The sequence below is a fragment of the Clostridium sp. genome (genome assembly GCF_036646415.1).
Lineage (GTDB): Bacteria > Bacillota > Clostridia > Clostridiales > Clostridiaceae > Clostridium_J.
The window spans coordinates 1-57,671 of record NZ_JAVXMF010000005.1; the positions used below are offsets into that span (position 1 = coordinate 1).

56 protein-coding genes, 1 tRNA gene, 1 pseudogene and 1 other annotated feature are annotated in these 57,671 nt (G+C 30.9%); of the genes and pseudogenes, 3 read left to right on the forward strand and 55 right to left on the reverse strand.

Going from position 1 to position 57,671, the window contains the following annotated elements; translation table 11 throughout:
• From RSD37_RS04915 to gpr, 8 genes are all read right to left on the reverse strand, one after another.
• Positions 1-313 (reverse strand): Hsp70 family protein (locus RSD37_RS04915; RefSeq protein ID WP_346945593.1); only part of this gene is annotated, 313 nt, incomplete at its 3' end.
• Positions 314-403: 90 nt separating this feature from the next.
• Positions 404-1,033 carry a nucleotide exchange factor GrpE gene (grpE, locus tag RSD37_RS04920; protein WP_346945594.1) on the reverse strand — a complete coding sequence of 210 codons (630 nt, stop codon included), beginning with the start codon at positions 1,031-1,033 and terminating at the stop codon, positions 404-406.
• 73 nt (positions 1,034-1,106) lie between these two features.
• On the reverse strand, positions 1,107-2,138 hold the full coding sequence (gene hrcA, locus RSD37_RS04925) for a heat-inducible transcriptional repressor HrcA (protein WP_346945801.1): 1,032 nt from the start codon (positions 2,136-2,138) through the stop codon (positions 1,107-1,109).
• A 107-nt stretch (positions 2,139-2,245) separates the two neighbouring features.
• The gene (gene hemW / locus RSD37_RS04930; RefSeq protein WP_346945595.1) at positions 2,246-3,373 is read right to left on the reverse strand and encodes a radical SAM family heme chaperone HemW; all 1,128 of its coding nucleotides are present in this window, start codon (positions 3,371-3,373) and stop codon (positions 2,246-2,248) included.
• Positions 3,374-3,387: 14 nt separating this feature from the next.
• Positions 3,388-5,193 (reverse strand): translation elongation factor 4, encoded by a 1,806-nt coding sequence (gene lepA, locus RSD37_RS04935; RefSeq protein WP_346945596.1) that lies wholly within the window; start codon positions 5,191-5,193, stop codon positions 3,388-3,390.
• 227 nt (positions 5,194-5,420) lie between these two features.
• Positions 5,421-5,696 carry a hypothetical protein gene (locus tag RSD37_RS04940; RefSeq protein ID WP_346945597.1) on the reverse strand — a complete coding sequence of 92 codons (276 nt, stop codon included), beginning with the start codon at positions 5,694-5,696 and terminating at the stop codon, positions 5,421-5,423.
• 277 nt (positions 5,697-5,973) lie between these two features.
• Positions 5,974-7,002: a stage II sporulation protein P gene (locus tag RSD37_RS04945; RefSeq protein WP_346945598.1), complete on the reverse strand. Its 1,029-nt coding sequence runs from the start codon at positions 7,000-7,002 to the stop codon at positions 5,974-5,976.
• Positions 7,003-7,106: 104 nt separating this feature from the next.
• A complete protein-coding gene (gpr, locus tag RSD37_RS04950) occupies positions 7,107-8,081 on the reverse strand; it encodes a GPR endopeptidase (RefSeq protein ID WP_346945802.1) in 975 nt (324 codons plus the stop codon).
• A gap of 383 nt (positions 8,082-8,464) precedes the next feature.
• Between gpr and rpsT the strand changes: the two genes are divergently transcribed.
• Positions 8,465-8,731 carry a 30S ribosomal protein S20 gene (gene rpsT / locus RSD37_RS04955; protein ID WP_346945599.1) on the forward strand — a complete coding sequence of 89 codons (267 nt, stop codon included), beginning with the start codon at positions 8,465-8,467 and terminating at the stop codon, positions 8,729-8,731.
• 89 nt (positions 8,732-8,820) lie between these two features.
• Here the strand turns inward: rpsT and holA are convergent, their stop codons facing one another.
• On the reverse strand, positions 8,821-9,846 hold the full coding sequence (gene holA / locus RSD37_RS04960; protein ID WP_346945600.1) for a DNA polymerase III subunit delta: 1,026 nt from the start codon (positions 9,844-9,846) through the stop codon (positions 8,821-8,823).
• A 45-nt stretch (positions 9,847-9,891) separates the two neighbouring features.
• Positions 9,892-11,688, reverse strand: a complete 1,797-nt coding sequence (locus RSD37_RS04965; RefSeq protein WP_346945601.1) for a ComEC/Rec2 family competence protein — start codon at positions 11,686-11,688, stop codon at positions 9,892-9,894.
• 226 nt (positions 11,689-11,914) lie between these two features.
• On the opposite strand from RSD37_RS04965, the gene RSD37_RS04970 reads away from it, so the two are divergent.
• Positions 11,915-12,976 (forward strand): hypothetical protein, encoded by a 1,062-nt coding sequence (locus tag RSD37_RS04970; protein ID WP_346945602.1) that lies wholly within the window; start codon positions 11,915-11,917, stop codon positions 12,974-12,976.
• Positions 12,977-13,097: 121 nt separating this feature from the next.
• Here the strand turns inward: RSD37_RS04970 and RSD37_RS04975 are convergent.
• The 5 genes from RSD37_RS04975 to RSD37_RS04995 all read right to left on the reverse strand — a co-directional run bounded on the left by RSD37_RS04975 (position 13,098) and on the right by RSD37_RS04995 (position 18,471).
• A tRNA-Sec gene (locus RSD37_RS04975) sits at positions 13,098-13,194 on the reverse strand.
• Between the two features lie 76 nt (positions 13,195-13,270).
• Positions 13,271-15,178: a selenocysteine-specific translation elongation factor gene (selB, locus tag RSD37_RS04980; protein WP_346945603.1), complete on the reverse strand. Its 1,908-nt coding sequence runs from the start codon at positions 15,176-15,178 to the stop codon at positions 13,271-13,273.
• A gap of 140 nt (positions 15,179-15,318) precedes the next feature.
• The gene (gene selA / locus RSD37_RS04985) at positions 15,319-16,701 is read right to left on the reverse strand and encodes an L-seryl-tRNA(Sec) selenium transferase (RefSeq protein WP_346945604.1); all 1,383 of its coding nucleotides are present in this window, start codon (positions 16,699-16,701) and stop codon (positions 15,319-15,321) included.
• 37 nt (positions 16,702-16,738) lie between these two features.
• Positions 16,739-17,767 (reverse strand): selenide, water dikinase SelD, encoded by a 1,029-nt coding sequence (gene selD, locus RSD37_RS04990; RefSeq protein WP_346945605.1) that lies wholly within the window; start codon positions 17,765-17,767, stop codon positions 16,739-16,741.
• 53 nt (positions 17,768-17,820) lie between these two features.
• Entirely contained in the window at positions 17,821-18,471 is a 651-nt protein-coding gene (locus RSD37_RS04995; RefSeq protein ID WP_346945606.1) for a helix-hairpin-helix domain-containing protein, read from the reverse strand.
• A gap of 108 nt (positions 18,472-18,579) precedes the next feature.
• Between RSD37_RS04995 and RSD37_RS05000 the strand changes: the two genes are divergently transcribed.
• Positions 18,580-19,875: a D-alanyl-D-alanine carboxypeptidase family protein gene (locus RSD37_RS05000; protein WP_346945607.1), complete on the forward strand. Its 1,296-nt coding sequence runs from the start codon at positions 18,580-18,582 to the stop codon at positions 19,873-19,875.
• Positions 19,876-20,041: 166 nt separating this feature from the next.
• Here the strand turns inward: RSD37_RS05000 and RSD37_RS05005 are convergent, their stop codons facing one another.
• The 40 genes and pseudogenes from RSD37_RS05005 to RSD37_RS05200 form a co-directional block, all read right to left on the reverse strand.
• Positions 20,042-20,935, reverse strand: a complete 894-nt coding sequence (locus RSD37_RS05005) for an RluA family pseudouridine synthase (RefSeq protein ID WP_346945608.1) — start codon at positions 20,933-20,935, stop codon at positions 20,042-20,044.
• 167 nt (positions 20,936-21,102) lie between these two features.
• On the reverse strand, positions 21,103-21,483 hold the full coding sequence (locus tag RSD37_RS05010) for a RidA family protein (RefSeq protein WP_346945609.1): 381 nt from the start codon (positions 21,481-21,483) through the stop codon (positions 21,103-21,105).
• Between the two features lie 75 nt (positions 21,484-21,558).
• Positions 21,559-22,131, reverse strand: coding sequence for a bis(5'-nucleosyl)-tetraphosphatase (symmetrical) YqeK (yqeK, locus tag RSD37_RS05015; protein WP_346945610.1), 573 nt, complete (start codon positions 22,129-22,131; stop codon positions 21,559-21,561).
• Between the two features lie 3 nt (positions 22,132-22,134).
• Positions 22,135-22,743 carry a nicotinate-nucleotide adenylyltransferase gene (gene nadD, locus RSD37_RS05020; RefSeq protein WP_346945611.1) on the reverse strand — a complete coding sequence of 203 codons (609 nt, stop codon included), beginning with the start codon at positions 22,741-22,743 and terminating at the stop codon, positions 22,135-22,137.
• 255 nt (positions 22,744-22,998) lie between these two features.
• Positions 22,999-23,283 (reverse strand): annotated as a pseudogene (gene yhbY, locus RSD37_RS05025) (ribosome assembly RNA-binding protein YhbY); the annotation flags it as partial.
• Positions 23,284-23,296: 13 nt separating this feature from the next.
• Positions 23,297-24,574, reverse strand: a complete 1,278-nt coding sequence (gene obgE, locus RSD37_RS05030) for a GTPase ObgE (RefSeq protein WP_346945612.1) — start codon at positions 24,572-24,574, stop codon at positions 23,297-23,299.
• 299 nt (positions 24,575-24,873) lie between these two features.
• On the reverse strand, positions 24,874-25,176 hold the full coding sequence (gene rpmA / locus RSD37_RS05035) for a 50S ribosomal protein L27 (RefSeq protein ID WP_346945613.1): 303 nt from the start codon (positions 25,174-25,176) through the stop codon (positions 24,874-24,876).
• 1 nt (position 25,177) lies between these two features.
• On the reverse strand, positions 25,178-25,525 hold the full coding sequence (locus RSD37_RS05040; RefSeq protein WP_346945614.1) for a ribosomal-processing cysteine protease Prp: 348 nt from the start codon (positions 25,523-25,525) through the stop codon (positions 25,178-25,180).
• Between the two features lie 2 nt (positions 25,526-25,527).
• On the reverse strand, positions 25,528-25,839 hold the full coding sequence (gene rplU / locus RSD37_RS05045) for a 50S ribosomal protein L21 (protein ID WP_346945615.1): 312 nt from the start codon (positions 25,837-25,839) through the stop codon (positions 25,528-25,530).
• 10 nt (positions 25,840-25,849) lie between these two features.
• Positions 25,850-25,927: a sequence feature (ribosomal protein L21 leader region), on the reverse strand.
• A gap of 44 nt (positions 25,928-25,971) precedes the next feature.
• Positions 25,972-27,435, reverse strand: a complete 1,464-nt coding sequence (locus RSD37_RS05050) for a ribonuclease E/G (RefSeq protein ID WP_346945616.1) — start codon at positions 27,433-27,435, stop codon at positions 25,972-25,974.
• A 15-nt stretch (positions 27,436-27,450) separates the two neighbouring features.
• A complete protein-coding gene (locus tag RSD37_RS05055; RefSeq protein ID WP_346945617.1) occupies positions 27,451-28,155 on the reverse strand; it encodes a TIGR03936 family radical SAM-associated protein in 705 nt (234 codons plus the stop codon).
• Positions 28,124-29,983: a TIGR03960 family B12-binding radical SAM protein gene (locus RSD37_RS05060; RefSeq protein ID WP_346945618.1), complete on the reverse strand. Its 1,860-nt coding sequence runs from the start codon at positions 29,981-29,983 to the stop codon at positions 28,124-28,126. The genes RSD37_RS05055 and RSD37_RS05060 overlap by 32 nt, the downstream gene beginning before the upstream one ends.
• Positions 29,984-30,099: 116 nt before the next feature.
• Entirely contained in the window at positions 30,100-30,942 is an 843-nt protein-coding gene (locus RSD37_RS05065; protein ID WP_346945619.1) for a site-2 protease family protein, read from the reverse strand.
• Between the two features lie 22 nt (positions 30,943-30,964).
• Positions 30,965-31,756 (reverse strand): M23 family metallopeptidase, encoded by a 792-nt coding sequence (locus RSD37_RS05070; protein ID WP_346945620.1) that lies wholly within the window; start codon positions 31,754-31,756, stop codon positions 30,965-30,967.
• A 210-nt stretch (positions 31,757-31,966) separates the two neighbouring features.
• The gene (gene mgsA, locus RSD37_RS05075) at positions 31,967-32,335 is read right to left on the reverse strand and encodes a methylglyoxal synthase (protein ID WP_346945621.1); all 369 of its coding nucleotides are present in this window, start codon (positions 32,333-32,335) and stop codon (positions 31,967-31,969) included.
• An 11-nt stretch (positions 32,336-32,346) separates the two neighbouring features.
• The gene (gene rodA, locus RSD37_RS05080; protein ID WP_346945622.1) at positions 32,347-33,453 is read right to left on the reverse strand and encodes a rod shape-determining protein RodA; all 1,107 of its coding nucleotides are present in this window, start codon (positions 33,451-33,453) and stop codon (positions 32,347-32,349) included.
• Positions 33,454-33,527: 74 nt separating this feature from the next.
• The gene (minE, locus tag RSD37_RS05085) at positions 33,528-33,797 is read right to left on the reverse strand and encodes a cell division topological specificity factor MinE (protein ID WP_346945623.1); all 270 of its coding nucleotides are present in this window, start codon (positions 33,795-33,797) and stop codon (positions 33,528-33,530) included.
• A 2-nt stretch (positions 33,798-33,799) separates the two neighbouring features.
• Entirely contained in the window at positions 33,800-34,609 is an 810-nt protein-coding gene (minD, locus tag RSD37_RS05090) for a septum site-determining protein MinD (protein ID WP_346945624.1), read from the reverse strand.
• 16 nt (positions 34,610-34,625) lie between these two features.
• Positions 34,626-35,258 carry a septum site-determining protein MinC gene (gene minC / locus RSD37_RS05095; RefSeq protein WP_346945625.1) on the reverse strand — a complete coding sequence of 211 codons (633 nt, stop codon included), beginning with the start codon at positions 35,256-35,258 and terminating at the stop codon, positions 34,626-34,628.
• A gap of 240 nt (positions 35,259-35,498) precedes the next feature.
• Positions 35,499-38,318: a penicillin-binding transpeptidase domain-containing protein gene (locus RSD37_RS05100; RefSeq protein ID WP_346945626.1), complete on the reverse strand. Its 2,820-nt coding sequence runs from the start codon at positions 38,316-38,318 to the stop codon at positions 35,499-35,501.
• Positions 38,319-38,325: 7 nt separating this feature from the next.
• Positions 38,326-38,841: a rod shape-determining protein MreD gene (mreD, locus tag RSD37_RS05105; protein ID WP_346945627.1), complete on the reverse strand. Its 516-nt coding sequence runs from the start codon at positions 38,839-38,841 to the stop codon at positions 38,326-38,328.
• Positions 38,828-39,700 (reverse strand): rod shape-determining protein MreC, encoded by an 873-nt coding sequence (mreC, locus tag RSD37_RS05110; RefSeq protein WP_346945628.1) that lies wholly within the window; start codon positions 39,698-39,700, stop codon positions 38,828-38,830. Before mreC ends, mreD begins: the two co-directional genes overlap by 14 nt.
• Before the next feature lie 2 nt (positions 39,701-39,702).
• Entirely contained in the window at positions 39,703-40,710 is a 1,008-nt protein-coding gene (locus RSD37_RS05115; RefSeq protein WP_346945629.1) for a rod shape-determining protein, read from the reverse strand.
• Positions 40,711-40,729: 19 nt separating this feature from the next.
• Positions 40,730-41,416: a DNA repair protein RadC gene (radC, locus tag RSD37_RS05120; RefSeq protein ID WP_346945630.1), complete on the reverse strand. Its 687-nt coding sequence runs from the start codon at positions 41,414-41,416 to the stop codon at positions 40,730-40,732.
• An 11-nt stretch (positions 41,417-41,427) separates the two neighbouring features.
• Positions 41,428-42,006 (reverse strand): Maf-like protein, encoded by a 579-nt coding sequence (locus tag RSD37_RS05125; RefSeq protein WP_346945631.1) that lies wholly within the window; start codon positions 42,004-42,006, stop codon positions 41,428-41,430.
• A gap of 9 nt (positions 42,007-42,015) precedes the next feature.
• The gene (locus tag RSD37_RS05130) at positions 42,016-42,276 is read right to left on the reverse strand and encodes a DUF4321 domain-containing protein (protein WP_346945632.1); all 261 of its coding nucleotides are present in this window, start codon (positions 42,274-42,276) and stop codon (positions 42,016-42,018) included.
• A 224-nt stretch (positions 42,277-42,500) separates the two neighbouring features.
• Positions 42,501-43,268, reverse strand: a complete 768-nt coding sequence (locus RSD37_RS05135) for an SPOR domain-containing protein (protein WP_346945633.1) — start codon at positions 43,266-43,268, stop codon at positions 42,501-42,503.
• 236 nt (positions 43,269-43,504) lie between these two features.
• On the reverse strand, positions 43,505-43,963 hold the full coding sequence (locus RSD37_RS05140; RefSeq protein WP_346945634.1) for a hypothetical protein: 459 nt from the start codon (positions 43,961-43,963) through the stop codon (positions 43,505-43,507).
• 66 nt (positions 43,964-44,029) lie between these two features.
• Positions 44,030-45,004 carry a tyrosine-type recombinase/integrase gene (locus tag RSD37_RS05145; protein WP_346945635.1) on the reverse strand — a complete coding sequence of 325 codons (975 nt, stop codon included), beginning with the start codon at positions 45,002-45,004 and terminating at the stop codon, positions 44,030-44,032.
• 52 nt (positions 45,005-45,056) lie between these two features.
• A complete protein-coding gene (locus tag RSD37_RS05150) occupies positions 45,057-45,311 on the reverse strand; it encodes an HPr family phosphocarrier protein (RefSeq protein ID WP_346945636.1) in 255 nt (84 codons plus the stop codon).
• Positions 45,312-45,336: 25 nt separating this feature from the next.
• Positions 45,337-46,530, reverse strand: a complete 1,194-nt coding sequence (locus tag RSD37_RS05155; RefSeq protein WP_346945637.1) for a pyridoxal phosphate-dependent aminotransferase — start codon at positions 46,528-46,530, stop codon at positions 45,337-45,339.
• Positions 46,531-46,871: 341 nt separating this feature from the next.
• A complete protein-coding gene (locus RSD37_RS05160) occupies positions 46,872-47,132 on the reverse strand; it encodes a stage V sporulation protein S (protein WP_346945638.1) in 261 nt (86 codons plus the stop codon).
• Positions 47,133-47,308: 176 nt separating this feature from the next.
• Positions 47,309-48,862: a ribonuclease Y gene (rny, locus tag RSD37_RS05165; RefSeq protein ID WP_346945639.1), complete on the reverse strand. Its 1,554-nt coding sequence runs from the start codon at positions 48,860-48,862 to the stop codon at positions 47,309-47,311.
• Positions 48,863-49,253: 391 nt separating this feature from the next.
• Positions 49,254-50,294, reverse strand: coding sequence for a recombinase RecA (gene recA, locus RSD37_RS05170; RefSeq protein ID WP_346945640.1), 1,041 nt, complete (start codon positions 50,292-50,294; stop codon positions 49,254-49,256).
• 164 nt (positions 50,295-50,458) lie between these two features.
• Positions 50,459-51,001, reverse strand: a complete 543-nt coding sequence (gene pgsA, locus RSD37_RS05175) for a CDP-diacylglycerol--glycerol-3-phosphate 3-phosphatidyltransferase (RefSeq protein ID WP_346945641.1) — start codon at positions 50,999-51,001, stop codon at positions 50,459-50,461.
• 110 nt (positions 51,002-51,111) lie between these two features.
• Positions 51,112-52,431: a 30S ribosomal protein S12 methylthiotransferase RimO gene (rimO, locus tag RSD37_RS05180; RefSeq protein WP_346945642.1), complete on the reverse strand. Its 1,320-nt coding sequence runs from the start codon at positions 52,429-52,431 to the stop codon at positions 51,112-51,114.
• A gap of 89 nt (positions 52,432-52,520) precedes the next feature.
• Positions 52,521-54,833: a DNA translocase FtsK 4TM domain-containing protein gene (locus tag RSD37_RS05185; RefSeq protein WP_346945643.1), complete on the reverse strand. Its 2,313-nt coding sequence runs from the start codon at positions 54,831-54,833 to the stop codon at positions 52,521-52,523.
• Positions 54,834-55,099: 266 nt separating this feature from the next.
• On the reverse strand, positions 55,100-55,876 hold the full coding sequence (locus RSD37_RS05190; protein ID WP_346945644.1) for an ATP-dependent Clp protease proteolytic subunit: 777 nt from the start codon (positions 55,874-55,876) through the stop codon (positions 55,100-55,102).
• Between the two features lie 53 nt (positions 55,877-55,929).
• A complete protein-coding gene (gene dapG / locus RSD37_RS05195; RefSeq protein ID WP_346945645.1) occupies positions 55,930-57,117 on the reverse strand; it encodes an aspartate kinase in 1,188 nt (395 codons plus the stop codon).
• Between the two features lie 13 nt (positions 57,118-57,130).
• Positions 57,131-57,406 carry a YlmC/YmxH family sporulation protein gene (locus RSD37_RS05200; RefSeq protein WP_346945646.1) on the reverse strand — a complete coding sequence of 92 codons (276 nt, stop codon included), beginning with the start codon at positions 57,404-57,406 and terminating at the stop codon, positions 57,131-57,133.
• Positions 57,407-57,671 lie beyond the last annotated feature (265 nt).

The window sequence follows — 57,671 nt, forward strand, 5'->3', positions numbered from 1 at the left end:
CTTCTGCATCAGCTTTTAATTTTTGAAGTACCATTGCTGATATTTCTTGTGGAGTGTATTGTTTTTCATCTATATTTACTTTATGGTTTGTTCCCATTTCTCTTTTAATAGACATTATAGTTTTATCTGGGTTTGTGATTGCTTGTCTTTTTGCAACTTGACCAACAAGTCTTTCACCGTCTGCAAGGAAAGATACTACTGATGGAGTAGTTCTAGCACCTTCTGAGTTTGGTATTATAACTGGATCTCCACCCTCCATAACTGATACACATGAATTTGTTGTTCCTAAATCGATTCCTATTATTTTTGCCATTATATTTTCCTCCTAATAATCAAATATTTTTTTATCTGTATTTATATAACTTAATATATTAAGCCACACTATTTATATTATTAAATAATTTTAATTTGCTACTTTTACCATACTGTGTCTTAACACTTTATTTCCTTTTTTGTATCCACTTTGGAATACCTCTACTACTTGGTTTTTACCTATATTTTCATCTTCCACATGCATTACTGCGTTATGGAAATTAGGATCAAAGTCTCCTTCTGATGGGATTTCCTCAACCCCTAATTTTTCTAGAGATCCACAGAATTGGTTAACAGTCATCTCAATACCCTTTTTTAAATCCTCTGCATTACCATCAACAGAAATTGCTCTTTGCAAATTATCTAAAACAGGTAACATTTCCTTTAAAACATCTGTACATGCTTCTGTATATATATTTTCTTTTTCTTTAATAGTTCTTTTTCTGAAATTGTCATACTCTGCTACTGTTCTTAATAATTTATCTTTCAAAGAATCAATTTCTTCTTTCAGCTCTTTATTTTCAGCTTTGCGATTTTTAAACATCTTCATCTCATCTTCTTTTTCCTCTTCCTCGTCTACATTATTTGACGAATCTTCACAAGGTATTTCATCACACTCACACTGAGTGGTTTCAAAAGATTCATTTTCTAGTATTTCTTCCGCATTACTTTCAACTGACTTATTATTTGTTTCAATACTTTCTTCCATATTATTTTGCAATGCACTCTCCTCCAATCTATATGATTATATTATTAATTTTATGGCAGATAACTTCTACCCAAAAAGCTTTTGTTTAAGGATGATATATTTTAGAAATATTTTTATCTATTTCTTTAACCACAGTATCAAGAACAGCCACAACTTTGTCATAATGAATTCTCGTTGGCCCTATAACTCCTATAGTTCCCATAATGTGACCATTACAGCTATAGCTAGCAGTTATTATACTACATTCCTTAGCACATTCTACAAAGTTTTCTTGACCAATACTTATATATATAGGTTCCTTACTTCCTTTGCTTAAGATTTCATTTAAGTTTTCCTCATTATTAACAAGCCCTAAAAAAGCTTTAGCCTTGTCAATATTGTTATATTCAGGATAGTTAAATATATTGGTAGCACCTTTTGTATAAATCTCGCTAGAATCTCCTAAAACTAAAGTCTCATGAAGTACCGGAATTATACTATCAAATATTTCTTCATATCCCCTTAGTTCATTTTTTAAATTCACAAGAAACTCTAAAGTTATTTGTTCTATGCTAATTCCTACAAGTAGTCTATTTAAAGCATTATTTACATTTATCAATTTACTATCATCTACTGGATTTGTTACTCTAATTGTATTGTTTTTTATGTTACCATTATCCGTTATAATTGTAGATAATATTATATATTTTTCTATTGCTAGTAACTTTATAAACTTTATACTAGACTTTTTAACTGATGCCATTTTAACTACTGAGGTTAACATAGTCAGATTTGAAAGAATATCAATTGCTCCTTTAACTATACTGTCTACTTCACTAAGTGATATACCTTTTAAATCATGTATTATTGTCTTATTTTCTTCTTCTGTAAGTATTGTAGGTATCATAAGCCTATCTACATAAAGTCTATATCCCTTGTCTGAAGGACGTCTTCCAGAAGATGAATGTAGCTGTTCCAAGAAACCCATTTCTTCAAGATCTGCCATTTCATTTCTGATGGTGGCTGAACTTATTCCTAAGTCATACTTTTTAGATATGGTTCTTGAACCTATAGGCTCTCCGTAGGTTATATAATCGTCTATGATTACCTGCAAGATTTTTATCTTTCTTTCATCCATCTCCATATCATCACCTCTTTGTTAGCACTCACTACTTACGAGTGCTAATGACTATATTTTAAAAATATCACTTATCAGATTTCTTGTCAATACCCTTCACAAATTATTTACAAAATGAATTCTGCCATAACCTGATTGCTAAGTTCTATTCCTCTGGCTGTAAGAAATAATCTATTGCCATCAACCTTAAGCATCTTCAATGTTATATACTTTTCTATAACTTTATCATACTTATCAAATATAGAAATTTTAAAACGTTCCTTAAATATATCTAAATTTATTCCTTGAATTTTTCTAAGTCCTAAGAAAATAAACTCTTCAATTTCATCTTTTTCTAGATTTCTATATTCCTCAACTATTGCTGTTTTTTTATTTTTCATCTGCAAGATATAGGATTCTATGTTTTCTTCATTTTTATACCTAATTCCATCAATATAGCTATGGGATGATGAACCACATCCTATATAATTTTCTAAATTCCAATAAATTTTATTATGTTTACAGGCTAATCCATTTTTTGCAAAGTTTGATATTTCATATTGATCATATCCATGTTCTTTTAAAAATTTTATGGAGCCCCCATACATATCTCTTTCCATATCTTCACTTGGCAGAATCAACTTATCTTTTTCATATAAATCAAAGAATTTAGTTCCTTCCTCAATAATTAAGCTATAACAGGATATATGCTCTGGATTTAACTCTACAACCTCTTTCAAGGTTTCCATCCACTGTGATAATGTTTGGTTTGGAAGTCCAAACATTAAATCCACATTAATATTTTCAAATCCCCCTCGTCTTAACATATTGTAACTATTCTTAAAATCTTCTAAAGAATGAATTCTTCCTAAGGACTGAAGATGACACGTTTGAACAGCCTGAAGTCCCATGGATATTCTATTTACACCCATAGCTTTGAATATATTTAGTTGTTCTTCATTAAACGTCTTTGGATTTCCTTCTATAGTGAATTCAAATCCGTCCTTTACTATATTTAATTTACCAAGGGTTTCTGCTATAATTTTCCAACCTTTCAAACACAAATAGGTGGGAGTTCCCCCACCTACAAATATTGTGCTTATAAATTTTCCGTGGCATGAAATCTCTATTTCTTCACTTAAGGCTTTTGCATATTCAACCATCAAGTCCTCTTTACCACTAAAGGAAGGAAAATCACAGTAATGACACTTCATCTTACAAAATGGAATATGAATGTATAATCCTACTGTTTTCATTTAATTTCTCCCTATTAATCTACTTTTAATACTGCCATAAATGCTTCTTGTGGAACTTCAACACTTCCAACCTGTCTCATTCTCTTCTTACCTTCTTTTTGCTTCTCAAGAAGTTTTTTCTTTCTTGATATATCTCCACCATAACATTTAGCAAGTACATCTTTTCTCATAGCTTTTACAGTTTCTCTAGCTATTATCTTAGCTCCTATAGCAGCTTGAATTGGAATTTCAAACATCTGTCTTGGAATTATCTCTTTAAGTTTCTCTACCATAGATCTACCTCTATGGTATGCTCTATCTGCTGGTACTATCATAGATAGTGCATCAACTATATCTCCATTAAGTAGTATGTCTAGTTTAACAAGTTGAGTTCTCTTATATCCTTTAAGTTCATAGTCAAAGGATGCATATCCTCTAGTTCTTGATTTTAAAGCATCAAAGAAGTCATAAACTATCTCATTTAAAGGAATATCGTAATTAATTACAACTCTTGTTTCTTCGATATACTGCATATCTATGAAGCTTCCTCTTTTTTCTTGGCATAATTCCATAACTGTTCCAACATAATCTGATGGTGCAATTATTGATGCCTTTACTTCAGGCTCTTCCATATATGAAATTTCTGTTGGGTCTGGAAGATTTGTTGGGTTTGTAATCTCTAAAAGTTCTCCATCATTTTTCATTACCTTATATATAACTGATGGCGCTGTAGTTATAATGTCTAGGTTAAATTCTCTCTCTATTCTCTCTTGGATTATCTCCATATGAAGTAATCCTAGGAATCCACATCTAAATCCAAATCCTAAAGCTATAGATGTTTCTGGTTCAAATGATAGTGCAGCATCATTTAATTGTAGCTTTTCTAAAGCTTCTTTTAAGTTTTCATATTTAGCTCCATCAATTGGGTATATACCACTGAACACCATTGGTACAGCAGGTCTATAGCCCTCTAAAGCTACCTCTGCTGGTCTGTTTGCTTCTGTAATTGTATCTCCTGCTCTAGCATCTTTAACATTTCTAATTGCTGCGCTTAGATATCCAACGTCTCCTGCTCTAAGCTCTGCAACCTTTAAAGGACCTGGCGTGAATACTCCTACTTCTGTTACATCATAGATTTTCTTAGTGTTCATAAGCTTTATTTTAGTTCCTGGCTTTACAACACCATCAAATACTCTTATATAGGTTACTACACCTTTATATGTATCGTAATAAGAGTCAAATATCAAAGCTTTTAGTGGAGCTTCTTCGTCTCCCTCTGGTGCTGGAACCTTTTCTATAACTGACTTAATTACATCTTCTATGTTTAATCCAGTTTTTGCAGATATTAATGGTGCATCATGTGCTGGAATTCCAATAACATCCTCGATTTCTTTTTTAACTTCCTCTGGTCTTGCACTCTGAAGATCTATTTTATTTATAACTGGAGCAATTTCTAAATCATGATCTAAAGCTAAATAGCAGTTAGCAAGAGTTTGTGCTTGTATTCCTTGCGTTGCATCTACAACTAGTATTGCACCCTCACAAGCAGCTAAGCTTCTTGATACCTCATAATTAAAGTCTACATGCCCTGGAGTGTCTATAAGGTTTAGTATATATTCTTCTCCATCTTCAGTTTTATGTATTAATCTTGCAGCTTGAGCCTTAATTGTAATTCCTCTTTCTTTTTCAAGTTCCATATTGTCTAATACTTGTGCTTCCATCTCTCTAGCAGTTAAGGTACCAGTCTTTTCAAGTAGTCTATCTGCCAAGGTTGACTTACCATGGTCTATGTGTGCTACTATAGAAAAGTTTCTTATGTGTTTTTGTCTGTTAGTTTGCATCAAATTACCCCCGTAAATTTATATATTAATTATTCACTAATTTTTAAATTAACTCAATTCTTTTAGAAATTTTAACACCTAGTTTATTTTATATTCCTAAATTATTTAATCTCTATTTTTATTAATTGAAGTTATTTTTTATTATTATCCATTGTATAAATAAATCAAAATAAATTATACCACAATATTAAGGCTGATTGTCAATATTGTTATATTATTATATTCTACTAGGGTTTTACTAACTCTTTGATAGAATCACCTATTACCGATGTACCTCTTACAAATCCCTCAAATGCATCACCATTAAAAATTATATTAAATTCTCCTACATTCAAGGTGAGTTTTATTGGTTCCTCGCTATAGGTAACATGAAAACTTGAACTTTCTCTTGTAACCTTTGGTAATGTTAGGTTAACTTTTAATATACCATATATCATAAATATTAATGAAATAACAACTACAATTTCAGCTATACCTTTACTTATAGATCTTGAATCTATCATACGCTTCCCCTTTCTCATTGTTTAATTGAGTAACTTCCACTGACCCAAAGTAAAATAAACAAAGAAGTACCTCACATTAATGATGTACTTCTTTGTTTATTTTTATTCATAAGTGAGCCTCTAAATCTATGATTTAGCTAGGCGAACTTACTCATTTGAACGCATGTGAGAAGGAGTTTCCTTTTAACCCTTTTAAATCTATGATTTAGCTAGGCGAACTTACTCATTCGAAGGCATGTGAGAAGGAGTTTCCTTTTACCCCTTTTAAATCTATGATTTATTTACTGTTTAAATACTGAGCAAATACTTTACTCATATATTTCATAGAGTTTTTAGCCTCCTGTAATTCATTTACATCTGCTCCAACCTCCATGAGTATTGCATTGTCACTTAAATCCTGGTTATAAAATAAAATACCTCCATGGTCATAAGCTATAATGCCTCTCTCTCTATATAATCCAGGATAAAGATTATTTGCTATATCAACTATGGATTTAACATTATTTATATGCTGAGGATATTTAGGGTCCTGCATTGTTGTTACTAAAACAAGTCTAGCAACATCCTCTCCATTTATGTTTCCAGTAATATCTTCCTTTTTAGGACCACCATCTCTATGAAGGTCTATTATTAAATCAAACTCTCCATAACTACTTATATTTTTACTTATAGTTTCTCTAGAAGCATGATAAGCTCTATTATAATCAGCCTTATCATGTATTGTTTTATCATGGACAACTGTAAAGCCTAACGTTTCTAGTTCAGAAGTAAGAACATCTCCCACTGCTGCTACAGTAGTAGATAAACCATCATTTCCTTCTGCATATGCTTCATTAGTATGAGTATGATATATTAATATCTTCTTTTTAGAATTATCCTCAGGATTACCAACTACGTCTACCCCTTCTTCAAACTTATTTATATCCGTATCCTTTAATTGAAATGGATTTATAACAATATTTTTAGCTATGTCAGCATGCTCTTTGACTTTTGCTATATCATCTTCATCCTTAAGATTTTTTTCATCTAGAAAACTTAGTTCTTTTTTTACTATATCCAAAGGATTCAATGTAAAATTCCCTATAAAACTAGTATCATCACTATTCGTAGGAGCTTTTAGTGCACTAACATTATTACCTATAAGGTCCATAAAAAAACTTCTCCTTGTAGCATCTTTATAGATTTCATTATCTTCTGCCACCGTTGGTGTAGAAAATAATATTGATATTACCATGGTTATTGCCACAATGGTGAGTATACTTCTTGCATAGTGCTTACCAAAATTTGTCGTCCTTTTGTTTTTCAATTTATCCCCTCCTGTTAAAATTTCCATAAGTATAATTATTTAATTTAACTTATTTATATGAGGGGTATATTTAATTTATTACATCTTCTTCAATGTACAAAAGATTAATTTAGGTATGTATTTATATCATCTAATGTAAGAGCTGGTTGAAGTGATATATTTATACCGTTTGCAATAATCTTAGACACACTATCTATTACCTTATCAATATCTTTAGGGGTTACTACCAGACCTCCTAAGGATGGATCTAAAACTTCTCTAATTAAAGCTTGTTTTTCATCTTTATCTACGTCCTTTAGCATGCTATAAAATGCACTTCCCTTTGTAGATGACTTAATTAAATTTTCTAGTACTAGGTCAATAGTGTCATTAGCAATTGTTCCTGCATCTACTACTGTTGGTATCCCTATAGCTATTACAGGAACTCCTAAGGTTTTTTCACTGAGTTCCAATCTTCTATTTCCAATTCCAGCTCCTGGTGATATGCCAGTGTTACCTATTTGAATTGTTCTATTAACTCTTTGAGTTCTTCTAGAGGCAAGAGCATCTATACATATTACTAAACTTGGTTTTACCCTATCTACTATACCTTTTATAATCTCACTTGTTTCCATCCCAGTAAGCCCTAATACTCCTGGAGCTATTGCGCAAACTGGTCTAACACCTTCATCGATATCATCTGGCACATATTCCTTTAAATGTCTGCTAACCATTATCTTAGATACTACTTTAGGACCTACTGCATCTGGGGTTATGTTCCAGTTACCTAACCCTACAACTAAAGCTGTCATATCCTCCTGTAAGTCCACAAGTTTAGTTAGTTCCTTGGCCATGACTTCACTAACATCAATTATTCTTTGCCCATCGTAGTAAACAAGCTCTGGGAATTCAAGGGTTACATATTCCCCCTTAGGTTTTCCTATGATTTCTGCTCCACTTTCACTTAATATCCTCACCCAAGATACTCTTACGTTATTGTCTATATACTCCTCGGATTCGATTCCAGAAATTTCGCCCTCGTTACCCTCACTATAAATCTCCCTAGCTTCTAATGCTAAATCTGTTCTCACACTATACACTATTTCTTCTGTTTCTTTTTCCTTACATTTATGATGAAACTTTCTTTTTTTATCTACCATTATTACACCTCATTTATAGGATTTTATTATAATATTAATATATTGATAATTTTATATATTTATCTTTTCCCAAATTTTTTTTCATATACTTTCATTGTTTCATAATTGTAATGTATAACTAAGTTAATACTATAAACTCAATAACAATAAACATTCATTATTAAAACCTATTTCCTTAGCAACAATGTTAATGTTATAGGTAAATTCTACTTGAAGTACATATAATTTAATGTTATAATAGCTTTTGTTATATGAAACTCGTAAGCAGACTTCCCCAAAGCTGCTTTTGAGATATGATAAAATTACAAGGGGGTGAATTAATAATGGCAAACATTAAGTCAGCTAAAAAAAGAATTAAAGTTACTCAAGCTAAGACAATGAGAAACACTATGATAAAGTCTTCTCTAAAAACAACTATAAAGAAATTTGAAACTGCTATAGCTTCTAACGATGCTACTTTAGCACAAGAAAACTTCAAATCTGTAGTTAAAGCACTTGACATGGCTGCTTCTAAAGGGATAATACATAAAAACAAAGCAGCTAAGAAGAAATCTAGATTAGCAGTTAAGTTAAACGGATTATCTGCTTAATAAATAAACCGGTGAAATTCACCGGTTATTTGTTTTTTTGCACTTACTCCACCTAACATACGTGAGGCGGAGTTTTTTTTAAATCCCTTCTACCTATTCATCATAGTTCTTACCATGAGCATTTCAATGGCATTCTTATTATCTACAGATTTACTCTTTATCTCAACCTCTGTATCAAGGCATAGCTGTAGATTTTTTCTTAAAGCATTTTCCGAAAACTTTTTGCTTTGAATTATCATTTTATCTGCAATATAAGGATTTAGGTTATATTCCTTAACTATAGCTTCTTTTTTTATACCATTTCCTACTTTCACTCTTATTGAAAATAGAAGTTTGAATTGACGCTCTATCATGGCTAATATCTTAGGTGGCTTTTCTCCCCTATAAATTAGCTGATTTAAGGTGTCTATAGCATTTTTTATATTTCTCTCTGACAGATAAGACACTAAATTAAATATATCACTTTCCTTTTCATAAGGTGCCATCTTCATTATATCCTCTTTAGTTATTTCCTTATCCCCTGTATATAAAATCAACTTTTCTATTTCATTATTAACTATACTCATATTATTTTCAATTATTGAACAAAAGTATCCAAGCTCACTTTTTCCTATATTCTTTCCCTTTTCTTCAAATAAAGATTTAACCTTACCTTGAAATCCCATACCTTTTAACTTGTCTATTTTTACTATCTCACAGACATTTTGTAGTTTTTTCACTTTACTACTAAGTTTCTCCCTATCATCTTCAAAGACATAGTACATTACTAATATGGTATAAGGTGGTATAGTCTTTACATAGTCTCTTAACTCTTCTATCCCCTTGCCTTTATCTTCTTTTTTACTATCCCTTAAAAAGTTTGCTCTATATATTTCAACCATTCTATTTTCACTCATAAATGGTATAGTTTCACAATTATTTATTAAAGAATCTATATTGAGTTTATCTCCCTCAATCCTGTTATAATTAAAATCTAAAAAATTCTCATCTATTTTTAAATCTTTTATTCTTTTAATGGTAGTTTTTATAAGTCCTTCATCTGAACCACAAAATATATAAAAATTCTTTAACTTATCTTGTTTAAGATCTTTTTCGAATTGTTCTAAAGTTATCACCCTGTTTTCCTCCACTCTTAGATACCCATTACTTATTCTCATATATTAATGAATATAGTTATGATACACTTTCCCATTAATAATCTTATAGGTTTCATAATAATGACCTAATTTAATGGTATCTTTTTTTCTAATTTTTATTATATCATAATTTTTATACCTTGAAGAATATTCATTAACACTGCAACATATAGAGCTATCTTTATTATAATCCTCACTACTGCTGTTTTTATCCCTAAAAATCTTTGTACTTTTGTCTTTATAGTTAAGATTAACAACCATTGAACCATTATTAACTTCTACATCTACAGATTGATTTTTATTTAGCTTTATATTAATTTTCTCCTCAAATTCATCATATATTCTATCCACATCTCCATAATCTTCATATACATATTTTAACTTTACCTTCTCAGAACTTACCATTATGTTCCTATCTTTATAATTAATATGTACAATGTCAACATTCTTACCAGCTATAAAATTTATCTCTGGAAAAATTATATACTGCTCCTTTATTACCAATATCATTAAAGCTATAGGAAGATACTTAAGTGAATTCACACCCTTTCTTATAAGTAAGTAGCTTAAATATAAAACTAGTATCATAACCCCTTCTATATATGTGAATGAAAAAGGCATGGGTATTATGCTCATTAGCATTTCCTCTATAGTTCTTATTATTAGTAATATTGGATTTAACATAGTTGCTATAAAATTAAACATTACTGGAATATTCATAAATACAAGCAATACATTTCCTAGGACTACTAAAAATGTATAGAAAGGTATTAGTAATATATTAGAAACAATACCACCAAGACTTACTGACTTAAATCTTAAGATTATATAAGGCATTGTAAATAGCAATGAACTAACAGTTAAACTCACTGACCCAGCTATAATATCGGGTAACTTATAAATCCATCTTCTAACCTTTTTATTCACTGTAAATATGCCCAGAACCGATAAAAAGCTAAGAGAATATCCTATATCTAATATATAATATGGATTTACAATAAGTAAAACAAAGGCTGCAAATGCCAAGGCTGAAATCCCTTCATACTTCTTTCTCACCTTTGTACTTAGCACAAGTAAAGCTATCATTATAAAAGCTCTAATTGTAGATGGTTTTCCACCTGTAAAAATTACATAGAAAAATAAAACTATAAGAGATATCTTATATCCTATTACTCCCTGAAGCACTTGATAAATTATTGAAACATGAAGTCCTGATACACTTATTATGTGAGATATTCCTAGGATATTAAATTCTTCTCTTTTATCATAGTCAATATAACTAGAATCTCCAGCACTAACTGCTAGTATTATTGCAGCTCCTTCCTCATCTGTAGCTTCTAGGAGCTTCTCATATAAATTATCTTTTAGCTCATATCCCTTATAAATTAAATCCCTCTTTAATGGCTTATACTCTGAAACAGTGTAATCACCTATAATCCCCTTCTCGTAATTAATATTACTATTAAATTCACCCTTTAAAATATATTTTCTTCCTAATTCGACTTCCCCATCTTCTATAAAAATATTTATTCTTTTATTATTATAGCTTCCAATATAATATCCTTTTCTCGCCTCTACAACTCTACACTCCAAATAATTTGAAGGCTGTGACCCATTAAAGTATAGATAACAATTTAAAAATGACAACAACAAAAAACCTATTGTCACTAAGGTCAAATAGGGTTTAAAATCTTTTTTCAATAGAATTATATATATTAAAATCAATCCTAGAGCTGGCACAATTCCCATATAACTATAAATAAAATACAGCATTGCCCCAAAGAGTACTCCTAGGTATAACTGAACCATTGGTCTATCCATAACATCACCTGGTAATATTATAGCCATGGTATAATATTGTAATTCATTTTAATTGTAATTACTTTAAATATATAATATTTATTTATCATTCTTGTAATTTTAGAACAATTATGCCCATCCAATAATAGCCTTTTTATTTGTCTACTACTTATAAAGATAAAGTAAAATATGAAGGAATTTTACAGTACACATAGAATTAGTATACTGCAAGGGGGAATGAGTTATCTTGAAAAGATTAGTTATGTCAAAAAAAATAGTTATTTTAATTCTACTCATTGTTATTGTAATTGCAGTACCTTTGACTGTATACGGATACACTAACTACAACTTTAACAAATTGTATAATAGTGGAGTCCATCAATTAAACAATGAAAATTTTGAAGAAGCAATAAATGCTTTCAATGGTTCTCTTAAATATAAGCCTAAGAAGAAAGAACTGATTGAAAATAAGGTGAATTTAGCAAAAGAACTTAAAGATTCAAAAGCAGTATTTGATTCAGCTATAGCATTAGCAAATGAAAAAAATTATTTGGAAGCAATAGATGCTTTTAAAACAGTTAAAAATACAGATGTGAAGAGGTATAGTGACTCTCAAAATAAAATAAAAGAGTGTAGTGACAACTATATTAAAGAAAACTTAGATAATGCAAAAGATGAAGCCACTAACAAAAACTATGATAAAGCTATTGCTTATTTGGACACGATTCTAAAGTTTGATAATAGCAATAAAGATGCGCAAGATCTTAAAGATGAATACAATAATATAATCCAACAGATAGCTGAAGATGCTAAAAAGGCGGAAGAAGATAAAATTGCTACCGAGAAAGCAAACCTTGTCGCACAAAACACTGTAGAAACTACGGGTAGTACAAATGTCGAATTTACGGATAGTACAACTGTAGAAACTACGGGTAGTACAAATGATTCAAGTGAGGGTGATATAGTTAAATCTAATAATGACTTGTCTATCACTCTCAATGGAGGTGCTGATCCAAATCTTGGGCGAATAATGAGTCTAAGATTTGCTGGCGTTAACCCACAACCTTTTGGAATCGCCTTTGATGTAGTTCAAATGGGGTTCGGCTACGACATAAACTATGACATCACATTTTATCTAGTAGGAAGAACTGTTAAATACAGCGGTAAGACTTCATCAGAGTTTGTGCAACTGACTGCTAATGGAAGTGAGGTGCCAAAAGGAGAAAATATAAAGATTGTTATTGATTTTAATGTAAATGGGAAAACATATACTACTACTGGTTATAGGGTATTAAATAATCTTTATTAAATTATTATTTATATAAATATTTTTAGCAACTTATAGGAACCATTGGTTCCTTTTTCCTTATACAAAAAAAGTTTGACCATACTAGCAACTAGTATAGTCAAACCCCTTGATATAATTTATTTGGCGGGAATATGTGAGAATCGAACTCACCCGTCGTGGTCTTAGCACGGCAACTCGGTTTTGAAGACCGGCAGGCACACCAGCACCTATCTACTCCCATATCTATATGTATTATAATACCTAATAAGTTAAAAATCAAGTATTATATATTATAATACTTGATTTTCGCTGTTATTAATATAAAATTCTGTCGTTTTCTACACGTTTTGTGAATTTTATGCTATCTAAATGTTCTAATATTGCTATGGCATACTTTCTGTTAGTTTCAAGTAGTTCTCTAGCAGTAGCTGCTGATATAGAGTTATTAGTATTAATATAACTCCTGATAATTTCCTTAGCTTCTTCATAATGTCCCTTTAAAAGTGTACATTCCTCATTTAACTTTAATAAAGTCTCATCATCTAGTAAAAGGTCATATACCATTTTAAAGCCAGCCTTATCCTTCTCATCTTGATTTAAGTCTGTGTATTTAGGTGGCGAGAACTTTAGTTCCTTAAATTCATTTACGATTTTTTCTTTTATTCTAGTTTGATCTTTAGTAAGAGTTACATTAAAATCATATAAAGATATAAACTTTTCACTAACTTTTATAGTTTTTCTATCTAGGAGAAGATTTAAGATATCATCATAATTTCTTTGTTTTAACTTTTTAGTGAAAATTTTATTTTTAACTTCTTCCTTAGACATACCAAATTTCAATGGATTCTTTTTATGAAATTCTTCTAAGAGTTTCTTTAACTCTTTACTTCTTTGATTTAAAAATTCTCCATGGATAAATATATCACTATCAGCACCATTCAATTTTATTACTATATTTTCTGATACTAATTTGTCTAACTCTTCTTCTATATTCTCCACATTCTTTCCTAAGCCCTTTAATATAGCTAGAGCATCTGGATAGGTATCACTAAGGTTTTTTACCGTATTCTCAAGAATATTAGTTGTTTTTCCACTTTCCTTGAGTTCTAATTCTTTTATATATTCTTCTGTAACTTTTTTAGATTTCTTAGCATTAGGTTCTATAATTGTTCCTCCAGCAATTGTTGTCATGGGAGAATAACTTCTAATTATATATCTATCATTTCTTTGAGCCGTTATTGGTTTTTCCAATCTAAGTTGTACATATGCCCACTGTCCAGGTTTAATTTCTTCCCTATCTAATGGAACAATTCTACAAAGAATCTCTTCTGTACCATGATATAATCTTACTCTTTGTCTGTTTACTATTGGTTTTTCTGCAGTCTTTATGTGGTAGAGTTTACAATCTATTATTAAGGATGGCTCCATAATGCCTTCTTTAGCAACCACATCGCCTCTTTGAACATCAGCAACCTTAGTGCTTGCAAGATTAATTGCGCACCTTTGCCCAGCTTCTCCAAGTTCAGAAGGAATATCATGGACTCTTATACCTCTAACTTTAGCTTTAACTCTAGATGGGTATATTTCCACAGTATCCCCAATAGCTACCCTTCCACTTATAATAGTTCCAGTAACTACAGTACCAAATCCACTTATACTAAAGGACCTGTCTACAGGTAACCTAAAATGACCTTCTGTATCCTTGGCCTCAACCTCTTCAGTGATTTCATCAATATCTTTTATTAAGTCCTCAAAACCCATTTTAGTTTTAGATGAAACTGAATGAATTGGAGAGTTTTCTAAAAAGGTTCCCTTGAATTCATCTTTTATATCCTCTTTTATCATTTCAAGCCAATCGACCTCTACTAAATCTGATTTTGTTAATACAACTATCCCTTTTTTAATGCTAAGTAGCTTTAAAATTTCGAAGTGTTCTCTTGTCTGTGGCATTATCCCTTCATCAGCAGCAATTACAAGTAAAACTACATCTATACTACTTATTCCCGCTAACATATTTTTTATAAATTTTTCATGGCCCGGAACATCAATTATTCCAGCTCTTCTACCGGATGGTAAGTCAAAATATGTAAATCCTAAATTTATGGATATCCCTCTATTTTGCTCTTCCTTTAAGGTGTCAGTTTCTCTTCCTGTAAGTGCTTTTATCAATGTAGTCTTACCATGATCTATATGTCCTGCTGTACCTATAATTATATGCTTCATATATCAATTTTCATCCTTTCAAACCAGTAGGTGTTTAAATTGTTGACGCTATTTAATTCAAGTGTTACTTAAGGCTTCATATTATCTTCGCACTGATAATATTGAAGCCTACTTAAACACTATTATTAAAGGAGTTGAAATTATTTTAAATCAATGAAACACTTAACTATTTCATCAAAGTCTTCTTTAAATAAGGTTCTTCCATCTAAAACCAACTCATTATTGTATACTCTTGCAATTAATGGAGTTGCTCCAAGTCTTAGCTTCTCTTCCATTTCCTGCGGAGAAAACTTATGACTACTTACCTTTATTACATAGGTTGGGATTTTTTCCGTAGGCATAGATCCTCCACCTACCATGGATTCTCCCATATCTATGGAAAACTCAAAGCCTACTGCTTTATTTTGAAGTTTTCTTTTAAGAAGTATACACTTTTTCTTTACTTCTTCCTTTGCCATTAAAATCATATTTAATGATGGAATATTTGCTATAGCATCCTTTTCATCTATATAGTATTTCAAAGTGCCCTCTAAAGCTGCTAGCGTCATTTTATCTACTCTTAGCGCCCTAGTTATTTGATTTTTCTTCATTATATCTATATATTTCTTTTTACCTGCAATAATTCCAGCTTGTGGTCCTCCAAGCATTTTATCTCCACTAAATGTTATTACATCAATTCCCTTTTTTATGCTTTCTTGTACTGTTGGCTCATGAGTAAATCCATACTTAGTAAAGTCTATAAGAACTCCACTTCCTATATCTTCAACCACTGGAACATCTTTTTCATTTCCAAGGGCAACTAATTCTTCAATAGATACAGCTTCTGTAAACCCAAGGACTTTAAAATTAGAGGTATGCACCTTAAGAAGAACTCCTGTATCTTCTGTTATATTGTTTTCGTAGTCATAAAGATGAGTTCTATTAGTAGTACCTATTTCTACTAACTTTGCTCCACTAAATTTCATAACCTCAGGTATTCTAAAGGAACCTCCAATTTCAACTAGCTCTCCTCTAGAAACAATCGCTTCCTTACCTTTAGCTAATGTGTCTAATACTAGCATAATTGCAGCTGCATTATTATTTACTACCATGGCAGCCTCTGCCCCTGTAATTCTCTTGATAATGTCTTCAATGTGAGAATATCTAGATCCTCTTTTACCACTTTCAATATCATATTCAAGATTGTTGTAGTTTCCTGCAACGGTTAATACACTCTCCATAACTTTCTTTCCTAGTAAGGAACGTCCTAAATTTGTATGTATTACTGTACCTGTACCATTTATAACTCTTTCAAGATGCATCTTATTCTTGCTATTTAATGTGTGAACTGCAAAATCTAAAACTTGCTCTGTAGTTAAACTTTCTACACTTCCTTTTAGTATTCCATTTCTGTAAAAATCTATAGCTTCCCTAAGGCTTTCTAATACTATAGTTCTAGAATTCTCAATTATTAGATTATTAACTATATCTTCTTTTAAAAGTTCATCTATTTTAGGTAATTTTCTCAATAATTCTTTATTCATTTAACTTCTCCCACTTACTATAATAATATTTAAGATTCTACTCTACTATAATTGGCACTTGACCTTTTTCAATTACTTCTCCAATTATAGCTGATTTTATTTCTAATTCCATGAGCCTATTCATCATATTTTCAACTTGATCTTTAGGTGTAGATATTAATAATCCTCCTGAAGTCTGTGGATCAAATAAAATATCTTCAAGCCACTGCGGTACATCTCTTAGCTCGTACTTACCATTTAAATAACTTCTATTATTATAAGTCCCAGCTGGTACTAACCCCATTTCTGCATACTCTTTAGCACCTTTAATCACTGGAATACTATCCTTAAATAACTTAATTGTTATATCTGAAGCTATTGCCATTTCATACCCATGGCCCATTATTCCAAATCCAGTAACATCTGTACAAGCATTAACCTTATAATCTACAATAATTTCACCAGAATACTTGTTTAATGTTGTCATAACCTTTACAGCTTCATCATAAACTTCCTTGGAAGCAAATTCTGCTTTAATAGCTGTGTTTACCACACCTGTGCCTATAGGCTTCGTTAATATGAGAACATCTCCTACCTTACATCCATGATTCTTTAAAATCTTACTTGGATGAACTAGCCCCATAACTGACAAACCAAACTTTGGTTCATCATCTTCTACTGTATGTCCACCTATCACTACTGCTCCTGCCTCTATTACCTTATCAGCTCCACCTTTTAAGATTTCCCCTAGTATATCAATATTAAGGCAGTTAGGAAAACATACTATATTCATAGCAACTGTGGGCTTTCCGCCCATAGCATATACATCACTTAATGAATTGGCCGCCGCTATAGCACCAAAGGTATATGGATCATCTACCACCGGTGTAAAAAAGTCTAGTGTTTGAATTGTTGCTATATCCTTCGTTAATTTATACACTGCTGCATCATCTGAAGTTTCTATCCCAACCAATAGATTTTCATCTGACATTTTAGGTAATTTATCTAATATTTTCGAAAGGGTCTCCGGCCCTATTTTTGCTGCTCAACCAGAGGTCTTTGAAAGTTCAGTAAGTCTTTTTTGCATTTGTTTTACCTCCTTGAAATTATACTAATTCTCTAATAATTCTATACCAATACTTATTTTATGTCTACCTTATCTCTTAATTTCTCTACTGTTTTCGCCCCTATTCCTGTTATATTTGCAAGTTCGTCTATAGTATTAAATTTCCCATTAGCCTCTCTATACTCAAGTATACTTTGAGCCTTAACTTCCCCTATACCTGAAAGAGTTTGTAGTTCTTCCAATGTAGCTTTATTAATATTTATCTTTCCATTAGAATTTATAGCCCCACTACTACCCTCAGTATCATTAGTAATCATATCTCCTAATTCCTCTTCGTCTTCACCAATTCTATAAATTTTAATACACTGTTCATCCTTTAATACCTTTGAAAAATATATTCTATCTTTATCAGCATCTTCTGTTAGTCCCCCAGATACATCTATTAAATCTCTAATTCTTGCACCATCTTTCAGTTCATACTCTTTAGGATTTTTCACAGCACCCTTTATATCCACTACAATGGTTGACTTAACTCCTTGTTCTTCGCCCTCTTTAATTGTCACTGCCTCTGTGATTGCCTGTGACGCTTTACCAGTGTCATTGTTGGTAAATACTTCTTCATAAGATTCATTATCCGCCTTATTTGAAAAATATCCAAAACTAAGAAAAACTACACTGAGTACTAGTATAGTTACAGATCCTATTATTTTTTCTTTTATTTTCATAATATACCACCTCTATATTCTCATCTTTACCACTTTTTTATAATTTATTATCGAATCTGAGAAAGTTTTTTGGTATAATTAATTATTATATGCATTAAGGAGAATTTTATGAGAAAACTTATGTTTATTCTATTGTCAATTTTCACTATAAGTTTATTTAATTATAGTGATGTATATGCCTTAAGTAAGCCCCCTTCTGTAACTGGAAAAAGTGTAGTAGTTATGGATGCTAATACCGGGGCTGTTGTATACGGTACTGAGGAAAATACTCAATACCCACCAGCTTCTACAACAAAACTTATGACAATACTTTTAACTTTAGAAAATTGTGACCTGGATGAAGTTGTAACTGTGGGAGAATTTCCTCCAACCATTGAAGGCTCAAAAATTTATGTTGATGTGAATGAAAAGATGACCGTTGAAGAAATGTTATATTCTGTAATAATGGTTTCTGCTAATGATTGTGCTGCTGCTCTTGCAGAACATATTTCAGGTTCAATTGAAGACTTTTCAACTCTTATGAATAAAAGAGCTAAGGAACTTGGGTGTAAAAATACTAATTTCGTCAATCCTCATGGACTTTATGATGAAAAACATAGAACTACAGCCTATGACCTAGCTTTAATTGAAAAAGAACTATTAAAATACCCAAAATATATTAAGATATCTCAAACAACGTCAACATTCTTAGAACCTACAAATATCTTTAAGGAACAACGACCACTTTGGAATGATAATAAGTTACTTCATGATTACTATGATTATTATTATCCTGGTGTAATAGCCGGTAAAACTGGTTATACTGATGAATCTTTACACTCTTTTGTAGCTTCTGCAAAAAAAGATGATAATGCCTTTATAGTTGCTATACTCTTTGATGAGAAAAAAGCTTATTTTCAAGAAACTCCACAGCTTTTTGACTGGGCCTTTGAAAACTTCAGTACTGAAAAGCTATTTTCTAAAGGAGATGAGATAGGTACATATCAGACTTCTAATGGGTCTGTAATACCACTTCTTGCAGCTGAAGATATATTTTATACTAAAGATACTACCTCTTCCGATAGTCCAATTGTAACTATTGATAAAGCTGCTCTTGAAAATAAATTTTTTAATAAAGGTGATGTAGTTACTACTGTATCAATTGTGTATAATAATCAAAATTATACTGGAAATGTAACAAGTAATAGCGATTACTCACAAGAGGTACTTCCTGTAATGGGGGACTTGTTCACTACAACCGACAATACTATAAATTATAATAAATTATTTTTTATTATAGGTTCATGTATAGTTTCACTAATAATGCTATTCTTTATTTCACGTACTATTATTAAACGAAGAAATTTAGCTAAGAAAAGAAAAAATTTGTTTTCTTCTGAAAACTCCTATAAACGCAAATATTAATTGTTATATAAACTTAGTATTATAATAAAAATTTATTATAGAAAAAAACTAAGAAATTCACTGTAATTTACAGTGAATTTCTTAGTTTTTTTATTCATATATTCTTTGAGCAGTTGTTAATCAGGATTTGAAATCCAATAATCTTATAAAACATAGCTCAATTAATTTATTTTATTATTTCTATTAGCTTTTCCATATCCTTAGGTATTTCACTAGAAAACTTTAAAACTTCTTTCGTACGCGGGTGTGGTAAACTTAATGCATATGCATGAAGGGCTTGACGTTCTATTTTGTTGGTATCTTCGAATTCACAATATAGACTATCACCATATATAGGATATCCTAAATGACTTAAATGCACTCTTATTTGATGAGTTCTTCCCGTTTCTAAAGTCAATTCTACAAAAGTTGAATCCTTATATCTTTCTAACACCTTATAATGGGTAATACTTCTTTGTCCATCCTCTAGAACTGCTCTTCTTATTGTATCATCTTCTGGTCTACCTATTGGCAAATCGATAGTTCCGCTGTCCTTGGGTAGATTTCCATGAACAACTGCTAAATATGACTTTTCAATCATATTAAGTTCCATTGACTTAGCTAGATTCATGTGTGAAAATTGATTTTTAGCTATCATTATTAGGCCTGATGTATCTCTATCTAATCTACTCACTAATCTTACAATTGAATTGTCATTATTAGATCTAAAGTGATGTATAATTCCATTTGCTAAAGTTCCCATAGGATGATTCTTAGTTGGGTGCACTACCATAAAGGGTGGTTTATTAACTATTAATAAATCATCATCCTCATAAATAACCTGTATATTTAAATCTTCACCTTGAATATTTTGAGTCTCATCTTTATTTACAGCAACTTCAATAATATCCCCTTCACTAAGTTTATAACTAAGTTTAACTTCCTTATTATTTACCTTAAGTCTTTTATCCATAGCTGAATTTCTTATAAATCTTCCTGAAAGGTTTAGTGAGTTTTTCATATAATCTCTTATATTTACTTCATGACCTTCCGTTCCAATTTTATATGTAATAACACTCATGTGTATTCACCTCTATTTATAAATATTTAAGCTCAATTTTTAACAATTATTAAAATAAAGCTAATATTTAAGCCCCCATAAATGGAGGCTCAATAATTAATTTTTTATGCTATATATTAGCTTCAGTTGAATATCAAACTCCCTCTGAAGCTAAGTTTAACTTGATATTATTCTACTATTGCAATTACTTCAATTTCAACTAAAGCATCTTTTGGCAATTTTGCTGGTTGTACACAAGATCTAGCAGGTGGATTAGTTGTAAAATATTTTGCATATACTTCATTCATAGCTGCAAAATCATTCATATCCTTTATAAATACTAAAGTCTTAACAACTTTATCTAAAGAAGTTCCTGCCTCTTCAAGTATTGCTTTAACATTGTCTAAACATACAGCCGTAGCCTTTTGTATATCGTCAGTTATAAGCTCTCCAGCTTCATTTATTGGTAATTGACCAGACGTGTATAGTAAATTACCAACCTTTACTGCTTGTGAGTATGGTCCTAATGCTGCTGGTGCCTTTTCAGTGTTTATTATCATCTTCTCCATTTTCTTGCCTCCCAGAATTAATTTATTATATATTTCTAGACATTATCTAAAATTAAATAATATATCTAGTTAATATCAATTTTTTCTGTCAATTAACAAATAATTTCTAGCTTTAATGGTATCTACATGTATTATTGAGCCCCTCGCTAATATATACATTATAGTATCTTCAAAAGATTTTAAAAGAGCTTTATCTAAATCCTTATAGGCCAGCTCTCTTAACTGATTTACACCTTTATAACTTCTTGAAGGCTCTATACAATCAGCAAGATAAACTATCTTTTCAAGGGTAGTCATAGCTTCTCGTCCTGTTGTGTGATATTCTATTGCATTTAATACGTCTTCATCATCTACATGAAATAGTTCTTTTGTTATATAAGCACCTACTACTCCGTGTAAAAGCTGAGGAGACTTATAGTATACATTAGAAATAATCTTTCCACTTCCTCTAGCCTTGCTAATTAAATCATTGGCAGAAAAATACTTAGCACAATCATGGCAAAGCCCTGCCATTCTTGCCTTGTTTGGGTCTATTCCATAATATATTGCAAGGTCTTCGCTTGTTTTCATTACTCCTAGACTATGATTATATCTATCCTTTGTGAGATGAATTCTTATATATTCTTTTATCTTACTCTCCTGCCACATATGCTACCCCTTATTCCTATATAAATTATATTTATCAATTAATCCTTCAACACCTTTTGGAAGGAGATACTCCACTACTTGATGTTGTGAAATTTTTTTCTTTATATCTGTAGAAGACACATCTAAAAGAGGCATTTCTAAAAATATTATATCTTTATTATACTCAAGCTCTAATTCTTTTTTCATTTCACATACATCATTCATAGTGTATCCATTTCTAGAAAACACAACCAAATTGCAGTTTTCTAATATAACATCTATATTTTTCCATCGTCTCAATGTCATTAAACTATCTACTCCAACAAGAAAATACCAACTAGTATTAGGTTCTATGGAGTTGAAATGCATTAAAGTATTATATGTATAACTTAATTCTTCATTATTTATTTCATAATCACTTATTGAGAATTTTTTTTCTTCCTTTATGGCTTGTAAAACCATTTCATACCTAATATTCTCTTTTGTAACTTCCCTGGTTCTCTTGTGAGGTGGGCGTCCATTTGGCATAAATATGATTTCATCCATGCCTAGCTTATATAAGGCTTCATATGCAATATGAATATGTCCTATATGTATTGGGTCAAAGGTTCCTCCAAAAATTGCTTTCTTCATGTTATTACCTCTTTAAATCATAATACCATATATGAAGTATTTTACCAATAATAACTTAGATACATATTAATAAACAATATAGCTTTAGAGGAAGTAAAACCTCCTCTAAAATTAATTTATTTACTTCTTTTTTTTACTTGCTTGTTTACTTCTATATTCACTTCTTCTTTGTTCGCTTCTTCTTTCGCTCTTTTGTATCATTATTTGTTTTTTTGTTTGTTTAACCGTTTCTTTAGTTATTAGCTTCAGATTCTCTAAGTCTATCACAGGATTCTTTTTAGATTGACGATATATAACTAATTTACTGCCTATAGCTTGAATACCTTCGCATCCTAATTTTTCACATAGAATTTCTGAAGCTTCTCTTGCAGTAATTCCACTATTCTCTAAAGTTTTTATTTTTATTAATTCTCTAGTCTCTAGTGTTTCATCTATTTGTTTTATAAAATTATCTTCTATTCCGCCCTTACCCACTTGAAATATTGGTGTTAGTTTATTTGCAAGTGATCTTAAGTAGCTTCTCTGTTTTGTAGTTATCATTTTATCCCCCTAATTATAGTAAAAACTCAAATTCAAAATCGTTTAATCTAACGATTTCTTCATCTTGTATTCCCATTTTCTTTAATTCGTCTATTATTCCTTTATTTCTTAAAACTTTATGGAAATATCTCAATGAATCTGGATCATTTATATTAACACTATTAAGTAATCTATCTACAAATGTTCCTGAAATCTCGAATATACCCTCTTCAACTTCATTTATTTCATAAGTGAATCTCTTCGCTTCTTGAATAAATCTATCTTCTTCTTTAATTTCAAGTTCTTTAACTGGAATTGTGCTAAGCATTTCTGCTGCTGCTTTCATAAGCTCATCTACGCCCTCATTAGTAGCTGCTGAAATTTTAAATATTTTATCATATCCCATAGCATTTAATTCTTTTTTGAAGTTCTCATAAACTTCTTCATCATATAGCATATCTGATTTGTTTGCTGCAATTATTTGTGGTCTATCCCATAGCTTCACACTATACTTTTTAAGTTCTTCATTTATTTTTTTGAAGTCTTCAATTGGATCTCTACCTTCAATTCCAGATATATCTACAACGTGAATAAGCATTCTAGTTCTTTCTATATGTCTTAAAAACTCAAGACCTAGTCCTACCCCTTCAGCTGCTCCTTCTATAATTCCAGGAATATCTGCAATTACAAAGTTTTGCACTCCTTTAATTGATACTACTCCTAAGTTTGGCTTAATTGTAGTAAAGTGATAATTTGCTATCTTTGGTCTTGCCTTTGATACCATTGATAAAAGAGTTGATTTTCCAACGTTAGGGAATCCTAAAAGTCCCACATCTGCTAAAAGTTTAAGTTCTAGCTTTATCCATCTTTCTTCTCCTGGCATTCCTGGTTCTGCAAATTGAGGTGCCTGTCTTGTAGGTGTACAGAATTTAGCATTTCCTTTTCCACCATTTCCACCCTTGCAAATTACATATGTATCACCATCATGAGCTAAGTCACACATAACCTTGTCTGTTTCAAAATCTTTTACAATTGTCCCCATTGGAACCTTGATTATAAGATCTTCTCCAGCTCTTCCATAACATTTAGAACCTTCACCTTTGCCTCCCTTTGGAGCAATGAATTTACGATTGTAAGAGAAATCAAGAAGTGTTGTCATATTACTATCTACAACTAATATAACACTACCACCATCTCCACCATCTCCACCATCTGGACCTCCAAGTGGTGCAAATTTTTCTCTTCTAAAGTGGATTGAACCATTACCACCATCACCTGATTGTACAAAAATCTTCGCCGTATCTATAAACATTATTAAATTCACCTTCCTAACGAAAATATCCTGGGATACTTTCTATGATTCTTAATAAAACTATTATTAGTATTTACCAAAATCTTAATTTTACATATAAATATTTATTAATTATTTTAACTTTAAACGCCTTCTCACTTTGTTTAAATGAGTAACTTCTACTACCAAATTATGGATTGACAGTATCAGTTAAGTTCGAATAGCCAAATCACAGATTTAGATTCTCACTTAAAGGATGTTTTTTTATAACATAGTATATCTATGACATAAAAAAGCACCCTTTTCGGGTGCTTTATAAACTATTCGGCTATTGCAACTTCTACATCGATTGGATAAACACTAGCTTTTTTCTTGTCTCTACCCATTCTTTCAAATCTTACAACTCCATCAACCTTAGCGAAAAGAGTATCATCTCCACCTATTCCAACATTGTTGCCTGGGTGAATTTTTGTTCCTCTTTGTCTTACAAGGATGTTTCCTGCAAGTACAAATTGTCCGTCTGCACGTTTAACCCCTAATCTCTTAGATTCACTATCTCTACCGTTCTTAGAGCTACCTACCCCTTTTTTATGAGCACATAACTGAAGGTTTATTAGTAACATATCACTGCACCTCCTCTACTATAACTTTAATATATTTTTCGTAACTAATTTCTAAATTTTTTAGGCCTAATAACATCGTTTCAAGTAAGACTTGTGTACTTTTTATTTCCACATTTGATAACTTAGATATATCTAAAGCTATATTTCCTTCTTCAGCGACATATGTAGGTTTTAGATTTAGCACTTCTAACACTCCTAAGATTGTTACTTGGGCTAAATTACTAACACATCCACAAACAACATCATCATAAACAGTGGTGTTTTCTTTTAAATCAAAATATTCTGCATGCCCAATCACATGAAATGACACTAGCATACCAGCATTTCTCTTAAAATCCACACTAATCATAATTAAGCTTCAATCTTCTCAATTATAACTTTAGTAAATGGTTGTCTATGACCTTGTTTCTTTCTGTAGTCTTTCTTTGGCTTATATTTGAAAACTATAACTTTTTTAGCTTTTCCTTGTGCTACAACTTTAGCAACAACTTTAGCTCCTTCAACTACAGGTTTTCCGATTACTAAACCTTCTTCTTTTCCAACTGCTAGAACTTTATCAAATTCTACTGTTGAATCAACCTCAGCTTCAAGTTTTTCAACGAATAATACGTTTCCCTCTTGAACTCTGTATTGTTTTCCTCCAGTAAGTATAACTGCGTACATTAAATACACCTCCTCAATCCAGTCTCGCCATCTCAGGTATAACATTAAAGTTATTTTAAAACCTTATGTGTGCGGTCTACAAATGACATTTTATCATATACAACAATAATTGTAAAGAAACTTATGGCATTTTTATTTTTTTAATGATTTTACTTTAGCTGAAAACACTTGTAATTCTGCTATGCTTTCAATTTGACTATGAAATACTACTGGCTCAATCTTGAATTTATCTAGGTTTTCTTCAAACTTTATAAATATATCACAATCTAAAGCTTCTAGTTTCATTGCAAAATCAACCACGTTATTTGTTATCTCTTTCCTATAAGTGGAATCCATTTCAATATAAATATTTTTAATACTTTGCTCATTTTTTATTTTTTTTACTTTTCCCCTTAGAATATTTAGTAAATATTCTAGAGAAACCTTTTCTCCTATACCTTTACACTTATCACATGATTTAAACACATAATCACATATTGACTTTCCGTATTTCTTTCTAGTTATCTGAACTAGATTTAATTCTGTAAAAGGATATACCCTTGGATTATTTTTATCATCTTGGAACTCTCTTCTTAATATATCAATAACTTGATTTTTCTCTTCCATAGATTTCATATCTACAAAATCTACAAGTATTATACCACCAAGATTTCTAAGTCTTATTTGTCTTACTATCTGCACAGCAGCTTCTTTATTCGTTATTAAAATACTATTTTCAGAAGCCGTAGATTTTATATTCTTAGCAGTATTTACATCTACTACATTCATAGCTTCTGTATGGTCTATTATAATATTGCCACCGCTTTCAAGATTAATCTTATTGTGTCTTAAAGATAATATTTCTTTTTCTATGCCATAATTATCAAATATAGATAGAGCTCCTTCATAGAACTCTACCTGAATATCATTTATTTTCTTTTTCTCTATTAAGTCTTTGTAATAGTTATAATCTTCACTATGATCTACAATTATTTTAGCTCCACCATCAGTGAAATTTCTCATAACTCTGCTGAGTATTCCGTTATCCTTATATAGTGGTCCAACTTTAGATGAGTATATAAATTTATTATATATCTCTTCATACCTATGTACTAACTCATCTATTTCTGCTTTAAGAGTATCAAAGTCTACATCCTCAGCTTTAGTCCTAATTACAATTCCAAGGCTCTTAGGCTTTGATAGGTTGCTTTCTACTAATTCCTTAAAATTAGGGATTTTTATCTTTCTTGATATTTCAAAATAATTATGTTCATTGGTTAAAACTGCATAAGTTCCTGGAATAGATATATTTTTAGTAATCTTAGGACCTTTTTTACCAATCTCCTCTTTTACTATCTCTACCATAACTTCATCACCCTTTTTAAGGATATTATCTTGAAGCCTACCCTCTAAAGACATATAACAATTCTTTTCATACCCTATATCTACAAAGGCACAATGCATAGCTGGAACTATATTTTTCACCACACCCTTATAAATATCACCAATTTTAGGGCTATGGGTTTCCTCTTCAACAAAGCATTCTCTGAGAATATCTCCTTGCTTTATTGCAACCTTTAATAAAGATTCTTGTCTTTCAATAAATATTCTTTTCACAAACCCAACTCCTAGCTATGCTAAAAAGAATTCACTTAGTGGCACTAAATTTTTACCTTTAAGTCCATACATTTCAATTCTCTTTATATCAACAAAGGTATCTTCCTTTATTCCTTTTAAATGAGATTTAACAAAGTCACTTAATAAGCTAGCAGATAGGTTTTCTCTGCTTCCACAGCTTATAATAGTTTCTAATGTTAGTACTCCATCTTCTACGGAATGCTTTAATTCTTTTACTAGTGGTCTAATATCTACTTCTTTTTCTCCAGACTTAGTCTTCTTTAAGATTTCCCATTGTGGAAGTGACATTATAGAATTAAAATCTATGTTCACTCCTTCATTAAGTTTAATCTTTATTGTATATTTTGCACCATCTATTGCAGCCATAGCTTGAGGACTCTTTACTCCCTCTTTTTTCTCTACTTTAGTAACATCTAAAAACTTAACTCCTGATACTGTATTTTCATTTAACATATCTAGGATATCTTTTTCTGCAAGCTCATCAGTAAGTACCGCATCTAAATATTCTCCACTAGAGTACACTCCAACTGATAAAGGTTGTGCTATAGATATAGTCATATGCGGATTGAATCCTTTTGAGTACTCTATAGGTAACTTTGATCTTCTTATAATCCTTTGTATTGTTCTCATTAAATCTAGGTGAGATACAAACTTTATCTCGCCTTCCTTAGTGTATTTTATTAAATAACGCACCGTCAAAACACTTCCCTTCCTTAAAGCTAGTATTCACTCCACACCCTGAACATTGTTGTCTACAATCTGGTGTTAAAACTAAATCCTTAGCTTTATCATTTTCACTCATTAGGTATCTTTTACTTACTCCTATATCTATGAAATCCCATGGAAGTATTTCTTCATAACTTCTTTCTCTGTATGCATAGAAGTCTCCATCTACACCACACTCTTCAAAAGCTTCCATCCAAAGTTCAAAATTAAAGTATTCTCCCCAACCATCAAATCTAGCACCCTTCTCAAAAGCTTTTATAAGTACATCACAAAGTCTTCTATCTCCTCTTGCAAATACAGCTTCTAAATAGCTTAGTGGCGATTCATGCCAGTTATAGCTAATTGCTCTACTCTTAATTGAATCACGGAGATTTGAAATTTTTTCTTTTACTTCTGGCATCTGATTCATTGGAGCCCATTGGAATGGAGTAAAAGGTTTTGGTACGAATATTGAAGTACTGACAGTTACTCTTAATCCTCTTTTTCTTACATCCTTAGGAACGTTAAAGTACTCATCTACAACCTTTTGAGCCAATTCCCCTATTCCAACTACATCCTCTAGGTTTTCATAAGGTAGTCCTATCATAAAGTATAACTTAATTGTAGACCAACCTGCCTCAAAGGCACTTCTAGTTGAATTTAATAAATCCTCTTCCGTTACACCTTTATTAATTACATCTCTCATTCTTTGAGTACCAGCTTCTGGAGCAAATGTTAATCCCGTTTTTCTTACCTTCTGTATCTCTTTTATAAGATCCACTGAAAATGCATCAATTCTAATAGAAGGTATTGATACACCCATCTTGTCTTTTCCATGCTTTTCAATTATTGAGAATATAAGATTTTGTATATCTGAATAATCACATATACTTAAAGAGCTTAAGGAAACTTCTTCATATCCTGTATTCTTTGCAAGAACTTCAATCTCGGACATAAGTTTACTTGTACTCTTTTCTCTAACTGGTCTATAAATCATTCCCGCCTGACAGAATCTACACCCTCTTGTACATCCTCTAAAGGTTTCTAGTACTATTCTATCATGGATGACTTCAGTATATGGAACGATGAATTTCTCTGGGAACATATTTTCATTAAAGTTTGCAATTATTCTCTTTTTAACAGTTTTGGGAACATCTTCATACTTAGGCTTCATTTCTTTAATGGTTCCATCTTCATTATAAGTTAAATCATATAATGAAGGAATATAAATTCCACCTATCTTTGAAATAGCTCTTAAGTACTCTGCCTTCGGTTTACCCTTCATTTCTTTATATACATCTAAGATTTCATTAGTAACTTCTTCACCTTCACCTAAAACAAATACATCAGCTATATCATATAGTGGTTCTGGATTATAAGCACAAGGTCCTCCCATCATAACTATTGGGTAGTCCTCGCCTCTTTCCGAAGCTCTTAATGGAATATCACACATATCTAACATATTTAGTATATTTGTGTAACTCATTTCATACTGTAATGTAAATCCTATTATATTGAAGTCTCTAAGTGAATCTTTACTCTCAAGGGTACCTAGTGGTATATTGCCCTCTCTAAGTAACTTCTCCATATCTGGCCATGGAGCAAAGCATCTTTCACAAAAAGTGTCTTCTCTCTCATTCATTACACAATATAAAATTTTTGTTCCAAGATGAGACATTGCTACCTCATATACGTCTGGAAAACAAAAAGCATATCTAATATCTACATTATTTTTATCTTTATTATAAGAATTTAACTCTCCTCCTATATATCTAGCTGGTTTTTCAACCCTATATAGAATATCATCTGAAATTTTATTCATTGTGTATCCTCCTTAAGTTAATTCAATTATTCATTTTATCATAAGCACATAATAATTCAAGTAACTGTACATTTTTTTATTTAATATCACACTATACTTAGGCATTATCTTTGTAATTAATAACTTTCTAGTAATTCCTCTAATGTTATGTTGCCTAAGTCCTTTATACCATTTAATATATCCTCCTCGTATAAAGTCCCTAGTACATTCATGTCATCATCTAATACAGTAAATACATTATACTTGTTTTTATCTATTAATTCTATTACTTGCAATATATTTAATTTATAGTACACAGACATACTTCTATTTTCTAAGTACCCTCTCCGTATTAATTTTTCCTTTTTTTTAATAATATATCCCATTATTATATATGCTATCCTCCTTTTTTCCCTATAAGAAATTATTAGTATAAATGCTGAAAAAAAGGCAAGATTTATATTCAGATTGCCTTTGCATAAAGCAAATAAAAATACTGCTCCAAATATATATCCAATGGCTATACTTATATTTAATGCAACTTGATTTGCTTTTTTAAATATAAGTCTCAAATTTAATAAACTTCTTAATATCCGCCCTCCATCTAAAGGAAATGCAGGAATAAGATTAAAAATACCAATAACTATATTGTAATTCCCAAATTCCACAATGGTAGTATTAAAATAATATTTTCCTATAATATAACTGCCTATGGCTATTAAAAAATTCCCAATGGGTCCACTTAGGGATATAATAATATCATCTCTTGGACTTGCTTCTTCTAATTCTTTAAGTTTCAACACTGTGCCCATTGGGAAAACATCTATAGAAAAGCCAGAATAACCCAATATTCTAGCTGTTATTAAATGTATAATTTCATGTAATATTATAACTATAAACCCCATAATTAATTTACTTTTAAAGCCTATAATTAATATTAAAATTATATAAGGTATAAGGTACTTACTAATTCGTATCAATGGATTCCCCCTAGTAATATTGCTATTTCATAGTTTCCAAATTAAAACATTTTGCTGGATTTAACATACTTCCCATGTAAAGTACCTCTATACTCAATATATTATCTGATCCATCAACATATTTTCCAATTATATCATTTACTTTTACATCCATTCCCTCGGTAATATTATCTTTACTTAACCCACCATATTTTATTTCAATTCCATCGCCATGATTTATTATCACAGTTGTTTTATCTCCATCAATAACAGATTTCACCTTTCCTGAATACGCCGCTTTTACATCTGTTTCATTAGTCAAGTTAATTAGCAGCTTATTTTCACTGATACTAATTTCTTTTCCCTTATCTATGTCCACAGGAAATTTATAATTTTTCTTTATATAATCTTCTTTTTTCTCTTCCATTGTTATAAACGACTTAATTTCATTAAATACTTGAGTTGCATTGTCCTTAATAAATTCATCGGTTATATCTTCCATGGCAATATGATTTTTACCTAGTATACCATTATTTATATATGATATTCCTTTATCACATAATGATGATACATATCCTCCAGGGTATGTCCTTGCTATTAATATACCTCCAATAAAAACTACAACAACCAAGGACTGTACAATAAATATGTTAGCAAACCCCTTACCCATAAAATTAAGATAAATGGGAAACCTAGTTTTACTATTATTACTTGTGTATTTGTTATACCTTGTACTATTTGTTCCATTATACCTTTGCGGTGTATACTCTTTCCCATTTTCTTGTTTTTTTATACTTGAGTAATATTTCTGATAATATTCATTGTAAATTCCCATTTCATCCACCCTTCCTTGGTTTATTCTTGCTAATTTATATATATTAAAAACTTTTAAGTTTATGAAAATAATCACAAAAAATAAACTTCAATTTTCATTGAAGTTTATTACTTATTTATATATTAATATTTAGCAAATACCATAAACTAGGTTTATCTTTTATCTAAGCCTCAATAGAAGTTAAGACTACTTCTTAGGACATTATTGTATTTATCTAGACTTTAATGCTTTCATAAATACTTCAGCAGTACCTAAGTTCGTTGCAAGTGGTATACAGTGAACGTCAGAAAGTCTTATAAGGGCTGTTACATCAGGTTCATGTGGCTGCGCTGTTAGTGGGTCTCTTAAAAAGATTATCATATCCATATTTCCTTCTGCAAGTTTTGCTCCTATTTGTTGATCTCCACCTAGTGGACCTGATAAGAATCTATAAACTGAAAGGCCTACTAATTCATTAAGAAGTTTTCCTGTGGTCCCTGTAGCGTAAAGCTCATGCTCACTTAATACATCCTTATATCTTTTAGCAAAATCGATTATGTCATCCTTTTTCTTATCATGTGCAACTAATGCCACTCTCATGTAAATACCTCCTAAAAATTAATTTTATTTTTTCTCATTCCTATATTTAATGCTAACCCCAAGGAAATAAAGTTTGTCAGCATAGAACTTCCACCGTAACTTACGAAGGGTAATGTTATACCGGATATTGGAAGAATCCCTATAGTCATCCCTATATTTTGTATAATAGAGAATAGTAAGGATGCTACAATTCCTATAACTATAACGCTACCTGCTAAATTCTTAGAATTTCTTGCAATATTTATAAGCTTATATAAAAGTATACCGTATAGAGTCATAAGTATCACTGCACCCATTAAACCCCACTCTTCACCAATTACAGCAAATATAAAATCTGTATGGTTCTCTGGTACAAATTTATATTGCTTTCCATTCATAAATCCTAGTCCAAATATTCCACCTGAACCTATAGCAATTTTAGACTGAATTAATTGCAACCCCTCAGCTAATTCATACTTTTCAGGGTTAAACACTGATAGTATTCTTATCTTCCAATAGGATTTCATTATTGGAGAATTCCATATTCCAATTAAAGCTACTGCAATTGAAGATAACCCACCTACTATTATCTTCCAATTTAAGTTTGCTATAATCACTATACCAAGCATTATAAAAAATGAAACCATGGTAAGCCCCATATCTGGTTGTATAACAATAAGTAGCATAGGTACTGCAGCATAAAAAATAACTTTAGATAGAGTCTTTATATCGTTTATATCCCCCTCAGCATCTTCAATAACTTTAGCTACCATTACAATCATGCCAATCTTAGCAAACTCTCCTGGCTGTATAGCCCTTTGCCCTATACTAATCCATGCATTAGCACCATTAACAGCCTTTCCCGTTACATCATTAATAAATAACAGTGTTACTGCAGCCCAATATAATAGAGGTGCATAATTTAATAGTTGTACATAATCCACTGTTAATATAAAATATACTGCTACAAGTCCTATTATAAGCCAATAAAATTGCAACTTAGCATAACTAGCTCCGATAGCGGAATATATGTTAATTATTCCAAATAGTACAATTAAAACTACTACTGTTATAATACTAAAATCAATATTTTTTATAAGTTTATTATTTATCTTGAAATTTGTTAATAATTTAATCATTTTATATTCCTCCATGTATGTACCTATTATAACATAAGGCACAAAAAAAGCTATGAAAAACATAGCTTTAAATACTATCTAGTTTTAACTTTTTTAATAGGTATACTTGCTACTAGAGCTGGAGAATTACCTTGATATTCATCAGTTGTAGTAATTCTAACCTCTATTTCCTCGCCACTGTCAATTTCTGCATAATTAGATATTGCCTTAAGAAGTTCCAATTTGATGTTTTCCAAAAAATCTGGTGAAACAGTAGCTCTATCATGGACTAAGATTAATTTTAATCTATCTGTGGCAATATCCTTTGAGGATACTTTGCTTGAAAAAACTTTAAACAAGTCCATATCTAGTTCCTACCTCCTCCAAATAATTTTTTAATCGCTCCCATAAACCCCTTTGGGCCATAAATTTCATCGAAATTTATAAAGGGAACCTCTTCACCTAAAATTCTTTTCCCAATATTTTTAAATGCTTGTCCTGCATATGCCGTGCTATCTAACACTATAGGCTCTCCTTTATTAGTAGAAACAGTAACTTTTCTATCATCAGGTACTACACCTATTACCTTAATAGCCAGACAATCCTTTATATCTTCTATAGTTAACATATCTCCATTCTTAGCCATTTCAAAGTTCATTCTATTAACTATAAGTTCTTGTCTATCTATACCCTTTGCATCTAATTTCCCAATAACTCTATCTGCATCTCTAACGGATGTTATCTCTGGGTTAACAACTACGATTGCCCAGTCAGCTCCAACAATAGCATTCTCAAAGCCTTGCTCAATTCCTGCAGGACAATCTAAAATTACATAGTCAAACTCTTCCTTTAATTCTGTTACTACTTTTAGCATTTCATTTATATCTACGTCATTTTTATCCCTGGTCTGAGCTGTTGGAAGAAGAAATAAGTTACTAAATCTTTTATCTTTTATAAGTGCTTGTTTTAATCTACACTTTTCCTCAATAACATCTAGTAAAGTAAATACAACCCTATTCTCAAGACCCATGAGAACATCTAAATTTCTAAGCCCCGTATCTCCATCAATTACAACTACCTTTTTATCCATTGATGCTAAAGCTGTCCCTATATTTGCAGTAGTAGTAGTTTTACCTACTCCACCTTTCCCCGATGTTATAACTATAGCCTCTCCCATTTAACAATACCTCCACTTAAATATATTTATTTACTAAATATGGTTCTACAACAATATTTCCATTTTTGATTTTAGCTAGTTCTGGATATTTGGGTTTATCTATATCCTCTGGCGACCTTGTTATCATCTTAGAAATTCCAATTATTTGTGGTGTTAATATAAATGCAGCAATTATAGCATTATTATTCCCGTCGATTCCAGCATATACACTGCCTTTTACTGCCCCAAGTACAATAATATTTCCTGATGCATATACTTCTGCTCCTGAGTTTATATCACCTACAATAACCACATTTCCTGAATACTCAACCCTTTGTCCACTTCTTATAGTTTTTCTTATAAATTTAGTTTTACCTTCATTTACACCACTAAAAACTTTTTTTTTATTTTCTCTAATATCTGCAAATGTGCAATCCTTTATCTTAAATTCATCAGATAAAAAAATCCTTATTTCTCTTAACTCTCTAGCATCCAAGAGATTTACATCTGTAGTTATAGTAATACTAGACCCTTCTAAAAACCTTTTAGATGTCCGCATTTTCTCCCTCAAGGCCTCAATTAAATTCCCTATAGAATTAAACCTTTTAATATCTACCTCTATATTAAGTTTATCTGTCTTACCTTTAAAATTTATACCCTCATCCTGCATATGTAACCTCCACATATCGAGATATTTTTACTATTTCAACATCCACTACCCAAATTCCTTCTTTATATATTAAAAAAATAAAATTTTTTGTTGAAATTCCTATATAAATAAAAAAATAACAAATGAAAATCCATTTGTTATTTTTCTTAATTGCAAAAGATTTAGAGTTTCATTTGCGAAACTCACCTTCAACCCCATTGAAGGGGTAACTCCTACTAATTAAATTGTGAATCCATACTATTATTTATACTTAAATTCATAATTAGGGTTAGTTTTTAATATTTCATCCTTAAAGTAAGCTTCAAACATTGCCTTGGCAATATTAGGTTTTCCATGTCCTCCATCATAAATAATAGAACATACTATTATCTCTGGATTATCATAAGGAGCAAACCCTACATATACACCAGCAGCATCTCTTCCTACGGCTGACTGAATACTAGCATCTATAATATTTGAAGTTCCTGTTTTCCCTCCGTTGGGGATTGGAAAATCTTTAAGCATAGCAGCAGCAGTACCACTTTCTCCTTCGGTAACCTCTTTCATACCTTGCTTAATTGCATCTATGTTATCCTTGCTAAACTCAGCTTGACTGATAAGTTCAGGTTCAATGTCCTCAATTACTTCTCCTGTTTCTCCATCAATGATTTTATCCACTAACTTTAATTCATATCTATCCCCACCATTTACAAGGGTAGCAATATAACTTGCTATTTGTAATGGAGTAAATTGATTCATACCTTGACCAATGGAAGCATCATATGCATTTGCAGCTGAATTAATATTAGTACGAGTATCCACAACGCAATAAAGCATAGCTATTGCAATACTATCAATATCCCCTTTAGTATACTTCTTAGCACTAATTTCAGGATTTGTATTTATAATATCTTCAATTAATGGAACAAATCTTTCTCGAATTTCATTTTCTGTAGATTTACCATCTTTCTTAATCTCTTCCTTTATAGCATCTACTAAGGCTTTTTTCTTTGTATTTGTTAATTTTATTTGCTCTAATTCTTTTCCACTTCCAGTTTCCTTTTGTTGTACAATATCAAAAGGTTTGTAATGCGCTGATGCATTCATAGAACTTATTCCCTTTTCTAAAAAGGATACTAGTTGGTTTATATATACACTTGTTAATGTATTTTTACTGGACTCATAATTATATACTTGGCCAAAATTTTCTTGAATTTCTATACCCGTAACTGCCTTTAATTCACTTCCACGTGGTAATCCTAATCCTAGTTGCCAAGCATAATTAGCTATTATATCAAGAGCCTTTTCATTCTCACCTGACTTTTCATATAATCTATCTGCTACGTCGTAAAAGAAATAGTTACAAGATACCTCTAATGCCCTTTTAACATTTATAGATCCATGAGAACCATGTTGATTGTACATATTGTATATCCAGCATGCCCCTTTATAATCAGAATATCGCTTATTGTACTCCCCTGCATCTGTTATTTTGGTATTTTTATCAATAACTCCCTCTTCAAGCCCCGCAAGAGCAGTTACTGGTTTAAAGGTTGATCCTGGTGGTACTAATGATAATGTTCCATAGTTATAAAAAGGTTTAGGGAATATATCATATAAATCTTGCCTTATAGTTGTATTTCCTTCTATACTAGTGTCTATTGGAAACATCCTATTTAATAATAATTCTTTTCTATCTTCTAAACTTAAAGTTCTTAGTTCTTCATCAGTTAAAATACCTTCTTTGCTAGCTAATCCTCTTTTATCTATATATTCTTTTCCTTTAGCTTCTAAATCTGGACTAAAATATTCTTCTGACAACTCAGTTGTTAACTTTCCTGGCACTGTAAATATATTAGGATCAAATCCTGGTCTACTTACTATTGCTAAAACTTCTCCAGTATTCTTTATTGCAATTGCAGCACCTCTAGTAGCGTTAGTCGTATCAGCATCATTTGAAGCTTTACCAAGTTTCTGAAGTTCCTTTAATGTATCATCTAAAGCCTGTTCCGCTGCTCTCTGAACATCCATATCAATATTTAACTGAACTGTATTTCCTGCATAAGCCTCAACTTCACCTAAAGTTTTAACTCTACGTCCCTGCTTATTTATTTGTATACTTTCTTGACCTTTAGTTCCTTTAAGATAACTCTCAAAAGCCCCTTCTATTCCAGTGTTACCTATTTCATCTGTACTTACATCATAACCCTTTTCTTCATATCTTTCTTGTTCCCAAGGATTAATCTTAGACATATATCCTAAAAATGCTGAACCTAGTTCTCCTTCCGGATAATATCTCATAGGCTGAGTATCTACAATTATTCCAGGCAAATCTGGTTGTAATTGTTCAAATATAAATGCAGTATCTTGATCTAGAGTATTTGCTATAACTACTGGATTATATCCAGTAAAACTCTGCATCTTTATAGCATCCTTAAGTAATAAAAGCCTTCTTTCCTCTAGAAGTGTTAATTCATAGTATTTCTCTATGTCATAGTTCTTTTCTAAATTTCTAAATGCTTCTTCTGGGGTGATTTGTAAAAGTAATTCATCCACTATTTGCTTCTCTGCATCTGTTAGTTGTGAAACCTTTTTATCTTCTCCAAACTTCTTACTTACTACATCATCCTCAAAGCCTCTATCCCTTTTGAATCTTAGCTCTAACCACATTCTACTCTTTTCATCCGTTGCCTTAAAATTGTATTCCAACTCACCATTACTATTGATTATTATAGGAAATTCATCGACTATAGGTATATTCTTCTTATCTAATATATCAAAAACCTTAGTCATAGTTTGGAAAAAATATTCTTTACTTTCTGTTGTCTCACTAAACTGTAACACATAATTCTGCTTACTAGTAGCTAGTACTTTCCCATTTTTATCTAAAATATCTCCCCTTGCAGCAGTCTTTGACACATTTTTATAGTTTTTACTGTTTGCCTGTTCCCTATAATCTTCAACCATTACTATTTGCAAATACAGTAATCGTATTAGAATAATACCAAATATTACACCCATGGATATAAAGAATAAATTATACCTTGAAACCTTTTTTGTATTCTTGTTATTTTTCTTCATACTATCCTTAGAATCTCCATTCCTTTTTTATAGTTTTAGTTTCACTAAATTTAAGTGTAACCTTATATAAAATTACAGCTATAACCATCTCATAAATACCTTTATATAGAATTATGCTTAAAAAATCATTACTAATATTCAGTAATATTAGCACCCCGAAAACTGTAATACTCTTCAATAAACTTAGTAGGAATGTTGAAATAATAGGAATAATAGCTTTTTCTTTAAAAATATTCTTACCTATCTTAGCGGCTAATAAACATATAAACATATTAATTATCATGTTTATTCCCACAACATTAGGAAAATATAAGTCTTGAAGTGCCCCTGCAAGAACTCCAACTATCACACCTTCTGTGTATCCATTTATTATAGAATAGCAAATTATAAATACGAACACCGTACTTGGATATATACTGTTTATTGCAAAAAAAGGCACCAATGTATTATCTAAAATAAAAAGGGTAATTATTATTAGAAATAAATATATAACCTTTTTTGCCGTAGTATTAATATTTAACATCGCTATCTTCCTTTGGTACTTTAACATCTCTATCTTCCTTTGGTACTATAATAATAAGTTGTTCAACTCTATTGAAATCTACAGTAGGTTTTATAATTGCACTCTTAGTAACCTTAGCTTTATCTTCAGATACCTCAACAACTTCACCTATTTTGATTCCTTTAGGATAAACATCTCCAAGTCCAGAAGTAAATATCACATCGCTCTCTTTAATTTTCGAATCTAAAGAAAGACCTGTAATCTGAGCAAGAAATTTATCTTTATTTCCTTTGTACCCCTTTACTATTCCATTGCTCTCCTCAGTACTTAACACATATCCTGCTACTGCCACATTTTCATTAGAAAGAGATTGTACTATACTCCAATTATCACCAACACTAGTGACTTGACCAACTAACCCATCTCCTTCAACTGCAGCCATACCTTTTTTTATACCGTCTTTTTCGCCCTTATTGACAATATATCCATCTAAGAAATTATTTCCAACTAAACCAGTTATGTCCGCACCTACATAATCATATTGTTCATTAACCTGTGTAAAATTTAACATGCCCCTAAGTCTATCATTTTCTTTTCTTAAAATTTCATTTTGAGTGCCATTAATCTTTAATGTTTTATTCTCTTTTTTTAAAATTTCATTTTCTTCTTTTATATTGCTAATATTAAATATAAAACCAACTGATCCTTTTACCTTATTACCAACCTTATAAACTACTCCTTGAACTGAATTTATAACACTTCCTACACCATTTCCCACGAAAGACATATTGTCTTTTTGAACTGAATAACCAATTAACCCCAAAAAGCATACTGACAGTAGTATAACTATTACTGTCAGCTTATTTTTGAATATTTTCATATTTATCTTCTACTAATAATATCTACATTATCTAGTGCTTTTCCAGCTCCAATAGCAACACAATCTAGTGGAATCTCTGCTATATTTACTGGCATATGTGTTTCGTGGGTTATTAATTGATCTAATCCTTTTAATAGGGCACCTCCGCCTGTAAGCATTATCCCCTTATCCATAATATCAGCCGCAAGTTCTGGTGGTGTTTTTTCTAGTGTAGTTTTAATTGATTCTATAATAGAATATACTGGTTCTTTTAAAGCTTCTCTTACTTCTGCTTCATTTATTTCAACAACCTTTGGAAGTCCGCTTATAAGGTCTCTTCCTCTAATTTGCATAACTTCTGCTTCTTCACCTAAATCATAAGCTGAACCTAGCTCAATCTTTACATTTTCTGCAGTTCTTTCACCAATCATAAGGTTATATTGTTTTTTTATGTACGCTATAATTGCTTGGTCTAACTCATCTCCAGCAACTCTTAATGACATACTTGTAACTATACCACCTAAAGATATAATGGCTACTTCAGTTGTTCCTCCACCAATATCTACAACCATGCTTCCTGTCGGCTCATTAACTGGTAACCCAGCACCTATAGCAGCTGCCATTGGCTCTTCCATTAAATAAGCTTCTCTTGCTCCTGCACTTTTAGTCGCTTCATATATTGCTCTTTTTTCTACTTCAGTTACTCCTGATGGAAAACAAACTACAATTCTTGGGCTTTTGAAAGAGTTTTTAGCTCCAACTTTCTCTATAAAGTGTCTAAGCATTTTTTCAGTAACGTCAAAATCTGCAATTACTCCATCTTTCATAGGTCTTATTGCTACTATGTTTCCAGGTGTTCTACCTATCATTTTTTTAGCTTCATTTCCTACTGCTAAAACTTTTCCAGTATTCTTATTTATAGCCACAACTGAAGGCTCTCTTAAAACTATTCCCTTACCTTTAATATATACTAATGTATTTGCAGTTCCTAAATCTATTCCCATGTCTCTTGCTTTTCCGAATAAACCCACAAAAACCTCTCCTTTCAATCTATACAATTCCTTTTTCTTTTAAGCTTACATAATTTTCATTTCCAATTATTAAATGATCTAATACTTCTATTCCAAGTAGTGTTCCACATTCCTTTAACCTTTTAGTTATCAATATGTCTTCTTTACTCGGAGTACTATCCCCTGAGGGATGATTGTGACATAATATCACTGATGCGCTGCTAAGTTTTATAGCCTCTATAAAAACTTCCCTTGGATGAACAATAGAACTATTTAAATTTCCTATTGAAATATCCTTAACCGATATAATTATATTTTTAGTATTTAGCATAATTAGTTTAAAATATTCTTTTTTCAAATTTTTCATTTGACCCATCATGTAAAAAGCAGCATCCTTAGGGCTAGACACTTTGTATTCTTCCCCAGATTTAAAAGAATTAAATCTGGTTGATAATTCTACTAGTGCTAAAATCTGAGTTGCTTTAGCTTCTCCAATACCCTTTACTTCTTTTAGGTCTTTAATTGAAGGATTTGCAAGTCCATTAATTCCCCCACAATGTGATAATAATTTATCACATAATGTTAGAATATTATCTTCCCGCGTACCAGTCCTTAATATTAAAGCTAACAGCTCTGAATTAGACAGATACTCTGATCCATATCTTAAAATTTTTTCTCTGGGTCTTTCATTTTCAGGTAAATCTTTAACTCTTAGTTTGTATCCCATAACTAACTCCTTTATAGATTTACCCCCATCTCCCTTAATAATAAAAACACAGTATTTAAAGAGAATCCTACTACATTATAATAACAACCATTTATGCTTTCCACAAAAACAGCAGCATCATCTTGTATTCCGTAGGCTCCAGCCTTACCATTACACTGACCTGACTTTACATACTTTAATATCATATCATCAGTAAGTTCCATAAATTTAACTTCAGTACAAACACTCTTGGTAACAACCTTCTTTGTTTTACTATTTATTAAAGCTATTCCAGAATAAACTTTATGTATATTTCCACTAAGCTCTTTTAGCATTTCAAAGGCGTTGCTATCATCCACAGGTTTCCCAAGAATTTTACCGTTTAAATATACTATGGTATCGCACCCTATGATAATATTTTCATCATTAGTTTTGTTTAATAATATATTTTTAGCTTTTCCTTCAGCTAAGGTACAAACATAATTTTCTATATCACCTTTGAATTTTACAGAATTCTCATCAAAATCACTAACTTTAATTTCAAAATCATTTGTAATTCTTTTTAATAGTTCCTGCCTTCTTGGTGATGCAGATGCCAATATAATCTTCATAGTTTCCTCCTAGAATTTTTTATATAATACTATAGCTAAAACTATTCCTATTATGGACATTAAGTTTAAACCAAAACCTAACCCAAAGGTTATTTCTAACACTTTCAGGTCAACAATTAGAGGGCTTTTTAATCCAATAAAATAAGTTTTTCCTAAAAAACCCAACACAGCAAAGGTACTTCCTAAAAATTCGCCTATGAAACTTCCGGAAATGGCACCTAAAAGTGTTATGAATATATATTCTTTAGTGCTTCTATATACTTTCCCCATAAAAATATCCCCCAGTATATTTAAAATATTCAATACACTAATAACATTTATGCTTTATATTTTATATCTAATATAGTTTAACATTTAATATTTTTTTACACAAGGCTATAACAAATTTTTTAAACTTTTTTTATAAATAAGGGCTATTCGTAAACTTTTGTTCACAAACAGCCCTTGTTTATTTCTATATTGATACTTTAATTTGTGTTTTTTATATGTTTTTACTATTTTTTAAACCTTATCAATTTATCGTATATGAATTTTGGCATGTCCTTTATTCCCTCTTTATTTACATCTTCCGGAAGAGCATTTATATATTCCTTCAATTCAGTAACTTCTTTATATTCTTTCATACTATCTTCAATAGGTTCTAATTCTTTAACCCAATTTTTAAATTCAGCAGTATTTACGGATTTAACACCACTCTCAGAAGTTTTATTTACTATTTGCAAAAGACCATCTATAATTTTATATAGCTGTGTTGTAGAAATATCTTCTACAGGTATATTTATAGATACTTTAGTGTTATCTATACTCTTACCCTTTAGAATATTTACACCTTCTTCTATATTTTCACTAGAATATATTCCAAAATAAACCTTTGAAAATTCGCCCTCTTCTCCAATGAAAGGCATTCCAACATCCCCTAGTTTTGACATAAGTTCAGCAGCATTTTCCTTAACTTTAAAAACTCCACATTGTAATATATAAAAATTATATTCTGTCGCTGCAACCTCATCACTTCCAACCTTATCATTTTCCTTACTGTCATCACCATTCTTATCATCCTCAAGATTTTTCTCTTTTGAATTGTCTTCTACTTGACCTTTATTTTCCATATTACCAAACCCTATTTTACCTGAATCTTTAAGTATAAACTTTACTACAAAACTCCCTAAAAGCAGTGCAATTAGCAGAGTTATTGCTAAATAAAACAGAAAATTATTGCTCTTCTTTTGCTTAGACTTTATATTATATCTTGTGTATTTCACTTTATCCCCTCCCAATACTATGGATTATTTCATATCCATAGGTTGAATTTAAAATATCATATTAATTTATATACCTTTTTAAAACTAAATATTACTATAATAAGTTATTTTACATAATAAAAAAACCGACACTATCTGTCGATTTTTTTATTCCTTCTTAAATAAAGGTTTTGGCATCTTTAAACAACACCATTTTCTATATATTTTTCTAAGTAATTTATACTGAGTATGTCTATCTATTCATTATATCTCATAGACAATCTAACTACTCTTCTTATAAACTTCTTAGCCTTTTCATATGGCATACCATTAACCTCTAAAAATTTAAATATCCCTATATTGTTATTCTCAATTTTTCTTAAAACTTTGTCTGTTTTAATATATTCTTCTTCGTCTTCTAAGTATCTTGAATAAATTGTATTTTCTCCACTAACTTCAGTAAATAATTCCTTTTCACTATCCTCTACATATCTATCAACCTCATCCTCATCCCAATCTTCAACATCCAATTCCTCATTTGTAGATTTTAAATCTATAACTTCTGCTAACTCTCTCTGCATTGGATTTATAAAATTATTTGTTGGCATCATTCCCATCATACCACATGATGCTATAAAATCCTTCATTTCATTAGGTAGGGAATTGTGTGTTATAGGTGTCAATGGTACAAATTCATATTCATTATCAAAAGCCATGAACATACCTCCATTTTTATATTACAATAAAATGTATGCCCACATTTTCTAATAAATTCCTAAAAATCATATAATATCTATATCATCTCCAGGATTTTCTTTAAGTTTATCTATTGAATGTATATATCTATTTGTAGTTGCAATACTTCTATGGGCTGCAAATTCTCTTACCTTTTCAATAGTTGCACCTTGAGTAATAGCTATAGTTATTGCAGTATGTCTTGTGGAGTGTACCTTAAGCTTTTTATCTATATTACATTGGTTACATATTCTCTTCATCATATAATTTAATGTACTAGGATTTAACTTTTCTCTATTTCTTTTATTTGATGAATGTCCTATAAATAGATATTCCCCTCCATTTTCTTCCTTACTTCTATTAGTAACATCTAAATATTTTTCTATCAATTCTTTGACCTTAGGCTGAAGCTTAACCACATCTCGTTTGTTACCTTTTCTTGTAACTTCTATTATGTCATATTCTCCATATTTTTTAACATGGCAAATCTTAATATTTATTATTTCTGATTTTCTTAAAGCTGTAGTTAATGCCAATGCCATAATTGCCTTGTTTCTTAGGCCTAATGCCGTACTAGTATCAATACTTTTTAGCAACTCTCTACATTCACTCTCGGTTAAAAATTCCGTTATTTTGTTTGTTATGGTTGGTTTTTCTTCTTTAACATTTGCAAAGGGGTTAAACTTTATTATTCTTATATCACTATAATTATCTTCATATTTCATCAACCATCTATAAAGAGCACTTAGGGATGATATTTTTCTATTTATAGTTGCAGAGGATAAATTAATGGATTGTAATTCCATTATAAACTTCTGAACGTGAAATATATTTACTGAACGAATTATTTCTAATGTTATATCTTTAATATTTTCCGTCTTGAAAAAGTCTTTTATATCCCTTTCGTAACTAATGGCTGTATACTTGCTTCTACCACCTTTTATCTCTAAAAAACACTCTATAAAATGTTTTTGACTTCCTACATAAATATTATTACTTTCATAGACTATTATATCTTCCATAACTGTCCTCCATATAATAAAAGAACTGCTAAAAGCAGTTCTTTCATTTTAATTATAAGTCTTCTACTACAGCAGTAATTTCATCAAGAGCAATATCTTCATCAGTTCCATTTGTTATGAACTTAACCCTGTATCCCTTATTAACTCCTAAAGATAATACCCCTATAAGACTTTTAGCATTAGCACACTTACCATTACATTCTATAGTAACTTCACATTTGAACGTTGTAGACTTTTGAACTAGTAATGTGGCGGGCCTTGCATGTAATCCTTGTGGATTATTAATTATTAATTCCTTTGTTAGCATATCAATCACCTCATTTATGAGAATATTATTTTATGCCATTAACAAAGCTTTCTATTCTGTTTAATCCGTTCTTTATATTATCTATAGATGTAGCATATGAAAGTCTAATAAAGTTATCTACTCCGAATGCAATTCCTGGTATTACTGCAACCTTTTCTTTTTCAAGAAGTAAATCACTAAATGTAAGAGAATCTTTAATCATAGTTCCATCGACTTCTTTGTTTAGTAGTTTAGATATATTAACCATAACATAAAATGCACCTTCTGGCTTTACACAAGATAAGTTATTTATTGAGTTAATTCTATCTACCATAAAGTCTCTTCTATTCTTAAACTCTATTTTCATATTTTCAACTTCGCTTTGATCTCCGTTTAATGCTTCTACAGATGCATATTGAGATATAGAACATGGATTTGAAGTAGTATGGCTTTGTATGTTTGACATTAATGAAGTTATTTTTTCACTAGCTGCTGCATAACCAATTCTCCAACCAGTCATGGCATATGCTTTTGAAACTCCATTTATTACTACAGTTCTATTATAGGCGTCTTCTGATAAACTTGCTATAGAGATATGACCATTTTCTCCATATAAAAGTTTTTCATATATTTCATCCGATATTACTATTATATCATTCTTTTTAGCAAAACCCGCAATTTTTTCTAATTCTTCTTTTGTGTAAGCTGTACCAGTCGGATTATTAGGACTATTTAAGATCATAGCCTTAGTATTTTTATTAACAGCTTTTTCCAAAGCTTCTACTGTTAGCTTAAAAGAATTATTTTCTTCTGTATGAACAAAAGTAGGAACCCCATCAGCTAATTGAACAAGCTCAGGGTAACTAACCCAATATGGTGCTCCAATTAGTACTTCATCTCCTGGATTTAATATGGATTGAAAAATATTAGCTAGACATTGTTTTGCTCCAGTTGAAATTATTATTTGAGACGTTTTATAAGTTAAATTATTATCTTTTTTAAATTTATTAACAATAGCTTCTTTTAATTCAATTATTCCTGAAGCAGCTGTATATCTTGTTTGACCTGCTTCTATGGATTTTATTGCTGCCTGCTGAATGTTTTTTGGAGTATCAAAATCTGGTTCACCTGCTCCAAATCCTATAACATCAATTCCTTCTGCTTTCATCTTTTTAGCTTTAGCTGTAATTGCTAAAGTCAATGACGGTGCAATTTTTGTTGCTTTTTTTGATAGTATCATTGTAAATACCCCCAATAATATTTGTTATTTATGCTAAAAATTCATAAAAAAAATACTTTTAGCACATAAAATTTAATTTAAATATTTTCATTATTTACCTTAATATTACTTTAATCCATGAACTCAATTAATGATTTTAAAAATTCATTAAAATTGCCTATGAAAGATAAAATTCATATTTTCATCATAACATTTATTATAATTTCTGTAAAGATTTTATGGTAATTTTGTCATGCCATTATTATTATCATTTTTATTTATTATATACTAATTTTTAAAATTTCATTACATATTAAAAGGTAAATAACTTTCATTATTTACCTCAAGAACACATAATTGTACTATTTAGGCTGAACTATTAATTTAATAGCTGTTCTTTCTTCCCCATCAATTTGCACTTCAGTAAATGCCGGTATACACACCAAATCCACTCCACTAGGAGCTACAAATCCTCTTGCAATGGCTACAGCTTTAACAGCTTGATTTATTGCACCTGCACCTATAGCTTGAATTTCTGCTCCACCACTTTGTCTTAGAACTCCTGCTAATGCTCCTGCTACTGAATTTGGATTAGATTTTGCTGAAACTTTTAATACTTCCATTATAACCCTCCTACTACCGCTAAGTATTATTATTTAAATTCTTATAATACTATTTCTACATTTGAAAGAAAATTCCTTTTATTAAATATTGAAATTATTATACATTTCAAACAATTTATTTTTTTATAATAAAAGCCTCCTATAAATAGGAGGCTTAACCTTTTAATTACTTCATTTTACTTTGCATATTCTACTGCTCTTGTTTCTCTGATAACATTAACCTTTATTTGGCCTGGATATTCAAGTTCATCTTCTATCTTCTTAACAATATCCCTAGCTACTTCAACGGCTCCTGCATCATCAATATCATCTGGTTTAATCATAATTCTGATTTCTCTTCCGGCTTGAATCGCATATGACTTTTCTACGCACTCATAAGAATTCGCAATTTCTTCTAATTTTTCTAATCTCTTAATATAAGTCTCTAATGTCTCTCTTCTTGCACCTGGCCTAGCTGCCGATATAGCATCTGCTGCTTGAACAAGTATAGCTTCTAAAGATTCATACTCAACATCCCCGTGGTGGGCTGCAATAGCATTTACCACTATTGGAGATTCATGACATTTTTTCGCTATTTCTGCACCAATAAGCGCATGTGGTCCTTCAACTTCATGGTCTACCGCTTTTCCGATATCATGTAATAGTCCACATCTTTTCGCAAGTGTTGGATCAATTCCAAGTTCTGATGCCATAAGTCCTGCTAAGTAAGAAACTTCTATAGAATGCTTTAGAACATTTTGCCCATAACTAGTTCTATATTTCAATCTTCCTAAAAGCCTGATTGTTTCTACATGTAATCCATGTATACCCGTTTCAAAGGTGGCTTGTTCGCCCTCTTCTCTTATGTCATTTTCCACATCTTTTTTCGCTTTTTCAACCATTTCTTCGATTCTTGCTGGATGTATTCTTCCATCCACTATTAGTTTTTCCAAGGCAATTTTTGCTACCTCTCTTCTAATAGGATCAAATGCTGAAAGAATAACAGCTTCTGGAGTATCATCAATAATTAAGTCTACTCCTGTTAACGTTTCAAGAGCTCTGATATTTCTACCTTCGCGTCCTATAATTCTTCCCTTCATTTCATCATTAGGAAGAGATACTACGTGTACTGTAGATTCAGCTACATGATCTGCTGCACATCTTTGTATAGCATATGTTATTATTTCCCTTGCCTTTTTATCAGCCTCTTCTTTTGCTTTAGATTCAATTTCTTTAATCATCATTGCAGTTTCGTGTTTAATTTCTCTTTTAACCTCTTCTAATAACACTTGTTTAGCTTCATCTGAGGTTAGTCCTGCAACTTTTTGTAATTCTTTTCTTACACTGTTATACAATTCTTGTATACCTGACTCTAAATTTTCTACTTCTTGTTGCTTTTGTGATAGCATTTCTTCTTTTTTCTCTATACCCAAAGTTTTCTTATCTAAAGTTTCTTCTTTTTGAAGAATTCTTCTTTCTAATCGTTGAACTTCACTTCTTCTTTCTCTTGATTCTTTTTCAAAATCCGATCTTAATCTATGAACTTCCTCTTTAGCTTCTAGAATAGCTTCTTTTCTTTTAGATTCAGCATCTTTTTGTGCATCCTCCATAATTTTTTTAGCTTCTTCTTCAGACTTTGATACATTGGCCAAAGATATATTTTTCTTTGTATAAATTAAAACAAAAATACCCACTAAACAAAGGATTAAAGCAACCGCAATAATCAAAATAATTTGACTTGGTTCAGCCATTTTACAACACCTCCCTTACTTATTTTATGACATTTATTCGCAGTAAAATGAAGGCGTGAAAAGGTACATATTATATTCAATTCTCAATCATTATATTAAACCAGTATTTGTATTCATTTTATATTACTTTAACATCATTGTCAAGTTTATTACTAAATACTACAAATTTCCTTTTTGTCATTAAATTTGAAATATGATACATGTATTCCATTAACTTCCTCAGGCTTTTTCACCTTCTAATATTACCTTATTTTACACTTATAGCTACCTAAATCCATTAACTTTTCCTATTCATATTTTAAGTGTTAATTCATAAAAAAAAATAGATAAAACCCTACTTTTAGAAGAAGTTTTATCTATTTATATGAAAATATTAAATATAAAAAGTTATCTACTTATTATCCTTTGATTCTTTAGTAGTTGCGTCTTCCTTTTGTATGGAAATTGGAAGAGAATACTTTTCTCTTATTTTATTTTCTATTTCATTTATTATTTCTTTATTTTCTTTAAAGAAGTTTTTAGCATTTTCTCTACCTTGACCTAACCTTACATCACCATAAGCAAACCAAGCTCCACTTTTTTGTACTATTTCTTCTTTAACTGCAATATCTAAAATATCCCCCTCTTTCGATATCCCTTCTCCGTACATGATATCAAATTCAGCTTGTTTAAATGGAGGTGCAACCTTATTTTTAGTTATTTTCACTCTAGTTCTATTTCCTAAGAATACGTCTCCCTGTTTAATTGTATCAATCTTTCTTACATCCATTCTTACTGAAGCATAGAATTTAAGAGCTCTTCCACCAGGAGTAGTCTCTGGATTTCCAAACATAATTCCAACTTTTTCTCTTAATTGATTTATAAATATTGTAGAACAGTTTGATTTATTTATAGACCCTGTAAGCTTTCTAAGCGCTTGTGACATAAGTCTTGCTTGAAGACCTACATGTGAATCACCCATCTCACCTTCTATTTCAGCCTTAGGAACTAGTGCTGCTACGGAGTCAATAACAATTATATCTACCGCTCCCGATCTTACTAGTGCCTCAGTTATCTCAAGTCCTTGTTCTCCAGTATCTGGTTGAGATACTATTAAATTATCTATATCTACACCTAAAGCTCTTGCATATATTGGATCTAGTGCATGCTCTGCATCTATATACGCTGCACATCCACCTTGCTTTTGAGCCTCGGCTACTACATGTAATGCAACTGTACTCTTACCTGATGATTCCGGTCCGTAGATTTCAACTATCCTACCTCTTGGAACTCCACCTATACCAAGTCCAATGTCTAGCCCTAAGCATCCTGTAGAAATACAATCAATACTTAGCTTACTATCCTCCCCTAACTTCATTACTGAACCTTTACCAAATTGTTTTTCTATTTGACTCATAGCGGCATCTAGCGCTTTTAACTTATCATTATTCATAATTCCCCTTAAGGGTTCACATCCTTCCACTCCGAACAACCGTTCTTATGATTTTATTATATATTATTTGATTTAATTGGTCAAGTGTTATAATAAGGAGTTCCCGTAAATTTCTTTTCTAGGAACTCCTTACCATCTTTAACATAATTATTTATTTTTAAACATTACTCATTGATATTTATAACATTTTTCCCTTTTACAAAATAATCAATTCCCGATATCACTGTAATAATAGCAGCTATATATACACTAATATTAGTAATAACATTCAACCACGGTGCATTATATATAGGCAATAGTAGTCCCATAATTATAGCTATCATTTGAATAACAGTTTTTAGTTTTCCCCAATTGCTTGCAGCTATTACAACACCTTGAGATGCAGCCAATGTTCTTAGTCCCGAAACTATAAATTCTCTAGAAATAATCACCACTACTACCCATGCTGGAATTATGCCTTTCTCTACAAGAAGTATTAATGCACAAGTTACCAAAAGCTTATCTGCTAGAGGATCCATAAACTTTCCGAAGTTAGTTATCTGATTTTTGCTTCTTGCTATATATCCATCTAACTTATCTGTTATTGAAGCTACTATAAATATTATTAAAGCTACTATATTTGCTTCAACTGTATTATACATAGAACAGATTAAAAATACTGGAACTAATATCATTCTTAGTACTGTAAGTTTATTTGCAAGATTCATTCTTAAACATCTCCCACTATCATTTTTTTACTATTGTGTATCCCATATAGAAAGCATATTACGCCATTAATCATGTAATTAAACCTCTAACTATTATTTGGTTTGTTATACTACTTAATAAATTTTCCTATCAAGTCATATTCTAATGCATCTGTTATTTCAACTGTAATAAAACTTCCTATACTTATATTATCATATTTAACATAAATTTCACCATCAATTTCTGGTGCCATTTCGTAACTTCTTCCACAATAAGTACCTTTTTCTTTGCTTTCAACTAATATATCATAGATTTTCCCTATTTTTCTTTTATTTATTTCAGTGGATATACTTTGTTGCGCTATCATTATTGTATCACGTCTTTGTTCTTTAACTTCATCATCTATTTGATTTTCCATCTCTGCTGCTACAGTTCCCTCTTCCTGAGAATAAGTAAATACACCTAACTTATCAAACTTAGTATCTTTTACAAACTCTAGCAACTCCAAGAAGTTTTCTTCTGTTTCTCCTGGAAATCCTACAATAAGTGTTGTTCTTATGGTTATGTTCGGTACTGCATCCCTAAGTTTCTTTATGTTATCAACTATTACCTTTTTTCTACCTTTTCTTCTCATAGCTTTTAATACATCATCACTTATATGTTGCACAGGTATATCTATATATTTACACACCTTATCATTGATAGCTATTTCATTAATAACTTCATCTGTTAACTCTTCTGCATAACAATAAAGAAGTCTTATCCACTTTATGCTTTTAATTTTCCCTAATTCTCTTAGCAGTATATGTAAGGTCTTTTCTCCATATATATCTACTCCATAATTAGTTGTATCTTGAGCTACTATAATTAATTCTTTATATCCATTTAAAGCAAGCTCCTTAGCTTCCTTTAGAATATCTTCCATATCTCTACTTCTATATTTACCTCTTATCTTAGGTATGGCACAGTATGCACATATGTTGTTGCACCCTTCAGATATCCTTAAATATGCAGTAGTACCACCTGTAGTAACTTCTCTTTTACCGATATTTATATTAGTATCACTATAGCTAGTTATGCAACTCTTCTCGCCACATTCTAAAGATTTTTCAATGCATTGATGCAGTTTATCATAATCATTTACACCCAGTATTATGTCAAGCTCAGGTATAAGATCTAACAAATCACTTCCATATCTTTGAGTTAAACATCCTGTAGCTATTAATACTTTACACTTACCTTTTTTATATTTTGACATTTCAAGTATAGTATCTATAGACTCTTGCTTAGAAGTTTCTATAAACCCACAAGTATTTATAAGTAATATATCTGCATGATTTTCATCATTAACAACTTCATACTTTCTTTTTAAGCTATCTATTATTATTTCTGAATCTATTCTATTTTTATCGCACCCTAAATTTATTACACCAAACTTTAATTTTTCCACTAAATTATCCTCCTATGTTTTATGAGTAACCATCTATTACTCATTACTCTTCTGTAAATTTACTATTGTAGTACTTAATTATATCATTATTATCTAGTTAAATCCTCTCTTCCAAGGACTTGTCTTGGCTTGCTTCCATTTCTAGCTGATATGATTCCTTCTGCTTCCATTTCATCTATAATTCTAGCCGCTCTATTATAACCTATTTTAAGTCGTCTCTGCAACAATGATGTAGAAGCTTGCCCCGTTTCTAACACAATTTGTATAGCCTCATCTATAAGTTCATCACAGTCATCACTACCTTTTGACTTACTTACACTATTTTCTATCTCGTCAATAATTTCTTTTTTGTACTCAATTTCTTTAGATCCATTACGAACAAATTCAACAACAGTTTCAACTTCTTCCTCAGAAACAAATGCACCTTGAATTCTTATGGGTTTTGATTCTCCTACTGGATAATATAGCATATCACCTTTTCCTAATAGCTTTTCTGCTCCAGATGAATCTAAAATTGTTCTTGAGTCTATTTGACTTGAAACTGCAAAGGATATTCTTGATGGTATATTAGCTTTAATTACTCCTGTAATTACATCTACAGATGGCCTTTGCGTCGCTATTACAAGGTGCATTCCAGCAGCTCTTGCCATTTGTGCAAGTCTACCTATATACTCTTCTACTTCATTTGCACATACCATCATTAAATCGGCAAGCTCATCTATTATTATTACTATCCAAGGAAGTTTTTCATCTATTATGCCCTTATCTGCAAAGTCATTATAACCTTCTATATTTCTCACGTTGTTATCTGCAAATAACTTGTATCTCCTAGTCATTTCATTAACTGCCCAGTTTAAAGCTCCTGCAGCTTTTTTAGGGTCTGTTACCACTGGTATTAATAGATGAGGTATACCATTATAAATATTAAGTTCTACCACCTTTGGATCTATCAAAAGCAGTTTAACCTCTTGTGGTGTGTATTTGTACAATAAACTTATTAATAAAGTATTTATACATACACTTTTACCTGATCCTGTTGCTCCTGCGATTAATAAGTGAGGCATCTTAGTTAAATCTCCAACTACACAGTTCCCTGCAATGTCTTTCCCTAGTGAAAATGACAAGTTTTTCTTACTAGCTGTAAACTCTTCACTTTCTATTACCTCTCTTAAGAACACCGCGGATAATTCTTTGTTTGGAACTTCTATTCCTACCGCTGCCTTGCCTGGTATTGGTGCTTCAATTCTTACTCCTGAAGCAGCTAAATTTAATGCTATATCATCAGCTAAGTTTACTATCTTACTAACCTTTACTCCTACATGTGGTTGAAGTTCAAACCTTGTAACTGAAGGACCTTTTGTTACTTGTATTACCTTAGCTTCAACTCCAAAGCTACCTAATGTTTCTTGTAATTTATTTGCACTATTAAGTAAATCCTTCTTGTCTCCAATCTTTGAAATGTTGTTATTATTTTTATGAAGTAACTCTGGACTAGGATGTTCATAAGTATATATTTTATTACTATTCCCAACTGGAATGTCAATATTGATTATATCCTTATGCCCTTTAGAATCCCTGCCAATTTGCCTATTCTCTACCACTTCATTACTATTGGATTTTTTACCTTCTTCATCTTCATCTAGTTTCATAAAGTCAATTATTTTGATTTTCGATTCTTCTTTTTGAATACTCTCCTTATAAATCTCATCAGCGGAAACAAGTTTAGAAGGCTCCTCCATTATAATATTAGTTTCATCCTTACTGTTAACTTTAGACTTACCATTTATCTTTTCAAATGTGAATAATTCTTTTATTGTAATATTATTAATTAATACTAAAGATATTATATATAGTGCTAAAAAAACTACATAACTTCCTACTTTACCAAGAAGCAAATATAGAGGTACTGTGAAAATCAATGATACAATACCACCATTAACTATAGACGAACTTTTAAATTGTGTTATCACTGCCCTACCCATATATCCTCTTTCATAATACATAGGTAATGTGACCATTTCTAAAAATAGCATAGTTATAATTAAAAACATTATAAGTCCTACGGTTCTTTTATTTCTCTTAAAATATTTATCTGATTTTATATAATTAATTCCCATAAATAAAAGAATAAATGGTAAAGCGTATGCACCTATACCAAATAACCCTATAAAAATTCTATTAAAAAATACTCCCATGGATCCTGACAATGATGTTGGATCTGAAAGTAGTCCAGATAATAAAGATAAAAATATCAATACTCCTAATGTTATAAGTATAATCCCTTTAAAATCAAATATTTTTTCTCTTCTTTCAACTTTAGATTTATTAATTGAGTCTTTACTACTATTAGGCTTTTTTTTAGTAGTTTTTTTCTTTTTTAAAGGTTCTTTGCTTCTTGTCATTCCATCTCCTCCAATTGTTCTTTACCCTATGAAAATAATTCCATTTAGCCCATCACTGTATATTGTACATTGAAATCACCCTAAATTTCAAATTATTTTTTATTTATTTTAATTATCTCCACTCTTCCAGCTAATCAGACCTATATATTTTAAAAAATCTTCTTAATTTGTGTAGGAACTTGAAGACCCTATACAATAAAAAACTGTGAACACAAAATACATGTTCACAGTTTACATATAATATTAAACTATTATTTATTTCCCTTTTAGTTTTTAATTTCTTCCACATACGTTTCTTCTATTAGCTCTTCTAATTTATCTAGAGCTTCTCTAATACCACCAATCTCATCAATGAGACCACATTCTACTGCCTGTTCTCCTATTAATATTGTTCCAATATCATTTAAGAGTTCATCAGTTTGGCTCATTAACTTTCTAAAATTTTCTGCATCTATTTTTGATGTTCTAACCACAAACTCCACAATTCGCTCTTGCATTTTTTTAAAATACTCAAAGGTTTGAGATACCCCAATGACAAAGCCATTCATTCTTATTGGATGAACTATCATAGTAGCAGATGGAGTTATAAATGAATAATCTGATGAGGTTGCTAGTGGTACTCCAATTGAATGGCCTCCACCTATTACAATTGACACCGTTGGCTTACTAAGACTAGTAATCATTTCTGCAATAGCAAGTCCAGCCTCTACATCTCCACCTGCCGTATTTAATATAATAAGCACACCTTTTACATTTTTGTCTCTCTCTATAGCTATCAGCTGAGGAATAATCATTTCATACTTTGTAGACTTTGTTTGATTATTAGATATATTATGTCCCTCAATTTGACCAATTATTGGTATAACCTGTATTCTATCATCAGCTTTAGCTACAGACATCACACCTATTTCTTTAAGGTTTGCAACCTCTTTGCTTACGCTGTCAGAAATCTCCTCATTATTATCATCGTTTTCTTCATCTCTACTTATGATGATTTTCTCTTTACCATCCTTGTTTTTTTTCTTTTTATCTTCTCTTGCCATAAAATAACGCCTCCTAATCCACTTTATTTTGTGCATTAGAAGGCATTAATATACTATCCTAAATTAAATTCATTGTGTAGTAGATTTATAGCACACTTTACTTTGTCGCTTTCCACAAGACACCAAATAGTTGTATGGGAGTCAGCAGTTTGAAGCACATCTACATTGCCCTCTTCTAGTGCTTTTAGAATCCTAGACATTACCCCTGGAATTCCTCTCATTTTTGAACCAATTATTGATATCTTACTACAATTCTCTGTATACTCATATTTAATATCTAAATCCACTCCTATTTTTTTAAACTTCTCAAGATCATAATTGCTAATAGTAAATATCTGATCCTTTAAAAAGACACTTATTAAATCAATACTTATACCTTCCTCTGCTAAGGTTTTGAATATATCATTACAATGTTTTTTTGAATTATTACTAATTCTTATTTGAACCCTGTTTTCCATATGAGTTATTCCGGTGATGATTCTTTCATTATTTTCACCACAAGTAGAAATGGTAGTTCCATCACAATCACTTAATGTATTTTTTATAACTAATGGAATATTATATCTTCTAGAAATTTCAACTGCTCTAGGGTGTATTACTTTAGCGCCCTGATCTGCAAATTGGAACACTTCATCATAACTTATATTTTCAATTAATGATGCTTCTGAAACTATTCTTGGATCCGCAGTCATAATTCCATCTACATCAGTATATATCTGAACTTCCCGTGCTTTTAATGCAGCTCCTAATATAGCGCCTGTAACATCACTTCCACCTCTCCCAATGGTTGTAATACTTCCACCTGTGCTTATACCTTGAAATCCAGCTACTACTGGCACCTTACCATCCTCTAATACTTTTAATATACTTTTAGGATCCACATGAAGTATAGATGCATTATTAAAGTTATCATCAGTTTTTATTCCAGCTTCTCCACCCATTAATGGAACTGCCTCAATACCTTCTTTTAATAAATTATTGCACATTACAACGGTACTTAAAGTTTCTCCACAAGACATAAGTAAATCTAGCCCTCTAGGATTGTTCACTTTAAACTCTTCATCTACCAAAGAAAGTAGTGTATCTGTTGCATAAGGAGAACCATTTCTACCCATTGCTGATACTACTACTACTGTTTTATAACCTTTTTCTATTACACATTTTATTTTATTTACAACTAATCTTCTATTTTCATCACTAGATACTGATGTACCACCAAATTTTTGAACAACTATATCCATATTTACCTCCATGCTATATATGCGATTTCCTTAGTGTATCCCCATCAACATCAATAATTATAGTCTTAGATCCTATCTTCTTCACATAATCCCAAGAGACTTCTAGCATATCATTATTTTTAAAAAACATCTTACTAGACTTATTGTCTGCAAGTAATAATAGCTTAAGTTCACCATTCTCATCAACTACTATATCATTATTCCCAAGAATACTGTATTTATCTCCGTCATTAATATTTATAATCTCATATCTTTCCATCTCACTTAAATATCTATACTTTTCTTCCATACATATCACCTCATACATAATTTTATAAATTACTATGATTAATATGTTTAACATTTTATATTTATGAGTAAATAAGCAAAACTTAATATAATTATAATATACTTTATGAAAATATACACTAGTATGTTCTAACATTTTACAATATATAGATTTTTTTTAATTTAAGTAGAGTTAAATACTATTTTACTACACTTAAATAGTATATGATAAAAAAAATATTATATGACAAAAAAATAAAAAGGTAATTTACCTTTTTACTTTAACT

Bases quoted from the DNA above. Each gene is read 5' to 3' on its own strand.
- obgE (WP_346945612.1), bottom strand. From the start codon at position 24,574: ATGTTTATAGATACGGCGAAGATTTTTGTACAATCAGGTGATGGTGGT.
- radC (WP_346945630.1), bottom strand. From the start codon at position 41,416: ATGGGATACAAACTAAGAGTTAAAGATTTACCTGAAAATGAAAGACCC.
- mreC (WP_346945628.1), bottom strand. From the start codon at position 39,700: ATGAAAATATTCAAAAATAAGCTGACAGTAATAGTTATACTACTGTCA.
- hrcA (WP_346945801.1), bottom strand. From the start codon at position 2,138: ATGGATGAAAGAAAGATAAAAATCTTGCAGGTAATCATAGACGATTAT.
- rpmA (WP_346945613.1), bottom strand. From the start codon at position 25,176: ATGTTACTAATAAACCTTCAGTTATGTGCTCATAAAAAAGGGGTAGGT.
- selA (WP_346945604.1), bottom strand. From the start codon at position 16,701: ATGAATAAAGAATTATTGAGAAAATTACCTAAAATAGATGAACTTTTA.
- recA (WP_346945640.1), bottom strand. From the start codon at position 50,294: ATGAATAATGATAAGTTAAAAGCGCTAGATGCCGCTATGAGTCAAATA.
- minD (WP_346945624.1), bottom strand. From the start codon at position 34,609: ATGGGAGAGGCTATAGTTATAACATCGGGGAAAGGTGGAGTAGGTAAA.
- RSD37_RS05125 (WP_346945631.1), bottom strand. From the start codon at position 42,006: ATGAAGATTATATTGGCATCTGCATCACCAAGAAGGCAGGAACTATTA.
- RSD37_RS04995 (WP_346945606.1), bottom strand. From the start codon at position 18,471: ATGAAAATAAAAGAAAAAATAATAGGATCTGTAACTATACTAGTACTC.
- RSD37_RS05155 (WP_346945637.1), bottom strand. From the start codon at position 46,530: ATGATACTATCAAAAAAAGCAACAAAAATTGCACCGTCATTGACTTTA.
- RSD37_RS05070 (WP_346945620.1), bottom strand. From the start codon at position 31,756: ATGGGAATTTACAATGAATATTATCAGAAATATTACTCAAGTATAAAA.
- rodA (WP_346945622.1), bottom strand. From the start codon at position 33,453: ATGATTAAATTATTAACAAATTTCAAGATAAATAATAAACTTATAAAA.
- nadD (WP_346945611.1), bottom strand. From the start codon at position 22,743: ATGAAGAAAGCAATTTTTGGAGGAACCTTTGACCCAATACATATAGGA.
- selB (WP_346945603.1), bottom strand. From the start codon at position 15,178: ATGAAGCATATAATTATAGGTACAGCAGGACATATAGATCATGGTAAG.
- minE (WP_346945623.1), bottom strand. From the start codon at position 33,797: ATGGACTTGTTTAAAGTTTTTTCAAGCAAAGTATCCTCAAAGGATATT.
- rpsT (WP_346945599.1), top strand. From the start codon at position 8,465: ATGGCAAACATTAAGTCAGCTAAAAAAAGAATTAAAGTTACTCAAGCT.
- RSD37_RS05140 (WP_346945634.1), bottom strand. From the start codon at position 43,963: ATGGCTTTTGATAATGAATATGAATTTGTACCATTGACACCTATAACA.
- RSD37_RS05145 (WP_346945635.1), bottom strand. From the start codon at position 45,004: ATGGAAGATATAATAGTCTATGAAAGTAATAATATTTATGTAGGAAGT.
- RSD37_RS04965 (WP_346945601.1), bottom strand. From the start codon at position 11,688: ATGGATAGACCAATGGTTCAGTTATACCTAGGAGTACTCTTTGGGGCA.
- RSD37_RS05005 (WP_346945608.1), bottom strand. From the start codon at position 20,935: ATGAGTGTTATTACATATAAAATTGGAACGGAAGGTCATGAAGTAAAT.
- dapG (WP_346945645.1), bottom strand. From the start codon at position 57,117: ATGGATATAGTTGTTCAAAAATTTGGTGGTACATCAGTATCTAGTGAT.
- RSD37_RS04940 (WP_346945597.1), bottom strand. From the start codon at position 5,696: ATGATAGATTCAAGATCTATAAGTAAAGGTATAGCTGAAATTGTAGTT.
- yqeK (WP_346945610.1), bottom strand. From the start codon at position 22,131: ATGTGGCAGGAGAGTAAGATAAAAGAATATATAAGAATTCATCTCACA.
- rny (WP_346945639.1), bottom strand. From the start codon at position 48,862: ATGGCTGAACCAAGTCAAATTATTTTGATTATTGCGGTTGCTTTAATC.
- RSD37_RS05160 (WP_346945638.1), bottom strand. From the start codon at position 47,132: ATGGAAGTATTAAAAGTTTCAGCAAAATCTAATCCAAATTCAGTAGCA.
- hemW (WP_346945595.1), bottom strand. From the start codon at position 3,373: ATGAAAACAGTAGGATTATACATTCATATTCCATTTTGTAAGATGAAG.
- RSD37_RS05000 (WP_346945607.1), top strand. From the start codon at position 18,580: ATGAGAAAACTTATGTTTATTCTATTGTCAATTTTCACTATAAGTTTA.
- lepA (WP_346945596.1), bottom strand. From the start codon at position 5,193: ATGCAAACTAACAGACAAAAACACATAAGAAACTTTTCTATAGTAGCA.
- RSD37_RS05185 (WP_346945643.1), bottom strand. From the start codon at position 54,833: ATGACAAGAAGCAAAGAACCTTTAAAAAAGAAAAAAACTACTAAAAAA.
- RSD37_RS05100 (WP_346945626.1), bottom strand. From the start codon at position 38,318: ATGAAGAAAAATAACAAGAATACAAAAAAGGTTTCAAGGTATAATTTA.
- mreD (WP_346945627.1), bottom strand. From the start codon at position 38,841: ATGTTAAATATTAATACTACGGCAAAAAAGGTTATATATTTATTTCTA.
- RSD37_RS05040 (WP_346945614.1), bottom strand. From the start codon at position 25,525: ATGATTAGTGTGGATTTTAAGAGAAATGCTGGTATGCTAGTGTCATTT.
- minC (WP_346945625.1), bottom strand. From the start codon at position 35,258: ATGCAGGATGAGGGTATAAATTTTAAAGGTAAGACAGATAAACTTAAT.
- pgsA (WP_346945641.1), bottom strand. From the start codon at position 51,001: ATGAATCTTGCAAATAAACTTACAGTACTAAGAATGATATTAGTTCCA.
- RSD37_RS05200 (WP_346945646.1), bottom strand. From the start codon at position 57,406: ATGGAAGAAAAGTATAGATATTTAAGTGAGATGGAAAGATATGAGATT.
- RSD37_RS05060 (WP_346945618.1), bottom strand. From the start codon at position 29,983: ATGAATAAAATTTCAGATGATATTCTATATAGGGTTGAAAAACCAGCT.
- RSD37_RS05150 (WP_346945636.1), bottom strand. From the start codon at position 45,311: ATGCTAACAAAGGAATTAATAATTAATAATCCACAAGGATTACATGCA.
- RSD37_RS05010 (WP_346945609.1), bottom strand. From the start codon at position 21,483: ATGGAGAAGATGATAATAAACACTGAAAAGGCACCAGCAGCATTAGGA.
- RSD37_RS05130 (WP_346945632.1), bottom strand. From the start codon at position 42,276: ATGGGGAAAGTATATAGAAGCACTAAAGAATATATATTCATAACACTT.
- rplU (WP_346945615.1), bottom strand. From the start codon at position 25,839: ATGTACGCAGTTATACTTACTGGAGGAAAACAATACAGAGTTCAAGAG.
- RSD37_RS05190 (WP_346945644.1), bottom strand. From the start codon at position 55,876: ATGGCAAGAGAAGATAAAAAGAAAAAAAACAAGGATGGTAAAGAGAAA.
- mgsA (WP_346945621.1), bottom strand. From the start codon at position 32,335: ATGAGAGTGGCATTAGTTGCACATGATAAGAAAAAGGATGACATAATC.